At 72.3% G+C, this 56987-nt stretch carries 52 protein-coding genes (2 of these 52 only partly in view); 20 read left to right on the forward strand and 32 right to left on the reverse strand.

The window, feature by feature from the left end; genetic code table 11:
• The 4 genes from AB0I42_RS22300 to AB0I42_RS22315 all read right to left on the reverse strand — a co-directional run.
• Positions 1-75, reverse strand: the beginning of a protein-coding gene (locus AB0I42_RS22300; RefSeq protein WP_357539686.1) for an RNA methyltransferase. Its footprint begins 807 nt before the window's first position; 75 of the gene's 882 nt are visible here — the first part of the coding sequence; its start codon is at positions 73-75; its stop codon lies beyond the left edge, outside the window.
• Positions 76-204: 129 nt separating this feature from the next.
• A complete protein-coding gene (locus AB0I42_RS22305) occupies positions 205-1167 on the reverse strand; it encodes a hypothetical protein (protein ID WP_357539547.1) in 963 nt (320 codons plus the stop codon).
• A gap of 185 nt (positions 1168-1352) precedes the next feature.
• Positions 1353-2474, reverse strand: a complete 1122-nt coding sequence (locus AB0I42_RS22310) for an SPFH domain-containing protein (RefSeq protein ID WP_357539549.1) — start codon at positions 2472-2474, stop codon at positions 1353-1355.
• 85 nt (positions 2475-2559) lie between these two features.
• Positions 2560-3000, reverse strand: a complete 441-nt coding sequence (locus tag AB0I42_RS22315; protein WP_357539551.1) for an NfeD family protein — start codon at positions 2998-3000, stop codon at positions 2560-2562.
• Positions 3001-3092: 92 nt separating this feature from the next.
• Here AB0I42_RS22315 and AB0I42_RS22320 point away from each other — a divergent pair, with 92 nt between their 5' ends.
• A complete protein-coding gene (locus AB0I42_RS22320) occupies positions 3093-4412 on the forward strand; it encodes a serine hydrolase domain-containing protein (protein WP_357539553.1) in 1320 nt (439 codons plus the stop codon).
• Positions 4413-4436: 24 nt separating this feature from the next.
• Here AB0I42_RS22320 and AB0I42_RS22325 read toward each other — a convergent pair whose 3' ends face one another.
• On the reverse strand, positions 4437-5243 hold the full coding sequence (locus AB0I42_RS22325) for a DUF3097 domain-containing protein (RefSeq protein ID WP_357539555.1): 807 nt from the start codon (positions 5241-5243) through the stop codon (positions 4437-4439).
• A gap of 90 nt (positions 5244-5333) precedes the next feature.
• Between AB0I42_RS22325 and AB0I42_RS22330 the strand changes: the two genes are divergently transcribed.
• Entirely contained in the window at positions 5334-6125 is a 792-nt protein-coding gene (locus AB0I42_RS22330) for a hypothetical protein (protein ID WP_357539557.1), read from the forward strand.
• A 19-nt stretch (positions 6126-6144) separates the two neighbouring features.
• Here the strand turns inward: AB0I42_RS22330 and AB0I42_RS22335 are convergent, their stop codons facing one another.
• From AB0I42_RS22335 to AB0I42_RS22355, 5 genes are all read right to left on the reverse strand, one after another.
• The gene (locus AB0I42_RS22335) at positions 6145-6681 is read right to left on the reverse strand and encodes a hypothetical protein (protein ID WP_357539559.1); all 537 of its coding nucleotides are present in this window, start codon (positions 6679-6681) and stop codon (positions 6145-6147) included.
• Between the two features lie 81 nt (positions 6682-6762).
• Positions 6763-7542 carry an HAD-IIA family hydrolase gene (locus AB0I42_RS22340; RefSeq protein WP_357539561.1) on the reverse strand — a complete coding sequence of 260 codons (780 nt, stop codon included), beginning with the start codon at positions 7540-7542 and terminating at the stop codon, positions 6763-6765.
• 16 nt (positions 7543-7558) lie between these two features.
• Positions 7559-8596, reverse strand: a complete 1038-nt coding sequence (locus AB0I42_RS22345) for a ferrochelatase (RefSeq protein WP_357539563.1) — start codon at positions 8594-8596, stop codon at positions 7559-7561.
• A gap of 84 nt (positions 8597-8680) precedes the next feature.
• Positions 8681-9448, reverse strand: a complete 768-nt coding sequence (fabI, locus tag AB0I42_RS22350) for an enoyl-ACP reductase FabI (protein WP_357539565.1) — start codon at positions 9446-9448, stop codon at positions 8681-8683.
• A gap of 20 nt (positions 9449-9468) precedes the next feature.
• Positions 9469-10200 (reverse strand): beta-ketoacyl-ACP reductase, encoded by a 732-nt coding sequence (locus tag AB0I42_RS22355; protein ID WP_357539567.1) that lies wholly within the window; start codon positions 10198-10200, stop codon positions 9469-9471.
• Between the two features lie 396 nt (positions 10201-10596).
• On the opposite strand from AB0I42_RS22355, the gene AB0I42_RS22360 reads away from it, so the two are divergent.
• On the forward strand, positions 10597-10761 hold the full coding sequence (locus tag AB0I42_RS22360; protein WP_357539569.1) for a hypothetical protein: 165 nt from the start codon (positions 10597-10599) through the stop codon (positions 10759-10761).
• Between the two features lie 112 nt (positions 10762-10873).
• On the opposite strand, the gene AB0I42_RS22365 is transcribed toward AB0I42_RS22360, so the two are convergent.
• From AB0I42_RS22365 to AB0I42_RS22375, 3 genes are read right to left on the reverse strand one after another with little or no spacing between them, the layout of a single operon-like run.
• Positions 10874-11824, reverse strand: a complete 951-nt coding sequence (locus tag AB0I42_RS22365) for a VWA domain-containing protein (protein ID WP_357539571.1) — start codon at positions 11822-11824, stop codon at positions 10874-10876.
• Positions 11821-12786 (reverse strand): DUF58 domain-containing protein, encoded by a 966-nt coding sequence (locus AB0I42_RS22370; RefSeq protein ID WP_357539573.1) that lies wholly within the window; start codon positions 12784-12786, stop codon positions 11821-11823. The genes AB0I42_RS22365 and AB0I42_RS22370 overlap by 4 nt, the downstream gene beginning before the upstream one ends.
• Positions 12765-13907 (reverse strand): MoxR family ATPase, encoded by a 1143-nt coding sequence (locus tag AB0I42_RS22375; protein ID WP_357539575.1) that lies wholly within the window; start codon positions 13905-13907, stop codon positions 12765-12767. Before AB0I42_RS22375 ends, AB0I42_RS22370 begins: the two co-directional genes overlap by 22 nt.
• A 365-nt stretch (positions 13908-14272) precedes the next feature.
• Here AB0I42_RS22375 and AB0I42_RS22380 point away from each other — a divergent pair, with 365 nt between their 5' ends.
• The 3 genes from AB0I42_RS22380 to AB0I42_RS22390 all read left to right on the forward strand — a co-directional run bounded on the left by AB0I42_RS22380 (position 14273) and on the right by AB0I42_RS22390 (position 16612).
• Positions 14273-14503, forward strand: coding sequence for a hypothetical protein (locus AB0I42_RS22380; RefSeq protein ID WP_357539577.1), 231 nt, complete (start codon positions 14273-14275; stop codon positions 14501-14503).
• A 40-nt stretch (positions 14504-14543) separates the two neighbouring features.
• Positions 14544-15077, forward strand: coding sequence for a PH domain-containing protein (locus AB0I42_RS22385; protein WP_357539579.1), 534 nt, complete (start codon positions 14544-14546; stop codon positions 15075-15077).
• Between the two features lie 116 nt (positions 15078-15193).
• On the forward strand, positions 15194-16612 hold the full coding sequence (locus AB0I42_RS22390; RefSeq protein ID WP_357539581.1) for a PH domain-containing protein: 1419 nt from the start codon (positions 15194-15196) through the stop codon (positions 16610-16612).
• Positions 16613-16685: 73 nt separating this feature from the next.
• Here the strand turns inward: AB0I42_RS22390 and AB0I42_RS22395 are convergent, their stop codons facing one another.
• Positions 16686-17690, reverse strand: coding sequence for a phosphatase PAP2 family protein (locus AB0I42_RS22395; RefSeq protein WP_357539688.1), 1005 nt, complete (start codon positions 17688-17690; stop codon positions 16686-16688).
• 274 nt (positions 17691-17964) lie between these two features.
• Here AB0I42_RS22395 and AB0I42_RS22400 point away from each other — a divergent pair, with 274 nt between their 5' ends.
• Positions 17965-18375 (forward strand): hotdog domain-containing protein, encoded by a 411-nt coding sequence (locus tag AB0I42_RS22400; protein ID WP_357539584.1) that lies wholly within the window; start codon positions 17965-17967, stop codon positions 18373-18375.
• Positions 18372-19202 carry an MBL fold metallo-hydrolase gene (locus AB0I42_RS22405; protein ID WP_357539586.1) on the forward strand — a complete coding sequence of 277 codons (831 nt, stop codon included), beginning with the start codon at positions 18372-18374 and terminating at the stop codon, positions 19200-19202. Before AB0I42_RS22400 ends, AB0I42_RS22405 begins: the two co-directional genes overlap by 4 nt.
• A gap of 748 nt (positions 19203-19950) precedes the next feature.
• Here AB0I42_RS22405 and AB0I42_RS22410 read toward each other — a convergent pair.
• Positions 19951-20877 carry a carbohydrate kinase gene (locus AB0I42_RS22410; RefSeq protein ID WP_357539588.1) on the reverse strand — a complete coding sequence of 309 codons (927 nt, stop codon included), beginning with the start codon at positions 20875-20877 and terminating at the stop codon, positions 19951-19953.
• A 107-nt stretch (positions 20878-20984) separates the two neighbouring features.
• Entirely contained in the window at positions 20985-23315 is a 2331-nt protein-coding gene (locus tag AB0I42_RS22415; RefSeq protein ID WP_357539590.1) for an MMPL family transporter, read from the reverse strand.
• A 105-nt stretch (positions 23316-23420) separates the two neighbouring features.
• On the opposite strand from AB0I42_RS22415, the gene AB0I42_RS22420 reads away from it, so the two are divergent.
• Together AB0I42_RS22420 and AB0I42_RS22425 are read left to right on the forward strand one after the other, a co-directional pair.
• Entirely contained in the window at positions 23421-24041 is a 621-nt protein-coding gene (locus tag AB0I42_RS22420) for a TetR/AcrR family transcriptional regulator (RefSeq protein ID WP_357539592.1), read from the forward strand.
• Between the two features lie 419 nt (positions 24042-24460).
• Positions 24461-25501 carry a lytic polysaccharide monooxygenase gene (locus AB0I42_RS22425; RefSeq protein ID WP_357539690.1) on the forward strand — a complete coding sequence of 347 codons (1041 nt, stop codon included), beginning with the start codon at positions 24461-24463 and terminating at the stop codon, positions 25499-25501.
• A 66-nt stretch (positions 25502-25567) separates the two neighbouring features.
• On the opposite strand, the gene asnB is transcribed toward AB0I42_RS22425, so the two are convergent.
• Positions 25568-27535: an asparagine synthase (glutamine-hydrolyzing) gene (gene asnB, locus AB0I42_RS22430; RefSeq protein ID WP_357539594.1), complete on the reverse strand. Its 1968-nt coding sequence runs from the start codon at positions 27533-27535 to the stop codon at positions 25568-25570.
• A 153-nt stretch (positions 27536-27688) separates the two neighbouring features.
• Here asnB and AB0I42_RS22435 point away from each other — a divergent pair, with 153 nt between their 5' ends.
• Together AB0I42_RS22435 and AB0I42_RS22440 are read left to right on the forward strand one after the other, a co-directional pair.
• On the forward strand, positions 27689-29164 hold the full coding sequence (locus AB0I42_RS22435; protein ID WP_357539596.1) for an aminopeptidase P family protein: 1476 nt from the start codon (positions 27689-27691) through the stop codon (positions 29162-29164).
• Positions 29165-29302: 138 nt separating this feature from the next.
• A complete protein-coding gene (locus tag AB0I42_RS22440) occupies positions 29303-30919 on the forward strand; it encodes an ABC transporter substrate-binding protein (protein WP_357539598.1) in 1617 nt (538 codons plus the stop codon).
• A 129-nt stretch (positions 30920-31048) separates the two neighbouring features.
• Here the strand turns inward: AB0I42_RS22440 and AB0I42_RS22445 are convergent, their stop codons facing one another.
• The 5 genes from AB0I42_RS22445 to AB0I42_RS22465 form a co-directional block, all read right to left on the reverse strand.
• On the reverse strand, positions 31049-31798 hold the full coding sequence (locus AB0I42_RS22445) for a class I SAM-dependent methyltransferase (RefSeq protein ID WP_357539600.1): 750 nt from the start codon (positions 31796-31798) through the stop codon (positions 31049-31051).
• 65 nt (positions 31799-31863) lie between these two features.
• Positions 31864-37344: a pullulanase-type alpha-1,6-glucosidase gene (pulA, locus tag AB0I42_RS22450; protein ID WP_357539602.1), complete on the reverse strand. Its 5481-nt coding sequence runs from the start codon at positions 37342-37344 to the stop codon at positions 31864-31866.
• A 236-nt stretch (positions 37345-37580) separates the two neighbouring features.
• Positions 37581-37970, reverse strand: coding sequence for a hypothetical protein (locus AB0I42_RS22455; RefSeq protein WP_357539604.1), 390 nt, complete (start codon positions 37968-37970; stop codon positions 37581-37583).
• The gene (locus AB0I42_RS22460; RefSeq protein WP_357539606.1) at positions 37967-38230 is read right to left on the reverse strand and encodes a hypothetical protein; all 264 of its coding nucleotides are present in this window, start codon (positions 38228-38230) and stop codon (positions 37967-37969) included. The genes AB0I42_RS22455 and AB0I42_RS22460 overlap by 4 nt, the downstream gene beginning before the upstream one ends.
• An 80-nt stretch (positions 38231-38310) precedes the next feature.
• Positions 38311-38667: a glyoxalase gene (locus AB0I42_RS22465; RefSeq protein ID WP_357539608.1), complete on the reverse strand. Its 357-nt coding sequence runs from the start codon at positions 38665-38667 to the stop codon at positions 38311-38313.
• A 182-nt stretch (positions 38668-38849) separates the two neighbouring features.
• Here AB0I42_RS22465 and acnA point away from each other — a divergent pair, with 182 nt between their 5' ends.
• The gene (gene acnA / locus AB0I42_RS22470) at positions 38850-41642 is read left to right on the forward strand and encodes an aconitate hydratase AcnA (RefSeq protein WP_357539610.1); all 2793 of its coding nucleotides are present in this window, start codon (positions 38850-38852) and stop codon (positions 41640-41642) included.
• Positions 41643-41766: 124 nt separating this feature from the next.
• Positions 41767-42012: a DUF2630 family protein gene (locus tag AB0I42_RS22475; protein ID WP_357539612.1), complete on the forward strand. Its 246-nt coding sequence runs from the start codon at positions 41767-41769 to the stop codon at positions 42010-42012.
• 85 nt (positions 42013-42097) lie between these two features.
• Here the strand turns inward: AB0I42_RS22475 and AB0I42_RS22480 are convergent, their stop codons facing one another.
• The 3 genes from AB0I42_RS22480 to AB0I42_RS22490 all read right to left on the reverse strand — a co-directional run bounded on the left by AB0I42_RS22480 (position 42098) and on the right by AB0I42_RS22490 (position 44818).
• Entirely contained in the window at positions 42098-43039 is a 942-nt protein-coding gene (locus AB0I42_RS22480) for an RIO1 family regulatory kinase/ATPase (RefSeq protein ID WP_357539615.1), read from the reverse strand.
• 162 nt (positions 43040-43201) lie between these two features.
• Positions 43202-43846 (reverse strand): HAD-IA family hydrolase, encoded by a 645-nt coding sequence (locus tag AB0I42_RS22485; protein WP_357539617.1) that lies wholly within the window; start codon positions 43844-43846, stop codon positions 43202-43204.
• A gap of 93 nt (positions 43847-43939) precedes the next feature.
• A complete protein-coding gene (locus AB0I42_RS22490; RefSeq protein ID WP_357539619.1) occupies positions 43940-44818 on the reverse strand; it encodes a carbon-nitrogen hydrolase family protein in 879 nt (292 codons plus the stop codon).
• 99 nt (positions 44819-44917) lie between these two features.
• Between AB0I42_RS22490 and AB0I42_RS22495 the strand changes: the two genes are divergently transcribed.
• The 4 genes from AB0I42_RS22495 to AB0I42_RS22510 all read left to right on the forward strand — a co-directional run bounded on the left by AB0I42_RS22495 (position 44918) and on the right by AB0I42_RS22510 (position 47833).
• The gene (locus AB0I42_RS22495; protein ID WP_357539621.1) at positions 44918-45502 is read left to right on the forward strand and encodes a helix-turn-helix domain-containing protein; all 585 of its coding nucleotides are present in this window, start codon (positions 44918-44920) and stop codon (positions 45500-45502) included.
• Positions 45503-45570: 68 nt separating this feature from the next.
• The gene (locus AB0I42_RS22500) at positions 45571-46488 is read left to right on the forward strand and encodes a TIGR04222 domain-containing membrane protein (protein ID WP_357539623.1); all 918 of its coding nucleotides are present in this window, start codon (positions 45571-45573) and stop codon (positions 46486-46488) included.
• On the forward strand, positions 46485-47303 hold the full coding sequence (locus tag AB0I42_RS22505; RefSeq protein WP_357539692.1) for a DUF692 domain-containing protein: 819 nt from the start codon (positions 46485-46487) through the stop codon (positions 47301-47303). The genes AB0I42_RS22500 and AB0I42_RS22505 overlap by 4 nt, the downstream gene beginning before the upstream one ends.
• Entirely contained in the window at positions 47300-47833 is a 534-nt protein-coding gene (locus tag AB0I42_RS22510) for a hypothetical protein (protein WP_357539625.1), read from the forward strand. Before AB0I42_RS22505 ends, AB0I42_RS22510 begins: the two co-directional genes overlap by 4 nt.
• 143 nt (positions 47834-47976) lie before the next feature.
• Here AB0I42_RS22510 and AB0I42_RS22515 read toward each other — a convergent pair whose 3' ends face one another.
• The 3 genes from AB0I42_RS22515 to AB0I42_RS22525 all read right to left on the reverse strand — a co-directional run bounded on the left by AB0I42_RS22515 (position 47977) and on the right by AB0I42_RS22525 (position 51076).
• Positions 47977-48387, reverse strand: coding sequence for a hypothetical protein (locus tag AB0I42_RS22515; protein ID WP_357539628.1), 411 nt, complete (start codon positions 48385-48387; stop codon positions 47977-47979).
• 181 nt (positions 48388-48568) lie between these two features.
• The gene (locus AB0I42_RS22520; protein WP_357539630.1) at positions 48569-49012 is read right to left on the reverse strand and encodes a DUF6234 family protein; all 444 of its coding nucleotides are present in this window, start codon (positions 49010-49012) and stop codon (positions 48569-48571) included.
• A 90-nt stretch (positions 49013-49102) separates the two neighbouring features.
• Complete coding sequence (locus AB0I42_RS22525) at positions 49103-51076, reverse strand: ABC transporter ATP-binding protein (RefSeq protein WP_357539694.1); 1974 nt, start codon at positions 51074-51076, stop codon at positions 49103-49105.
• 184 nt (positions 51077-51260) lie between these two features.
• On the opposite strand from AB0I42_RS22525, the gene AB0I42_RS22530 reads away from it, so the two are divergent.
• Positions 51261-52217 (forward strand): EamA family transporter, encoded by a 957-nt coding sequence (locus AB0I42_RS22530; protein WP_357539632.1) that lies wholly within the window; start codon positions 51261-51263, stop codon positions 52215-52217.
• A 17-nt stretch (positions 52218-52234) separates the two neighbouring features.
• On the opposite strand, the gene AB0I42_RS22535 is transcribed toward AB0I42_RS22530, so the two are convergent.
• The 3 genes from AB0I42_RS22535 to AB0I42_RS22545 all read right to left on the reverse strand — a co-directional run bounded on the left by AB0I42_RS22535 (position 52235) and on the right by AB0I42_RS22545 (position 55110).
• Positions 52235-53011: an enoyl-CoA hydratase/isomerase family protein gene (locus AB0I42_RS22535; RefSeq protein ID WP_357539634.1), complete on the reverse strand. Its 777-nt coding sequence runs from the start codon at positions 53009-53011 to the stop codon at positions 52235-52237.
• 46 nt (positions 53012-53057) lie between these two features.
• Positions 53058-53285 carry a helix-turn-helix domain-containing protein gene (locus tag AB0I42_RS22540; protein ID WP_212820725.1) on the reverse strand — a complete coding sequence of 76 codons (228 nt, stop codon included), beginning with the start codon at positions 53283-53285 and terminating at the stop codon, positions 53058-53060.
• Positions 53286-53505: 220 nt separating this feature from the next.
• Positions 53506-55110 (reverse strand): ABC-F family ATP-binding cassette domain-containing protein, encoded by a 1605-nt coding sequence (locus tag AB0I42_RS22545; RefSeq protein WP_357539636.1) that lies wholly within the window; start codon positions 55108-55110, stop codon positions 53506-53508.
• Between the two features lie 339 nt (positions 55111-55449).
• Between AB0I42_RS22545 and AB0I42_RS22550 the strand changes: the two genes are divergently transcribed.
• Positions 55450-56379, forward strand: coding sequence for a neutral zinc metallopeptidase (locus AB0I42_RS22550; RefSeq protein WP_357539638.1), 930 nt, complete (start codon positions 55450-55452; stop codon positions 56377-56379).
• A gap of 46 nt (positions 56380-56425) precedes the next feature.
• Here the strand turns inward: AB0I42_RS22550 and AB0I42_RS22555 are convergent, their stop codons facing one another.
• Positions 56426-56987: the 3' portion of an acVLRF1 family peptidyl-tRNA hydrolase gene (locus AB0I42_RS22555; protein ID WP_357539640.1), read on the reverse strand. It continues 83 nt past the right edge of the window; only the last 562 of its 645 coding nucleotides appear in the window; its start codon lies beyond the right edge, outside the window; its stop codon occupies positions 56426-56428.

Genomic DNA, 56987 nt, shown 5'->3' on the forward strand with positions numbered 1-56987 from the left:
CACCCGCCGATTCTGCCGAACCACCGCGGAGCGGGCCGGGACCGGGTGGGCCGTCGATGTCCGCACCGCCTCGATCGCCTGCGGTTCAGGCACCCGACACGCCGGGCGGGAAGCGCCCGAGCCGCAGACGATCATGGCACCACCGGCCCGCACCCGGGTCCACCCCGGGGACGGGCCGGCGGGCATCGAGCCGCGCGGGACCGGTCAGGGTGCGGCGAGGCTGCCGTGGGTGGCCACCCGGGCGGCGACGGCACTGGCCCCGGCCGCCACCGCGCTCGCCGCCGGCACCTTGGCCGGACCGGAGACCGCAGCGCCGGACGCCGCCGGGCCGGACGCGGCCGCCGCGCCCGCCGGCACCGGCCCGGCCTGGACGGCGGTGGCCGGCTCCGCCTCGGTGGCGAACGGCAGCGTCGCGGTCACCGGCTCCGCCCCGGCGGGCTTCGCGGCCGCCGGCATGAGCCGCCCGGTGCCGATGGCGACACCGATGCCGCCGGCCAGCGCCAGCAGCGCCCCGACCGTCTGCAGTGGACCGACGAGGAGTCCGGCGACGCCCAGCATCGGGGCGGCGAGCATCAGCAGCACCCCGTCGCTGCGGTTGAACAGCCCCGACTCGCGTACCGACCAGCCCATCACAAGCCAGCCGACGCTGAAGACGGTCGCGCCGGCCAGCGACAGCACACCGGCGTCCAGCCCGTAGACCGCCGTGTCGGCGGGCAGGGTGGCGAACGGGAGCATCAGGGCGGCACCCGCGATGCCGATCATCAGTGCCGTGGCGGCCGCCCGGCGGCTGCGCGCCGACACCTGCACCCCGGCCAGCGCCACCAGCGCGACCAGACCGAGCCAGACCGCGGCCACCCAGCCGAGCAGGTGCAGCGCGGACCCGTGTTCGAGGTACGGCGCCGGCCCGCCGTCGAGACTGCCGGCGGTGACCAGCCCGTACAGCACGGCGTACGCCGGCGTCGCCCAGACCGCGAGGCGCACAAACCGGCGTACGGAGAACGCCCAGGTGGCGTTGGTGACCGGCTGGTTGGCCGGGGTCGACGGCGGGGCCGCGGTCAGCACCGCGAGGCCGGCGTCGAGCCGGGTGACGATCCGCAGCGGCGCCGTCCGCGCGGTCGAGGAGGACAGGAACGAGGGACGACTGTGCTTGGCGTGGTTCATGGGCACCGGGCCTTCCGCGCGGCCGGGCATCCCGCCGGTGCCCGGCACCTGCCGACCGGTCGCCTTCGGACAGTCGGCGCCGGAACCGGCACCGGCACCTGACCGGTCGTAGAAACGATCGTGACAGGTGCCGGGCGGTAACGTGACCGGTTCTCGGATATCCGTCCTGAGCTGGATGAACCTCGCCCCGGTCAGCCCTGCTCGCGGTCCGGTGTGGAGCTCTTCAGGAAGTCGGTCGCGGTCATCGGCGGCGCCGCCGGCAGACCCGGCTGCCCCGCGAGGCCAGCCTGCTGGCCGCCGCCACCCACCTGCGCCTCCGCGGCACGTACCTCGTCGTTGACCCGCTGCGCCTCCGCGGCCGCGGCTTCGGCGGCGGCCGCCGCCTCCCGCTCCACCGCGCCGGAGTCGACCTCCTTCGACGGGGCGTCGCCGACCATCGCACCGAGCCCGCCGAGCGCGCCGCCGAGCCCCTCGAGCGCCTTGGTCAGCTCGGCCGGCACGATCCAGACCTTGTTGGCCTGACCGTTGGCGATCTGCGGCAGCGCCTGGAGGTATTGGTAGGCGAGCACCTTCTGGCTCGGGTTGGCCTGGTGGATCGCGTCGAAGACCGTCCGGATCGCCTTGGCCTGCCCCTCGGCCTGCAGGACGCGGGCCTGCCGGTCACCGTCGGCACGCAGCACCGCCGCCTGCTTCTCACCCTCGGCGGAGAGGATCTGCGACTGCTTGTGCCCCTCCGCGTTGAGGATCGCCGCCCGCCGGTCCCGCTCGGCACGCATCTGCTTCTCCATCGAGTCACGGATGCTCGGCGGTGGCTCGATCGCCTTGATCTCCACCCGGGTGACCTTGATGCCCCACCGGCCGGTGGTCTCGTCCAGCACCCCGGACAGGTGCCGGTTGATCTCCTCGCGGCTGGTCAGCGCCCGCTCCAGGTCGAGCGAGCCGATGACGTTCCGCAGCGTCGTGACGGTCAACTGCTCGATGGCCTGCAGGAAGTTGGAGATCTCGTACGTCGCCCGCACCGGGTCGACGACCTTGAAGTAGAGCACCGTGTCGATCGACACGACGAGGTTGTCCGAGGTGATCACCGGCTGCGGCGGGAAGCTGACCACCTGTTCCCGCATGTCGACCTTGGTGCGTACCGCGTCGACGAACGGCACCAGCAGGTTGAGGCCCGGCCCCAGGGTCTTCTTGTATCTGCCCAGTCGTTCGACGACGTCCATCCGCTGCTGCGGAACGATCCGCACCGCGCGGATCAGGGTGATCACCGTGAGCAGGGCGATCGCCCCGAACACGACTGCGATCACGAGTTCCATGCGCTCACCTTTTTCCTATATGTAGGTACGGTGCCTTCGGCACCGCCGTCATCCCTATCTGGCCGCGGTGCCCGCGGCGCCGCCGTCATATGTCGTCGCGCCAGACCATGGCGGTCACGCCCTTGACCTCGATCACGCGGACCCGCTCACCAGGCGCGAAGGTCTGGGTCCCGTCGTACGACCGCGCGGTCCACATCTCTCCGTCGATCTTGACCATTCCACCATCGGCGTCGACCTGCTCGAGAACCAGGGCATTCGCCCCCTCGATCGCCTGCAGGCCGAATCCCTCCTGGTCCGACTCCGCCGACTTCTCCCGGTGCCGGCGCACGGCCGGCCGGCTGGCGACCAGGGTCAGCGCCGACACCACCGCGAACACCAACGCCTGCACCGGCACGGAGGCGCCGAGCGCCGCCGCACCCGCGGCCGCGAACGCGCCGACCGCGAACATGATGAGGAACAGGCTCACGGTGAAGATCTCGGCCACCGCCAGCACGACACCCAACACGATCCAGAGCACAGCTTCCACTCATCGATCGTGTCACGTAGTGGCAACAGGAGACCACTTCTGCCCGTGACGGTAACGTTGTGGGGCCGTCCGAGCCGAGGAGTTCCGCCGCCGTGTCGCTGCTACCCGAGACCGCCCGACGCATCGACAGCACCGTCGCGCGGGCCCAGGCGGACGGCCGCGCGCCGTCGCTGATCATGGCTGTCGTCCGGAACGGCGCCATGGTCCACTTCGCCGGCGCGGGCGAGGAGCCGGCGCCCGACCCGCACCGCCAGTACCGGATCGGCTCGATCAGCAAGACGATGACCGCCGTACTGCTCATGCAGTTGCGCGACGAGGGCCGGGTCGCACTCGACGACCCGCTGGACCGGCACCTGCCGGGCACCCCGGTCGGCACGGTCACCCTGCGGCAACTGCTCGGCCACGCCTCCGGGCTGCAACGCGAACCCGAGGGCGACTGGTGGGAACGGTCCGCCGGCACCGACCTCGACACCCTGCTGGGCAACCTCACCGCCGACAAGCTCGCCTACCCGCCGCACCGCACCTACCACTACTCCAACCTGGCGTACGGGCTGCTCGGCGGGGTGGTCGAACGGATCACCGGAAAGCCGTGGGCGACCGTGCTCGGCGAACGACTGCTCGAACCGCTCGGCCTGCACCGCACCACCTACCACCCGACCGAGCCGTTCGCCCGCGGCTACGTCGTACACCCCTGGCACGAGACGCTGCGCGAGGAACCGCGCACCGACACCGGCGCGATGGCACCGGCCGGGCAGCTCTGGTCGACAACGGCCGACCTGGCCCGCTGGGCGGCGTTCCTCGCCGAGCCCGACCCCGCCGTACTCGCCCCCGCCACGCTCACCGAGATGACCGCGCCGGTCGTGATCAGCGATCTCGACTCGTGGACCAGCGGCCACGGCCTCGGCGTCGAGCTCTACCGGACCGGTGACCGGGTCTACGTCGGCCACGGCGGCTCGATGCCCGGCTACCTCGCCGCGCTCGCCGTGCACCGCCCGTCGCGCACCGCCGTCGTCGGCTACGCCAACGCGTACGGGCTGCGTACCGGCTCGCTCGGCGGACTCGCCCAGGACCTGCTGACCATGGTGCTCGACACCGAACCCGAACCGCCCCGGCCGTGGCGGGCCAACACCGCGCCGCCGCCGGCCGAGGCCGCCGAACTGACCGGCCGCTGGTGGTGGATGGGGCGCGAGGTCCAGGCGGCGTGGCGCGACGGCGAACTCGTGCTCAGCCGGATCGAACAGCCGGCCGCCACCGCGTGGCGGTTCACCCCGGAAGACACCGACCGCTGGCGCGGCCGCTCGGGCAGCAACGACGGCGAGATCCTGGCCGTACGCCGCGACGCCGACGGCACCCCCCGGGCCCTCGACATCGCCACGTTCGTCTTCACCCGCGACCCCGACCGGCTGGCCTGACGCCCGGCCGGGGGTCCGACGCTGTCAATCCTGCGGCACGGTCACGAAGTCGATCAACCGCTCCATGGCGTTGATCAGCGGCGTCTCCACGTCGTGGAAGCTGTCCACCCGGCTCAGGATGTGTCGCCACATGTCGGCCGGCTCGGCCACCCCGAGGGCGGCGCACACGCCCTCCTTCCACGGCCGGCCCGGCGGCACCCGCGGCCACGCCCGGATACCCACCTTCGCCGGCTTCACCGCCTGCCACACGTCGACGTACGGGTGGCCGGTCACCAGCACGTACGGCGACGTCACCGCGGCCACGATCCGGCTCTCCTTCGACCCCGCCACGAGATGGTCGACGAGCACCCCCAGCCGCCGGTCCGGACCGGGCCCGAACCGGCGCACCTCGGCCTCCAGGTCGTCGATGCCGTCCAGCGGCTCCACGACGACGCCCTCGATCCGCAGGTCGTCGCCCCAGATCCGCTCGACCAGCGCCGCGTCGTGGATGCCCTCGACCCAGATCCGGCTGGCCTTGGCCACCTGCGCCCGTACGCCCGCGACCGCCACCGACCCCGAGGCGGTCCGCCGCCGGGCGGCCGGCACCGCCGCCGGAGCCGGCCGGCGCAGCGTCACCGGGCGGCCGTCGAGCAGGAACGCCGCCGGCAGCAACGGAAAGTTACGGCGCCGCCCGTGCCGGTCCTCCAGCACCACGGCCCCGGACTCGAACCCGACGACCGCGCCACAGAACCCGGAATCGGCGTCCTCCACGACAAGGTCGGGCTCGGCGTCGACCTCCGGCGTCACCCGCCGTCGCCGCCAGTCACCCGCCAGCACGTCCTCCCCATACATCCCGCCGACGCTAGCCGGCCACATCACGGCGGTCATTTCGACGCGCCGCTGTCGAGACAGGGCCGGCGGGCACCACGTACCCTTGCTCGCATGTCCCCCGCAGCAGGCGCGGCGACCCTCGCTGTGCGTCGTTCGAGCCGGTTCGTGGCCTGGGTACGGGCATGGCGAGCCGGGCTGGTGCCATACGACGAGGTTGCCGACGAGATCGCCGGCGACGAGGAGCACCTGGTCGCGGACGCACCCGGCGCGTGGACCGATTTGCCGCTCCGCGACGCCCTGCCCGCCCTGTCGAAGCTGTCGCCCGACGAGATCCGGCTGGCCCTGCCCGCCCCCGGCGACCCGCGCGGCCTGCCCGGCCCCGGGCCGTTCGCCGGGGCCGCCCTGGTCGCCGGCGAGGCCGTCGTCGCCCGCGGCCTCGGGCTCATTCCCGAGGTACGCAGCCACACGTCCGGCTCCGGCATGACCTTCGAGACGGTGCTGTGGCGGGTCTACCCGCTGCCCGAAGAGGCGCACACCGCCGGTCTCGGCGCGCCCAGCGCCGCCGAGGCCGAAGCCGAACTGTCGGTGGCCCTGGCCGAGGCGACCGCCACCCTCACCCGCCTCGACGTCGCCCACTGGCGGCCGGAGCTGGCCGGGGCGCTGGCGGCGCTACGCAAGCCCGACAGCGCCACCGACCTGCCGCCCGGCTTCGACCCCCGGGCCCGCCGGCTGTTCGCCCGGGCCAGCGTGCTCGACCGGGTCCTCGCGCTCGCCGAGCACGCGGCACCCGGCGGAGCGATCAACGGCTACGAGGCGCAGCAGCGTGACGCGGCACTACGCCCGCTGACCACCGCCTGCCGCCGCGCCCTCGTCGCCGCCTGCAACGCCCCCCTGAGCGCCTGACCGTGCCGGCCGGGCACCGTCACGGCGCCCTGGTGGCCGGGATCCGGCGCGGGCAGCCGACGGGCGTCGCGGTGATCCCGCGCGGGCCGCTGGTCTGCCGCTCGACATCGAAGCGCACGCAGACGTTGTGGTCCACCTCGGTCCCGGCGGCGAACGTCGTCTGGACCGCCGTCACCATCACCACCTCGAGCGTGGCCAGCAGCCCCACTCCGCGCTCGTCGGGATCGTGCACCGCGCTGGCGAGATGCGTGCCATTGGTCTCGTCCAGGATGTGGTCGAGCACGGCCTGGTTGCCGTGCCAGTAGGGCGGGCTGTTCCTGGTGGTCGCCCACGCCTCGGTCTGGGCGGCGATGCGCTCGGCCCTTGCCATGACCTGGTCCCGGGCGACGGCCTCGTCCGGGCGGACGCAGCCGCCGGCCGGCAGTAGGGCGACGACGACCAGCAGCCCGCCGAGCCCGCCCCCACGGCGCCCGCGCCCATGGTGCCGGTGACCGCCGGTCCGTCGCCGGCGGGCCGGGAGGGACGCCGACCGGACGGCGGTGAGATGTCGGAGCATCCGGTCAGCACATCAGCGACCCCGCCGGCCCGCATCCGTCCGGATACTCAGGGTCGCGGCATCCGCTGATCCCGCGCGGGTTCAGATCTCGTCGATCAGGTCCGCGACGGAGCCGACGATGCGGGACGGGCGGTAGGGGTAGCGCTCCGCCTCGGTGCGGGTGCTGATGCCGGTCAGCACCAGCACCGTCTCCAGCCCGGCCTCGAGGCCGCAGAGGATGTCGGTGTCCATCCGGTCGCCGATCATCGCAGTCGTCTCGGAATGCGCCTCGATCACGTTGAGCGCCGACCGCATCATCATCGGGTTGGGCTTGCCGACGAAGTACGGCTCGACGCCGGTCGCCTTGGAGATCATCGCGGCGACCGAGCCGGCCGCCGGCAGGGCGCCCTCGATCGACGGGCCGGTCGGGTCGGGGTTGGTGCAGATGAACCGGGCCCCGTCGTTGATCAGGCGGACCGCCTTGGTGATCGCCTCGAAGCTGTAGGTGCGGGTCTCGCCGAGTACCACGTAGTCGGGGGCGAAGTCGGTCAGGATGTAGCCGACCGCGTGCATCGCGGTGGTGAGTCCGGCTTCGCCGATGACGTACGCGGTGCCGCCCGGCCGCTGGTCGGCGAGGAACTGGGCGGTGGCCAGCGCCGCCGTCCAGATGGCGTGCTCGGGCACGTCGAAGCCCATCCGGGTGAGCCGGGCCTGGAGATCGCGCGGCGTGTAGATCGAGTTGTTGGTCAGTACCAGGAACGGCTTGCCGGACGCGCGCAGCCGGTTGATGAACTCGGGCGCCCCGGGCACCGGCTGCCCCTCGTGCACCAGCACGCCGTCCATGTCGGTCAGCCAGCTCTCCACCGGCTTGCGGTCGCTCATCGGGTCTCCAACGGTGTCACGGTCGGCGGGCGGGTGCGCAGCAGCCGGGGCAGGTGTCCCAGACCGGGAGCGTACCGAGCCGGCGTTGCGGGGCGGTGTCACCCGGGTGAGCCGCGCCGACGCCGCGCTCCGCGACGAGTTCGCGGACCATCGTGACGAACCTCGGGTCGGTGCCCGGGGTGCCGGCCCGGACGAAGTCGAGACCGACCTCCTTGGCCGTGGCGGCGGCCTCGGTGTCGAGGTCCCACACCACCTCGAGGTGGTCGGAGACGAAGCCGATCGGGCTGACCACGACGCCGGTGGTGCCGGCGGCGGCCAGGTCACGCAGGTGGTCGTTGACGTCCGGTTCGAGCCACGGCACGTGCGGCGGCCCGGACCGGCTCTGCCAGACCAGGTCGTACGGCAGGCCGGGGGCGGCGGCTGCGGCGACCAGCCCGGCGGTCTCGTGCAGCTGTGCCTGGTAGCGGCCGCCTTCCGGGCCGGCGCCCGCCGCCATCGAGGTCGGGATCGAGTGGGCGGTGAAGACGATCCGCGTGCTGTCACGTCGGGCCGGGTCGAGGGTGCCGAGCGCGGCGCGTACGGCGTCGGCGTGCGGTTCGACGAATCCGGGGTGGTCCCAGAACTGACGCAACTTGTCGATCAGGGGCGCGTCGGGTCCGACGGCGGCCCGGGCGGCGGCGATGTCGTCCAGGTACTGCCGGCACGACGAGTAGCCGGCGTAGGCGCTGGTGACGAAGGCGAGCGCGTGCCGTACGCCGTCGTCGCGCATCCGTGCCACGGTGTCGGCCAGCATCGGATGCCAGTTGCGGTTGCCCCAGTAGACCGGCAGGTCGACGCCGTTCGCGGCGAGGTCGGCGCGGATCGCGGCGATCAGGTCACGGCACTGCTGGTTGATCGGCGACACGCCGCCGAAGTGCTGGTAGTGCTCGGCGACCTCGGCCAGCCGCTCCGGCGGCACGCCCCGCCCCCGGGTCACATTCGTCAGGAACGGCAGGACGTCGTCGGGGCGCTCGGGTCCGCCGAAGGAGACCACCACCAGTGCGTCGTACGGCATGGTCCCCATTCTGTCCCGCGACGCCGCCGGCCGGTCGCCAGGGCGGCCCGGCCGGCGGCGATCGTGGCGGGTTTCACCGCCCGGTCAGGCGCCCAGCGCGTGGTAGCCGCCGTCGACGTGCACGATCTCGCCGGTGGTGGCCGGGAACCAGTCGGACAGCAGTGCCAGGCAGGCCCGGGCGGCCGGCTCCTGGTCGGTCAGGTTCCAGCCCAGCGGGGCGCGGTCCGCCCAGGCGTCCTCGAACTGCTCGAAGCCGGGGATCGACTTCGCCGCCATGGTGCGCAGCGGGCCGGCGGACACCAGGTTGCTGCGGATGCCCTTGGCGCCCAGGTGCAGTGCCAGGTAGCGGGACGCCGACTCCAGGCCGGCCTTTGCCACGCCCATCCAGTCGTAGACCGGCCACGCCTTGGTCGCGTCGAAGGTCAGCCCGACGACCGCGCCGCCCGGACCCATCAGCGGCAGTGCCGCCATCGCCAGCGACTTGTACGAGTACGTCGACACGTGCAGTGCCGTCGCCACGTCCTCCCAGGGCGCGCTGAGGAAGCCGCCGCCGAGGCAGCTCTGCGGGGCGAAGCCGATCGAGTGGACGACACCGTCGAGGCCGTCGACGTGCTCGCGCACCTTGTCGGCCAGGCCGGCCAGCTGCTCCTCGTTGGTGACGTCCAGTTCGATCACCGGCGCGGCCTCGGGCAGCCGCTTGGCGATCCGCTCGACCAGCGACATCCGGCCGAAGCCGGTGAGTACGACCTGGGCGCCGTTCTCCTGGGCCAGTTTGGCGACCGAGAACGCGATCGACGCGTCGGTGATGACGCCGGTGACGAGCAGCCGCTTTCCGGCCAGCAGTCCAGACACGTACAGATCCTCCGTCTTCGTCAGTGACCCATGCCCAGGCCGCCGTCGACCGGGATGACGGCGCCGGAGATGTAGCCGGCAGTGTCGCCGGCCAGCCAGGTGACCACCCCGGCGACCTCGTCGGGGTCGGCGAACCGGCCGGCCGGGATCAGCTTGCGGTATTCGGCCTTGCGGTCGTCGGGCAGCGCCGCGGTCATGTCGGTGTCGATGTATCCCGGGGCGACCACGTTGGCGGTGATGTTACGGCTGCCCAGCTCCCGGGTGATCGACCGGGCGACGCCGACCAGGCCGGCCTTGCTGGCCGCGTAGTTGACCTGGCCGGGACCGCCGTAGAGACCGACCACGGACGAGATGAAGATCATCCGGCCCCACTTGGCGCGCAGCATCTTGCCGGCGGCTCGCTTGGCGCACCGGTACGCCCCGTTGAGGTTGGTGTCGATGACGCTGGTGAAGTCGTCCTCGGACATCCGCAGCAGCAGCGTGTCGGCGGTGATGCCGGCGTTGGCGACCAGCACCTCGACCGGCCCCAGCTCGGCCTCGACGGCGGTGAAGGCGGCGTCGACGGCGGCGCTGTCGGTGATGTCGCAGCGGACCCCGAACACGCCTTCGTGGTATCCGCTGTCACCGTCGGCCGCCCCGGCCCAGCGACCCCGGTGCGTGATCGCCACCCGGTCGCCCTGCTTGGCGAACGCCTGGGCGATGGCCAGCCCGATCCCCCGGTTTCCCCCGGTCACCAGCACGGTACGCGGCACGGTCATTCCTCCAGCGGTTCTTCCGACGGGTGCGCGAAGGACACTAGGCGCTACCGACAGGTAAGCAGTAACCCGCCCCCCATGATCCCGGTGATCAGGGACCGGGTCCGCGTGTCGTCCGGTGGGTCGGGGTACGCGCTGCCTGATCACGCGGATCACGCGCCGGCCGACACGGATCAGGGCGCGGTGAGCGCCGCGGTACGGCGGGACGGGTGTAGCATCGGCGCGGTCTGCACGGCTCCCCACGACCGATGGAGGTGATCGCTGTGCGAGATAGCGATCCTCTCAGTCGTGGCCGGGCCGACGGTCCGCCGCGCTGAGCCAGCCTCAGCCCGAGCCGACCCCGCACCCGCTCGCCCGCACCCGATCCCCGGCCACCGTCGGGGCCCGTCCCGTGTGCGGACACCGCGAGCCGCCCCGCCGCGACTGACCCCAGCGTGTCCCCACGTCCCGCGCCAGTCGCCACCGGAGTCCCCGATGAACCGCTACGTCGCCCCGCTGGGCTTCACCCTCGCCGCCGTCTGGATCCTGGTCGTCGTCGTCCTGGTCAGCCCGCGCTGAACCGGCCGCCGGCCCGGGAACACACCAGGTCGGGACACATCCGGCCCGAACGTAAGGGCCGGACACACCGGGCCGGTCGCGAGACGCATCCCGCGACCGGCCCACATCCGCGTCACGGCAGCCGCGACGTCCACAGCAGACTCATGGCGGCCGCCGACAGTGCGAGCAGCAGCGCCACCCCGGCGTACCACTGGGTCACCTCGCGCGGCTCGGTACGGTGCCCGATCGAGCTGCCCATGTCCTCGTACACCTGCTTCAGCTCGGTGACCGACGCCGCCTCGTAGAAGAAGCCCTGCGTCGTCTCGGCCAGTTCGGCCAGCGCCAACCGGTCGACCGGCACCCGCTGGCGGTGGCCGCCGATCTCGACCTCGCCCGAGTCGGTGCCGAACGCGATCGTCGACACCGGCACGTTCGCCGACTGCGCCATCGCCGCGGCCTCCTCCATCGACCGGCCCGAGGTGCGGTAGCCGTCGGAGAGCAGCACGATCCGGGCCGGCGGGATGCCCTGCGCCCCGTCCGCCGGCACCGACCGGATCGCCTCCAGGCAGGTGAAGACCGCCTCGCCGGTCGCGGTCGCCTCGGCCAGCGTCAGCCCGTCGATCGCCTGGATCACCGCCGGCCGGTCCTTGGTCGGCGGGACGAGCACGTTCGCGGACTTGGCGAACGCCACCAGCCCCAGGTTGTAGGTCTCCGGCAGCTCGGCGACGAACTCCTTGGCCGCCTCCTGCGCCGCCTCGATCCGGCTCGGTTCGACGTCGCCGGCCTCCATCGACAGCGACACGTCGATCGCGAGCATGACGGTGGCCCGCTCCAGCGGTTCCTCGGTGTCGACCGACGGCCGGGCCATCGCGGTCGCCAGCGTCAGGAGGCTGAGCAGGAACGCGGCGGCCGCCACGTGCCGCCGCCAGCCGAGCCCCTTGGGCGCCAGCGTGCGCAGCAGGTCGACGTTGGTGAACCGGACGGCGTACGACCGGCGCCGGAACTGGCGCCACACGTACGCGCCCGCGACGGCGAGCACCGGCAGCACGGCGAGCAGCCACCACGGTTGCAGGAAACGGATCATCGTGTGGTCCCTCTGGTGCGGGCGTGTCGCTGCGCGGCGACGAACTTGACCATGTCGAGCAGCCAGTCGGAGTCGGTCCGCAGCCGCAGGTGGGCCGCGCCCGAGGCGCGCAGTTGGTGGGCGATGGCGGTGCGCTGCGCCGAGGCTGCCTCGGCGTAGCGGCGGCGTAGCTTCGGGTCGGCGGTCTGCACCTCGTGCAGTTCGCCGGTCTCGGGGTCGACGAGCGCGATCACCCCGACGTCGGGCAGCTCCAGCTCGCGCGGGTCGACGACCTCGATCGCGAGTACGTCGTGCCGCAGCGCCAGCTTGCGTATCGGCCGGCCCCACTGCTCCGGCGGGGTGAGGAAGTCGGAGATCACCACCGCCACGCCCCGCCGCCGGGGCGGCCGGTTGAGCAGGTCGACCAACGCGCCCAGGTCGCTGCGACCGGGGCGTACCCGCGTATTGACGATGGCGCGCAGCAGGCCCTGCGCCTCCTTGCGGCCGGGCCGGGCCGGCAGCCGCACCGGTGTGCCCTCGCCGGTGCCGACGACCGCGCCGATCCGGTTGCCGCCCCGGACCGTCAGGTGTGACACCGCCGCGGCGGCGGCCACGACCAGGTCGCGCTTGAGCCACCTGGCGGTGCCGAAGTCGAGACTCGCCGACAGGTCCACGGCCAGCCACGTCTCCAGTTCGCGGTCGGCGACCGTGCGCCGCACGTGCGGGACGGTGGTGCGGGCGGTGACCGGCCAGTCCATCCGCCGTACGTCGTCACCGGGCCGGTATTCGCGGGACTCCCCCGCCTCGGTGCCCGGCCCGGGCAGCAGCCCGATGTAGTCGCCCTGGAGCAGGCCGTCGAGCTTGCGGGTGACCAGCAGTTGCAGCTTGGACAGTACAGCCTCGGCCCGGCCGGAGCCGCCGCCCCCGGTCAGGTCGGGGACGGGCGGGCTGCCGGCTGGGGTCACGGCAGCCGCCCGGGCCATCCGGCCGGCTGGCCCGGCCCGGCCGGCACGGTCTGCGGCGCCGAGTTCTGCCGGGGCGCGACCGACGGCAGCGGGATGGTGGCCATGATCCGGTTGACGACGTGGTCGGCCGGAATGTCGTCGGCCAGCGCGTCGTAGCTGAGCACCAGCCGGTGCCGCAGGATGTCCGGCGCGATGTCCTGCACGTCCTGCGGCAGCGCGTAGTCGCGGCCGCGCATCAGCGCCAGCGCCCGGGTGGCGCGCACGATGCCGAGCGAGGCGCGCGGGCTGGCGCCGTACTGGATCAGCGGGGCGATGTCGGCCAGGCCGTGCTCGGCCGGCGACCGGGTGGCCAGCACCAGCCGTACGGTGTAGTCGACCAGCGCGTTGTGCACGAACACCTGGTCGGCCTTGCGCTGGAGCCCGATCAGGTCGGTGGAGGTGAACACCGGGTCGGGTTCGGGGGCGCTGATCCCCATCCGGTAGACGATCTCGCGTTCCTCCGCGTCGGTCGGGTAGCCGACCAGGATCTTCATGAGGAAGCGGTCGCGCTGCGCCTCCGGCAGCGGGTAGACGCCCTCCTGCTCGATCGGGTTCTGGGTCGCCATGACCAGGAACGGGTCGGGCACCCGGTGCGTGATTCCGCCGATCGACACCTGCTTCTCGGCCATCACCTCCAGCAGCGCCGACTGCACCTTCGCCGGCGCCCGGTTGATCTCGTCGGCGAGCAGGAAGTTGACGAAGACCGGCCCCAGCTCCACGTCGAACTTCTCGCTGCCCTGCCGGTAGATCCGGGTGCCGACGATGTCGGCCGGCACCAGGTCGGGGGTGAACTGCACCCGGGCGAAGCTGCCGCCGACGACCTTGGCCAGCGTCTCGACCGCGAGCGTCTTGGCCACCCCGGGTACGCCCTCCAGCAGGCAGTGGCCACGGGCGAGCAGCGCCACGAACATCCGCTCGACCATCCGGTCCTGGCCGACGATGACCCGCTTGACCTCGAAGAGGGCGCGCTCGAGCAGGGTGGCGTCCTCCGCCGGGGTGCTGGTGCCCTTGGTCAGCGAACCGGCCGGCGGGGCGCTGCGGGTGGGCGGGCCGCCGTTGGCGGCGTCGGTCGGGCTGTCGGGCGTGGTCGGCTGGGCCACCGGTCCTCCGAGGCGGGTTCGCGTATATCGGGCTGGAAGTCCGTGCGTCGGTCTGACGTTACTGGGGCAGTCTGTGGAGCGGCTGCGGCCTTAAGACTTACACGCCGCCGCGACCGCCCGGACGGCGAGAACCCGAAATCAGGTTCGAGAACCGGGTGAACCGGCGTCCCGCCAGGGTAGACACACAGGGGTCGGTGGTGTGTACGATGCAGCCGTCGCCGGGCGGCTTCCCCCGTGGCCGCCCGGCGCTAAAAACTCTCCGGTGCCGCAACTCCCGGCGCTGAAATTCTCCGGCGCCGTCCCGGCGTGTCTCGGTGGGCGCCCCGTGCCCATGCCGGCATCCCGTCGCCCGTAGACTCGCGACGATGGCCGATCCTCTTGCCCAGGTCGAGACACCGGTGTGCTCCGCGAAAGGTTGCCGGGCCGCGGCGCGGTGGACGCTGTGGTGGAACAACCCCAGACTGCACACCCCGGAGCGGCGCAAGACCTGGCTCGCCTGCGACACGCACCGCGAGACGCTCGGTGACTTCCTCGGGGCGCGCGGGTTCCTGCGGGACGTCACGCCGTTCACGCCATCGCCTACGCTCGAAGGATGACCGCGCACTCCGTGATGACCGAGCCGACGGGGACGACGAAGTGACCGACGGCGCACCCGTTCCCGCCGCACCGGCGGCGCGCCCGCTCGACCCGCTGGAGCCGTGGCCGGACACGGTCGACTGGCAGCCCGTCTCACGCGATCTGATCTGGGTCGAACTGGTGCGGCTCGCCATCCTGATGGTCTTCCTGCTCGGCGGGGTCGGGATCGCCTGGGCACTGTCCGGGCACTGGACGCTCGGGCTCGCGTTCGGCCTGGTCACCCTCTTCGGCCTGGTGCGGGTCGTCACGACCGTCCGGGCCGTACGCGCCTGGGGTTACGCCGAACGCGACCACGACCTGCTCGTCCGGCACGGCCTGCTGGTCCGCCGGCTGTCCATCGTGCCGTACGCGCGGATGCAGTTCGTCGACGTGTCGGCCGGCCCCCTGGAACGCGCCTTCAACCTCGCCAACGTGCAACTGCACACCGCGGCGGCGGCCAGTGACGCCAAGGTGCCGGGGCTGCGGCCGGCCGAGGCGTCGCGGCTGCGTGACCGGCTCACCGCCCTGGGCGAGGACCGGGCGGAGGGCCTGTGAACCCCGAGCCCCCGCCGGGACCGGTTCCTCCCGGTCCGGGCCCGCAGCCCGCGCCCGGAACCGGTTCGGCGCCGGGCGCGACGCCCGCGGCCGGCCCGGCGCCGGGGGTGCCGCCCGTGCCCGGCGCGGCGCCCGGGGTCGGCCCGGCGCCGGGACCCGGCGGCGTCGAGCCGAGGCAGCGGCTGCACCCGCTGAGCCCGTTCCTCCACGGCGCCAAGTCGCTGCTCGCGATCATCGCGGCGATGTCGTGGTCGACGCTGTCCCGGGTCGGCCTGGGCTGGTTCGCGCTGATGGTCGTCCTGCTCCTGCTCGGCTCCCTCGTCCTCTACGTCGTGAGCTGGTACAACACCGGCTACCACGTGGTCGGGCGGGAGCTGCGCATCCACGAGGGGCTGCTGTGGCGGCGTACCCGGGCCATCCCGCTCGAACGGCTCCAGGCCGTCGAGGTCGTCCGGCCGCTGCTCGCCCGGCTATCCGGACTGGCCGAACTGCGACTCGAAGTGGTCGGCGGCGGCAAGACCGAGGCGCCGCTGGCCTTCCTGCGGATCGCCGACGCCGCCGTGCTGCGTGAGCGCCTACTCGCCCTCGCCGGCCGGGCCGGCGCACCCGCCGTGGCACCGGCCGGCGTACCGCAGGGGGCACCCGGCCCCGGCATGCCGGCGCCGGGGCCGGCCGGGGTGGTGCTTACCAAGCCGGTCGAGGTGCCCGGCCGCGACCTGCACGCGGTCTCCAACCGTGACCTGCTGATCAGTCAACTGCTGACGCCGCAGGCGTTCCTGGTGCCGTTCGGTGTCGCCTTCGTGCTCTACCAGTTCCTGTCGGCGGCCTCGTTCTCGTTCATCGCCGTCGCCAGCGGGCTGACCGCGCTGGCCGGCGTCCTGCTCCAGCCGGTCCGCCGGGTCGTCGACGACTGGAACTTCCGGCTCGTCCGCGAGGACGAGCGGCTGCGGGTCCGCCACGGCCTGCTGGAGACCCGCGCCCAGACCGTGCCGCTGGTCCGGGTCCAGGCCATCGTCGCCACCTGGCCGCTGCTGTGGCGGGCGAAGGGCTGGCTCCTCCTGCGGCTGCACGTCGCCGGTGTCACCGTCGGCGAGGGCGACAGCGGCGGGACCGACCGGCTGCTGCCGGTCGGGGTGCCGCCCACCGCCCAGTCGATCATGAACGAGGTGCTGCCCCGCGTCGACCTGGCCACCCTGCCGCTGACCACGCCGCCGGCCCGGGTCCGCTGGCTGCACCCGTTCGCCCAGCCGGTGATGGGCGCCGCGCTGACCGACGAGGTGTTCGCGGTCCGCTCCGGGCCGATCACCCGCCAGGTGATGGTCGTGCCGTACGCCCGGATCCAGAGCGTACGGGTGGTCCAGGGCCCCATCCAGCGGCGGCTCGGGCTGGCGACGGTCTACGCCGACACCGCCGGCGGCCCCAGCGCGGCGGCCGGTTCCCGCGACCTGCGGGAGGCGTGGGCGATGGCCGCCGACCTGACCGCCCGCGCCCGCCACGCCCGCGCCACCGGCGCCGCACCGTTCCCCAGCGCCTGAACCCGCCGGACCGCGACCCGGTCGACGGAAACGCGAAACGCCCCGCACCGGCCGGTGCGGGGCGTTCAGCAGTTCATCGACCGGCGGGCGTCACCGACGGGTCCGGCGGCGCCGGTGGCTCGGACGACTCCGCGGGCCGATCGGCGGCCGGTCGGACGGCCGGCGGGCCGGCGTCGACGGCCGGAGCCGGCTCCTCGGGTACGGCCCGGCGCGCCTTGCGGGCCCGCCACCAGCGTTCGCCGAGACCGACGACGACGAACGTCATCCCGACGTACAGCCAGCCGACCAGCACGTCGATGATGTAGTGCTCGCCCGCGTAGACCAGGGTGAACGTCATCGCCAACGGGTACGACAGCAGCAGCGGCCACCACCGCTTGCGCACGTTGGCCAGGAAGAACACCACGACGAACAACGCGAAGGCGGTGTGCAGCGACGGCATCGCGGCCACCGGGTTCGAGGCGATCTGGCCCGCGTTGAGCAGGTTGCCGGCGCCGTGCATGCCGAACGCCCGCCAGCCCCGGGTGGAGATCCGGGCGACGTCCTCCAGCAGCCCGTACTGGGCCGCCCACCACGGCGGGGCCGCCGGGTAGAGGAAATAGGTCACCAGGCCGGTCGCGCACAGGAAGCCCCAGCGCCGCATGAACTGGCCCCAGCGGGCCCGGTTGGTCATCCACAGCACCACCGCGGCGGCCAACGCGGCCACGAAGTGGGAGAAGTAGACCCAGCTCACCGCGACGTCCCACCAGTGGATCCGGTCCGGGTCGTAGAGCCGCTCCTGCAACCAGATCGTCGGCACCTCGCCGCCGGTGGCCCAGCCGATCAACAGGCGGTCGGCCACGATCAGGTCGAAGGAGTACGGGATCGCACCGTTGTCGGCGAAGCCGCGGGAGAGGTTGTACAGCGCCAGCAGGATCACGATCGGCAGCCAGTCGCGGACGAACCCCAGGTGCGACCGGAACGGCCGCTCGCTGTTCCACGCGATCGTGGCGGTCCACAGCCACACGAAGGCGTACAGCGGATCCGTCGGCAGACCGATCAGCAGCCATCCGGCGACGAACGCGACCGACCACACGGTCATCGCGATCAGCCGGCGCCGCCTCGACGGGTCGCGGACGGACGGATCCGGCGCGACCGGCGGCTCCGGGGACGGACTGGTCTGGGAATCGGACAGGGTGGCCATCGCGGTCAAGGTTAACGGCGGACCAATCCCACCCCGAAGGCAGTCACCGGCCGACCTTCCGGCACCGGCCCGATCCGGCCGGCCGGCCCCGCCGCGGCCGCACCGGCGGATCGGCGCGGTCGGGTGCCGGCAACGATGGCCCGACCGTATCGGAGCGCCTACGCTGAGGTGCATGGAGCAGCAGCCGGATCCAGGCTTCGCGCCCGGGCTCACCGCACACGTCGAACTGACCGTCACCGACGCCGACACCGCGCAGGCGGTCGGCTCGGGTGACGTACCCGTGCTCGGCACCCCGCGGGTGCTCGCACTGGCCGAGGCGGCCACCGTCGCCGCGACGGCCCGACGGATGCCGACCGGAATGACCACGGTGGGCACCCGCGTCGAACTCGACCACCGGGCACCGACCCCGGTCGGGCGCCGGGTCACCGCACACGCCCAGTTGGCCAAGGTCGACGGGCGGCGGCTGCTGTTCGAGATCGTCGTCACCGACGGGGACACCACGGTGGCCGAGGGGCGGGTCGAACGGATCCTCGTCGACCGGCAGCGGTTCGTCGCCCGGGCCTTCGGCCCCGACGAGTCGTGACGATCGCCTTCGCCGAGGTCGCCGACCGGGTCTACGTCCTGCGCCACCCGCTGCTCGACGTCAACGTGACGCTGGTGGTCGGCGACGGGGCGGCGCTGCTGGTCGACACGCTGTCGACGGCGGCGCAGGCGGCCGAACTCGCCGTCGCCGCCCGGCAGCTCACCACCGCCCCGTGGACGATCGTCAACACCCACCACCACTTCGACCACTGCTTCGGCAACGCCACGCTCGCCGGTGACCTGCCGGTCGCCATCTACGCCCACGAGGAGACCGCGCGGCTGCTCGCCGACGACGCCCCCGGGGTGCGCCGCCGGGCGTACGAGGAGATGCTGCCGACCGAGCGGGCGCTCGCCGCCGAACTGGCCGGCACCGCCATCCTGGCCCCGACCCACCCGGTGCACCTGCTGTCCACCGTCGACGTCGGCGGCCGGCGGGTCGACCTGCACCATCTGGGGCGCGGGCACACGGCCGGCGACCTAGTCGCGCACGTGCCCGACGCCGACGTCGTGGTCGCCGGCGACCTGGTCGAGCAGAGCGGGCCGCCGGCGTTCGAGGAGTCCTACCCACTGGAGTGGCCGGAGACGCTGACCGCGCTGCTGCGGTTGACCGGCAAGGACACCCTGGTCGTCCCGGGGCACGGTGCCCCGGTCGGCGTGGACTTCGTACACGAGCAGCACACCGGGCTGACCGCGCTGGCCTGGCTGATCCGCGACGGTCATGCCGACGGGGCGGCCGCCGCCGCGCTGGCGATGCGCTCCGCGTACGGCCCGGCCGTCGCCCTGCCCGCCATCGAGCGCGGCTACGCCGAACTATCCAACCGCACCTGACCCACCCTCCTCCCGCTCCCCAAGATCCGCGTGATCAGGGAGTACGTCGGGCGTGTCGTCGGCGCGTCGAGGCGGAAACTCCCTGATCACGGGGATCTTGAGGGCGGGGCGGGCGTCGGGGGCGGTTGCGGGATGCACCCGGCGGCTCAGGTGGGCGCGTCGGGTCGCGCTGGCGTGGGCGCCGGCCGGCTCTGACACCGGCGCCCGGCGGCTCGGGGCGCCCCGCGGGAGGGCTCGGGCACCTGGGGCAGGGCGCTCGGGTGCACCAAGCTGAGGGCTCGGTCAGCGGGCCGACCCAGTTGTCTTGATCGTCTGCGGTTGCGGCGCTCCGGGTACGGCGTGTCGGGTGCCTGAACCGCAGACGATCAAGTCACCACCAGGAAGGGCCTCCGACGGCGGGGGTACGGCGCTCCGAGGAGCGTGATCGTCTGCTGTCCAGCCGGTCGACACGCCGTGCACCAACAGCGGAACAGCAGACGATCAAGTTGATGCCCACCCATTGACTCCCCCGCCCTGCCCGCCGCTTCCAGAACCCGCACCTGCAGCCGCAGCCGCACCTGCACCTGCACCTGCACCTGCACCAAGATCCGGGTGATCAGGGAGTTTCACCACGACACACCGACGACACGCACGACTCAATCCCTGATCACGCGGATCTTGGTGCAGGTGCAGGGCGGGGCAAGGAGCGGCGGCGCGGGCGGGGCAGGGGCGGCGCGGGCGGGGCAGGGGCGGCGCGGGGCGGGGTGGGTCAGGGGAAGCGGGTTCTTACCTCGGTGTGGGTGGGCATGGCGGCGGCGCCGCCGGGAGACTCGCAGACCAGGCCGGCCACCCGCAGTGCGAAGTCGACACGTTCCCGCCAGCCGGCCAGGCCGGCCGGCAACCCGTCGCGGAGCAGCCCTTCGATCAGCGCCGCCATCACCGAGTCACCGGCACCGGTCGCGTCGACCGCGTCGACCACCGGGGCCGCCACGTCCACGGTCCCCGTCCCGTACGCGACCAGTGCTCCCGCCGCCCCGCGGGTGACGACGACCACCTCGGCGCCGAGCCCCAGCAGCCGGGACGCGACCTGCTCCGGATCCTCGCCGTAGAGCGCGTCGGCGTCGGCGGCGCTGAGCTTGACCAGGTGGGCGGTGGCGGCGAATTCGGCGACGACGGCCCGCTGGTGGTCCCAGGTGGCCTGGTCGGGCAGCAGCCGGGGCCGGATGTTCGGGTCGAAGACACGCAGTCCGCCGGTCAGCGCCCAGGCGCGCCGGGCGGCGGCCAGCGCCGGCGGTTGGAGCAGGACGATCGACCCGCAGTAGAGCACGGCCGCGTCGGTCACCAGGTCGGCGTCGAGCGCGTCGGCGTCGATCAGCCCGTACGAGGCGGGTTCGCCGTAGAAGCGGAAGTCGGGTTCGGCACCGGCGAAGGTGGCGACCGCGAGCGTGGTCGGCGCCGGGACGGTGACGGTGCCCCGCTGCCCGACTCCGGCGGCGGTGAGGAACTCGCGGATCCGGTCGGCGAGCACGTCGTCGCCGAGCGAGCCGGCGAACTCGACGGTGCCGCCGAGCCGGGAGACGCCGACCGCGACGTTGAGCGGCGCGCCTCCGATCACCCGCCGGTAGACCGGTTCCCCTTCGCATTCAGCTTCGAGCAGGTCGACCAGGGCCTCACCGAGCACCACCGCGTATCGCATGCGTCTCCTCACCGGTCGACCTGCTGTCCACTTTGACATCCTCCGCCGTCCTAAAGGACGGAGTATCCACGGAAGGATTCCGATGACCGACGCGCCGGCCCGGCCGCCTACCGGCGCCGTGCCGGCACCGCACCGCCCACCGAGCCCGCACCGCCGGCCGGCACCGCGCCGTCCACCGGCACCACACCGCCCACCGAGCCCGCACCGCCCACCGGCACCGCGCCGTCGAGCGACGCCATGCCGCCCACCGGCGCCGGGTCGGTACGGTGCGGGTCGAGGCGCCGCTGCAACCGGCGCAGCGGGGCCGGCGCCCACCAGTTGGCCCGGCCGGCGAGCCGCATGAAGGCCGGCACCAGGATCGCCCGGATGATGGTGGCGTCGACGAGGACGGCGATCGCGACGCCGATGCCGACCATCTGGAGGTACATGACCTCGCCGGTGGCGTACAGCGAGAACGACAGGGCGAGGATGACCGCGGCGGCGGTGACGAGCGGTGCGCTGCGCTGGATGCCTTCGAGGACGGCCCGCCGGTTGTCGCCGGTCGCCGCGTACCGCTCCTTGATCCGCGACAGCATGAAGACCTCGTAGTCCATGGACAGGCCGTACGCGACGCAGAAGATCAGGATCGGGAAGGTCGGGTCGACCGTACCGATCGGGGTGAAGCCGAGCAGGTCGGCCAGCGCCCCGTTCTGGAAGATCACGACGAGCGCGCCGAACATCACCGCCAGGCTCAGCAGGTTGAGGACGGTGGCCTTTACCGGGATGAGCAGGCTGCCGGACATCAGGAAGAGGATCACGAAGGTGACGACCAGGATGAGTACGCCGACCAGCGGCACCCGGTCCATCAGGGTGGACCGGAAGTCGGTCAGTTCGGCCGGGTAGCCGCCGATCAGCAGCTCGCCGAACGGCGCCGGTACGGCACGCACCCGCTCCATCAGCCCGGTGACGTCGGTGCCGGCGAGCACCTCGCGGGTCGGGATCGCCTCCAGCCGCTGGCCGTCGGCGCTGGTCAGCCGGTCGGCGGCGGGCTCGGCGGAGACCCGGTCGCCGGCGACGAAGACGCCGGCGGTCGAGTTGACCTGCCCGATCCCGGGCACCCGGGACAGTTCGCCAGCGTACCGGGCCACCGCGTCGGCGGGGGTGGCCCGGCCGGCCGGGGCGACGAAGTGGATCGCGTCGTTGGCCTCGTGGGCGAAGTTGGCCCGTAGTTCGTCGTACGCCTGCCGGGTCGAGGCGGTGGGTGGCAGGACCCGGTCGTCGGGCAGCCCGATCCGCAGGCCGAGCGCGGGTGCGCCGAGTGCGCCGACCAGCACCAGGCCGGCGGCGACGAACAGGACGGGCCGACGCATCACCCGGGCGCCGAGCCGGTACCAGAAGCCGCTTTCTTCGGCGGTCGTCGTGGCGGCCGGCCCGCGGCGCAGCGCGCGGGGCCCGAGCACGGCCAGTGCCGCCGGCAGCAGGACGAGGGCGCCGAGCACCGCCATGACCACGACGAGCACCCCGGCGTACGCGAACGACCGCAGGAACGAGTACGGGAAGGCGAGCATCACCGACAGTGCGGCGGCGACGGTGAGCCCGCTGAAGATCACGGTACGGCCGGCGGTGCGTACCGTGGTCACGACGGCGTCGGTGACGGTGGCGCCGCGGGTGAGTTCCTCGCGGAACCGGGCGATGACGAAGAGGCTGTAGTCGACGCCGAGTCCGATGCCCATGACCAGGGTGATGTTGGCGGCGAACGTGGAGATCTCGGTGATCTCGGCGAGCCCGCGCAGGCCGGCGAGGGTGCCGAACACCGCGAACAAACCGACGCCGAGGGTGAGCAGAGCCAGCCGTACCCGGCGGTAGAGCACGACCAGCAGCACCGCCATGAGCGGGATGATGAGCAGTTCGGCGCGGATGAAGTCGCGCGACGCCTGTTCGCTGACCTGGCTGGACACCGCCTCGGAGCCGGCGACCTGGACGCTGACCGGCCCGGTCGTGCGGGTGTACGCCGGCAGCAGCTTCTCGCGGATCTCGGCCCGGGTGGTGGTCGCGTCGCCTTCGACGTACGCCAGGACGAGCGCGTGCCGCTGGTCGGTGCTGCGCAGTGTCGGGTCGCCGGGCCGGGACCAGTACGACCAGACATCGCCGACCATGGGTTCGGCGCGCAGTTCGTCGGCGAGGGCGGTGCCGGCGGCGGCGACCGGCGCCGAGTCGACGGTGCCGGTCTCGGCGGTGACGAGCAGGACGAGGTTGGCGTTGCTGGTGCCGAAGTCGCGTTCGAGCAGTTGGCGGGCCTGTACGGATTCGCTGCCCGGCGCCTCCCAGCGGTTGAGGACCAGGACTCCCATCGCGGTGGCGCCGACGCCGGCGAGGGCGAGGGTGAGCAGCAGTCCGGCGATCAGGACGCGGCGCCGGCGGTGGGCGGTGAACGCGCCGAGCCGGGCGAGTGGTGACATGGTGGTCCCCTTGTGTCGTCTGCTGTTAGCGTCAGAAACACGAGCGATCGCCCGCGTTTTGCAAGATACGAGCAATCGCTCGCATTAGTCAAGGAGGTAGGAGCGGTGGCCGAACCCCGCCCCGTCCGCCGGCAGGCCCGCGGCGAACGCCGGATCGCCGAGATCCTGGATGCCGCGCTGAGCCTGTTCGCCGAGGTCGGCTACGAGGCCGCCACGACCAACGCGATCGCCGCCCGGGCCGGGATCTCCCCCGGCTCGCTCTACCAGTTCTTCCGCAACAAGGAGGCGATCGCGCAGGCCCTGTCGGCCCGCCTGGTCGAGGGCACCCGAGACGCGCACGCCGCCGCCTTCGCCGACCGGCCGGTGGCCACCCTGCCGCTCGACGAACTCGTCGACCTGATGCTCGACCCGCTCATCGAGTTCAACGTGTCCAACCCGGGAGCCAAGTCCCTGTTCGGCAACACCGACATGCCGGCACAGCTCGCGGCGGCGACCCGGCCGCTGCACGAGGCGGTCACCCGGCGGGTCACCGCCGTGGTCACCGCCCGCGCCCCGCACCTGTCCGCCGTCGAGGCCGCCCGGACGGCGACCGTGGTCGTACAGATCGTCAAGGCCATGATGCCGCCCGTCGTCGCGGCGGAACCCGAGGAGCGGGCCGCCCTCGTGACCGAACTCAAGCGGGCCATCCGCGGCTACCTGGCACCGCTCGAGGACGCCACCACCTGAAACATCGAAGTACGGCTATTGTGTCGGGCGCCGATCCGTGGTGCGATAGCCAGGCCGACACGGCGCGGGGGCTAACGCGCCGACAGGCGCCCTTGAGCCAGGCGCCGACAGGCGTCCCGGCAGCCAGGCGCCGACAGGTGCCGGTGAACCGGGCGCCGACAGACCGGCACGCACGGAGCCACGCGAAGACCCAGGTCCGACACCGGGCCGCCGTCCGCGTGCCCGCCGAGCCGCCCCGCTTCCGACCTCCCCGGAGCAGCCGCTCGTCACCGCACACGACACCCGGTGCCGGTCCGCAGCACACCCGCGAACCGATGGAACCGTGCCGTCGGCCGTCCGGCCACCCCGCCGCGGTTCCGGCCTCGAAGGAGAACGTCGTGAGACTTCTACGCAAGGTGGCGGTGCTCTCCGCCGCCGCCATGCTGACCGCCGGCGTCGTGTCGGTCGTCAACCAGACCGCGGCCTGGTCGCACGGCGCCGCCATGGCGCCCGGCAGCCGCACCTACCTGTGCTGGAAGGACGGCCTCAGCCCGCAAGGCAACATCCAGCCGATCAACCCCGCCTGTACGGCCGCGGTGAACCAGGGCGGCGCCAACCCGCTCTACAACTGGTTCAGCGTGCTGCGCTCCGACGCGAACGGCCGGACCACCGGGTTCATCCCGGACGGCCAGCTGTGCAGCGGCGGCAACCCGGTGTTCTCGGCGTACGACGCGGCCCGCACCGACTGGCCGCTGACCCACCTGACCGCCGGCGCCAACTTCAACTTCCGGTACAGCAACTGGGCGCACCACCCGGGCACCTTCTACTTCTACGTGACGAAGAACAGCTGGAGCCCGACCCGGCCGTTGGCCTGGGGCGACCTGGAGGAGCAGCCGTTCCTCACGGTGACCAACCCGCCGCAGAACGGCGCGGTCGGCACCAACGAGGGCCACTACTACTTCAGCGGCAACCTGCCGTCGGGCAAGAGCGGCCGGCACATCATCTACTCGCGCTGGGTGCGCTCGGACAGCCAGGAGAACTTCTTCGGCTGCTCGGACGTGACCTTCGACGGCGGTAACGGCGAGGTCTCCGGCCTCGGCCGCGGCGGCAACGGCCCGAACCCCACCACCCCGCCGCCGAACCCGACCACTCCCCCGCCGAACCCGACCACCCCGCCGCCGGGCGGCTCCGGCTGCTCGGCGACGCACACGGTGGTCAGCTCCTGGAACGGCGGCTACCAGGGCGAGGTGAAGATCACCAACACCGGTGGTTCCACCATCGGCAACTGGACCGCGAAGTGGAACCTGGCGGCCGGCCAGAGCATCGGCTCGCTCTGGAGCGGCTCACACACGGTGAGCGGTTCACAGGTGACGGTGACCAACGCGGCCTGGAACGGCAGCCTGGCACCGGGCGCGTCGACCACCTTCGGCTTCACCGCCGGCGGTAACGCCGGCTCACCGGCGGTGACCTGCACGGTGTGACCGTAACCGGATAAGGCGGCGGCCCGGACCGATTCGGTCCGGGCCGCCGTACGTTCCGAAGACGGGTCAGTGCACCATCGAGCCGACGACCGGCTTGGTCAGCAGCGCCGACTGGTTGCGCTGGATTCCGGGGTCGAGCGTGCGCGCCACGAAGATCGCGTGCCAGATGCAGAAGATCAGCACCGTCCACACCTTGCGGGAGTGGTCGGCCTCCTCCCGCTTGTGCTCCTCGAGCAGCCGCATCGCGTACGACAGGTCCAGCAGTTCGCCGGCGCCGGACGTGGCCAGCACGTGGCGGGCCCACTCGTACATCTCGCCGCGCAGCCAGACCCGGGTCGGGGTCGGGAAGCCGAGCTTGCGCCGGTTGACGATCGCCGGCGGCACCACCCCCTGCAGGGCCTGGCGCATCGCGTACTTGGTGGCGTCGGAGCGCGGCGGCAGCTTCAGGTCGACCGGCACCTTCGCGGCGACCTCGAAGACCTCCTTGTCCAGGAACGGCACCCGGACCTCCAGCGAGTGCGCCATCGAGATCCGGTCGGCCTTGACCAGGATGTCGCCGCGCAGCCAGGTGTAGAGGTCGACGTACTGCATCTTGGTGACGTCGTCGAGTTCGGTGCACTCGGCGTAGATCGGGGCGGTCACGTCGGTGTAGCGCACGTTCGGGTCGTAGCGGCGCATCAGCTTCTGCTTCTCCGCCTCGGTGAACATCCGCGCGTTGCCGTAGTAGCGCTCCTCGATCGGCGTGGTGCCGCGCTCCAGGAAGCTCTTGCCCTTCACCCCCTGCGGGATGACCTTCGAGACCGCGCGCAGCCCCTTCTGCATCGGGTCCGGCAGCCCGTTGACGGTGCCGAGCGACAGCGGCTCGCGGTAGATCGTGTAGCCGCCGAAAAACTCGTCGGCGCCCTCGCCGGACAGCACCACGGTGACGTGCTCGGCCGCCTTCTTCGCCACGAAGTAGAGCGGCACCAGCGCCGGGTCGGCCACCGGGTCGTCGAGATGCCACACGATCTTGGGCAGCGCGTCGATCATGTCCTGCGGACCGATCTTCGTCGGGATCGTGGTCACCTCGAGGTGCCGTGCCGACTCCTGGGCGACGTCGATCTCCGAGTAGCCGGGCACGTCGTAGCCGACCGTGAAGGTCAGGATGTTCGGGTTGAACTCCCGGGCCAGGGCCACCACCGCGGTCGAGTCGATGCCGCTGGACAGGAACGAGCCGACCGGCACGTCGGCCCGCATGTGCATCCGTACGCTCTCGCGCAGCACCTCACGGATCTCGTCGTAGAGCCGCTGCGGCTCGGGCTGCGGGGTGGGCCGGAACACCGGTTGGTACCAGCGGCGCACGTCGACGCTGCCGCCGCCCGTCACGCTCCAGGTCAGGCACTCCCCCGACCCGATCCGGTGGATGCCCTGGTGCAGGGTGCGCGGCTCGGGGACGTACTGCAACGTCAGGTAGTGCGACAGGTTGGCCGCGTCGACACCGGCGTCCCCGGCGTACGCCGAGTGCGCGAACGGCAGCAGCGCCTTCTTCTCCGATGCCAGGTAGATCCCGTCGGCGGTCTGGAGGTAGTGCAGCGGCTTGATCCCGAAGTGGTCGCGGGCGCCGAACGCCCTGCGCTCCAGCCGGTCCCAGATGACGAACGCGAACATGCCGCGCAGCTTGGTGAGCACCCGCTCACCCCAGTAGTGGTAGCCGGCGACGATCGCCTCGCCGTCACCGAGGGTGCTGAACTGGGCACCGAACTCGCGGGCCAACTCCTCGCGCAACTCGATGTAGTTGTAGATCTCACCGTTGAACGTCAACAGGTAGCGGCCACCCGCGTACGGCAACGGCTCCTGGCTGTGCGCCACGTCGATGATCGACAGCCGCTTGTGGGCGAACACCGCGTCGGCGAACTGGCCGGTGGCGTCACCGATGATCTCCACACCGGTCTCGTCGGGCCCCCGGTGGTGGAGGCATTCGAGGGCACCGGCGATCGCGTCGCGGTGGGCGGCGGCGTCGCCGCGCGCGCTGAAGAAGGCCAGAAGTCCGCACATGGCGGCCATCTTTCCACGGTCCCGCCCGTCGTACGCCGGCACCGGCCCGACACCTGACGTATATCGCCGGACACCGGCGACCCACCCCCACCCGCGCGCGGTACGGTCGTCTACTGCGGGGACGGACCGCAAGCAACGTAGTGGGGAGGCGTCATGGGCGACGACCGGGTCGAAAACACGCAGGCGACACGCACCGAGTCACACGACCCGGACTTTCCGGAGAAGCTCCTCCAGTTCATGCGCGAGGGCTGGCGGGACGACCCGCTGCACGCCGGCCCACGCCCGGAGGTGCCCAACTACGCCAAGCGGCGGGCCGCCCTGTCCGCCGCCTTCGCCGGCGAGACCCTGGTCATCCCGACCGGCCGGGACAAGGTACGCGCCAACGACACCGAGTACGCCTTCCGGCCCGGCAGCGACTTCGCCTACCTGACCGGCGACTACGACCCGGGCAGCGTGCTGGTGCTGCGCCCCAACGGCGGCGGCCACGACGCGATCCTCTACACCCGGCCGCAGGCGGCCCGCGACAGCGACGACGAGTTCTTCCGCAGCCGCGACGGCGAGCTGTGGGTCGGCCGCCGCCACACGCTGGCCGAGAAGGCCACCGAACTGGGCCTGGAGACCGCGCCGCTGACCGAGCTGGCGGCCGCGCTGGCCGACTGCGCGCCGGGGCGTACCCGGGTGCTGCGCGGATTCGACACCCGCGTCGACGCCACCGTCCGGCCGTACGATCCCAAGCGGGCCGGCGCCCGCGACCGGGAGCTGGCGGCGGTCCTGTCCGAGCTGAAGCTGGTCAAGGACGAGTGGGAGATCGCCCAGCTCCAGGACGCGATCGACGCCACCGTACGCGGCTTCGAGGACGTGGCCCGGATCCTGCCCGCCGACCGGCCGGTCAGCGAGCGGCTGGTCGAGGGCGTCTTCGGGCTGCGCGCCCGGCACGACGGCAACGACGTCGGCTACGCCACGATCGTCGGCGCCGGCGCGCACGCCACGATCCTGCACTGGACCCGCAACACCGGCACCACCCGCCCCGGTGACCTGCTGCTGATGGACATGGGCGTGGAGAACCGGCACCTCTACACCGCCGACGTGACCCGCACCGTCCCGGTCAACGGCACGTTCACCCCGCTGCAGCGCCAGGTGTACGACGTCGTCTACGCCTCCCAGCAGGCCGGCATGGACGCGATCAAGCCCGGCGTGAAGTTCCAGGACATCCACCTGACCTGCATGCGGGTCCTCGCCCAGGGCCTCGCCGACCTGGGCGTCCTGCCGGTCAGCGTCGACGAGGCGATGGAGTCCGACTCGTCGGTCTACCGCCGGTGGACGCTGCACGGCTTCGGCCACATGCTCGGCATCGACGTGCACGACTGCGCCAACGCCCGCAAGGAGCACTACCGCGACGGCACCCTCGCCGAGGGCAACGTGCTGACCGTGGAGCCCGGCCTCTACTTCCAGGCCGAGGACGACCTGGTGCCCGAGGAACTGCGCGGGGTCGGCGTACGCATCGAAGACGACGTGCTGGTGACCCCTGCCGGCGCGGTCAACCTCTCGGCGGGCCTGCCCCGGCGGTCCGACGAGGTGGAGAGCTGGCTCGCCACCCAGCGGGAGGCCGGTCACCGACTGCCCGGCTGACGCCCGTACCGAGCTCGAACGAGGCGCCCGGCGACCCGCCGGGCGCCGCACCGTGGTGCCCGGAAGGATCCGTGCCACCGCGGTGCACGACCGTGCCGTCCCGCAGGGGGTGGGGCGGCACGACCACGAGGAGGTTTCATGCGGGTCCGCAGAGTCGCGGCCTGGACCACGGCGGCGCTGGTCGTCGCCTTCGGAGCCAGCGCCTGCACGGGCGGCGACGACGTGCCGGCGGACACGATCGTCGTCGGGCTGGCCGAACCGGCGCACCTGATCCCGTCGAACACCGTCGAACCCAACGGGGCGCAGGTGCTGGCCGCGCTGTTCACCCCGCTGGTCGGCTTCGACGCCGAGCACCGGCCGGTGCCACTCGCGGCCGAGTCGGTCGAGTCCGAGGACAACCTGGAATGGACGGTCCGGCTCAAGCCCGACTTCACCTTCCACAACGGCGAGAAGGTCACCGCCGACAGCTACATCAACGCCTGGAACCACGCCGCGTACGGCCCGAACGGGCAGGCCGGCGGCTACCTGTTCGAGAAGGTCGACGGCTACGCCGACCTCCAGAAGATCGACCCGGACGGCCCGGACGGCGAACGACCGGCCGCCGAACCCAAGGCCCGTACGCTCACCGGCCTGGCCAAGGTCGACGACCTGACGTTCACGGTCCGGCTCTCGGCGCCGTTCGCCGAGTTCCCGTCGGTGCTCGGGCACCGCGCGTTCCTGCCGCTGCCGGCGTCGGCGTGGCAGGCCGAGGGTGTGCTGAAGCCCGACTTCGAACAGGCCGTCGTCGGCCAGGGGCCGTTCCGGCTGAAGGGCACGTGGCAGCGCGGGGCGCCCATCGAGGTCGAACGCTACGACGCCTACCCGGCGGAGAAGCCCCGGCTGCGCAGCGTGCAGTTCCGGGTCTACGACCAGCTCTCGGCCGGACTCGCCGACGTCACCGACGGCGAGACCGACCTGATCCGCAACATCCCGGCCGCCAGCGTGGACGCGGCGCAGGAGGCGCTCGGCGACCGGCTGCGCAACGGCGCGAACTCCGCGTACCAGTTCCTGGCGTTCCCGACGTACGAGCCGGACTTCGCCTCGCCGGAGGTGCGCCGGGCGATCTCGATGGCGATCGACCGGGACGCCGTCAACGGCTCCGGTGACCAGCAGGCGCCGGCCCGCTCGTTCGTCTCCCCGCTGGTGGCCGGGGCCCGGCCGGACACCTGCGGCGAGGCGTGCGTGTTCGACGCGGCCAAGGCCAGGACGGCGTACGAGGCGGCGAAGGGTCCGGCGGCGCTGCGCATCACGTTCAACGACGACGGCGGCCACCGCGAGTGGGTCGACGCGGTCTGCGACCAGTTGCGCACCAACCTCGGCGTGGAGTGCGAGGCGGTGGCCGAGCCGACGTACCGCGACGTGCTGCGCAAGGTCGACGCGCGGCAGCCGGTCGGCCTGTTCCGGCAGTCGTGGTCGATGGACTACCCGTCGATGGAGAACTACCTGGCCCCGCTGTACGCCAGCGGCGGCTCGTCGAACTACTCCGGGTTCAGCGACGCCGGCTTCGACGCGCTGCTGCGCGAGGGTGGCCGGGCCGCCGACCAGGCCGCCGCGATCACCAAGTACCAGGAGGCGGAGGCGATGCTGGCCGAGCAGGTGCCGGTGCTGCCGCTGCGCTTCGGCCGGGAGAGCTACGGCCACTCCGAGCGGGTCCGCAACGTCGAGACCGACGCGTACGGCCAGATCGACCTGTTGAAGATCGAACTGACCGGCTGACGGCGCCGGGGCCCGGGGCGCTCGTGCGGCCCGGGACATGTTGCTGTTCGCGGCCACAGCGAATTCGATGTATCCACGCCGAATTCGCTGTGGCCCGCGACAGCTACCCCTTCCCGGGGGCGCGGCCCGTCAGCGTTTGCGGGCGAACCAGACCTCTTCGCTCGGCCACCTACGCGCCCAGTCGAGGCCGACGAAGTCGTACGCGGTCTGCGCGCCCTCCGGCGCCCGCACCTCGATCAGGTCCTCGACCTCGAAGCCGCAGCGCCGCAGCAGCCGGATCATCTCGCCGTGCGGCAGGTGGAACTCGACCCCCTCGCCCGGCCACTCGAGACGGTGCAGCCCGAACAGCGGACGCAGCAACGTCTCGCCGGCCGCGCCGACGTCGGGCATCGTCAGCATCAGCTGCACCGAGTTGGCCAGGAAGATCAGTCGACCGCCGGGCCGCAGCAGCCGGGCCGCCTCGGGAATCCACCGGTACGGGTCGCACCAGATCGCCGCGCCGTACTCGCTGATCGCCAGGTCGGCGCAGGCGTCCGGGAGCGGCACCTCCTCGGCGTTCGCCAGGATCAGCGGGAAGTGCAGGTCGAACCGTTCCTGCATGGCGCGGGCGGTGGCGAGTTGGCGGGGCGAGTTGTCGATGCCGATCGGGCGGGCGCCGCGGCGGGCCAGCCAGGCCGAGACGTAGGCGGTGCCGCAGCCGAGTTCGACCGCGTCGAGGCCGTCGACGTCGGCGGGCAGGAGGGGCAGCTCGGACTGCGGGATCTTCCAGATGCCCCAGTCGGGTTCGTCGGCCGCCCAGTTGGCGGGGGCCCGCTCCGCGTACCAGTCGGCGATGTTGTCCCAGACCTCGCGGTTGGTCTGTACGTGGTTGGTGGTCACGGCTCATTGCACGCCGCGCGGCGGCGCCCGGCAACGGATTTCACCGGGGCCGCCGCGAGCACGGGTCAGCGTTCCACGTACACGGCCACGCTGCGGCCCGGAACGGTGAAGGTGCCGGACGCGCGGTCGAAGATCGCCGTACGCAGGACCGGGTCGGCCGAGCCGGCCAGCACCGGGTGCAGGGCGACGTTCGCGCCGCGCAGCCCGTCGACCTTCTGGGTGGCGGCCCCGGGGCCGGCGTTGAAGACGACGGTCACCGACTTCCACTGCCGGTCCAGGCCCCGGCCGTCGAGCCGCATCGTGATCACGCCCGGGGTCTCGGCGGTGCCGGAGAGCGGGAACGTCACCCGCTTCTGCACCTCGGCGGCGGTCGGCAGCCCGAACACCGGCGACGACTCCCGGATCCGCAGCAGCTCCCGGTAGCGTGCGTCGGTCAGCCCGACCGCGGCACAGTCCGGCACCAGCGCCGCGTTCGCCAGCAGCGGCCGGGCGTACGACCACTTCTCCTGGTTGTCACCGGCCGGCGGCAGCCCGATGCCGAAGCCGTTGCCGTCGGCGCAGTCCCAGCGGATCTGGTTGAACCAGTCGCCGGAGTTGTACGAGTTGCGGTCCAGCGACTTCGACCGCAGCCGCTCGGTGCCGGTGGTGACGAACCCGGTCCCCTGCCCCATCACGACGGTGCTCATCGCGAGCACCTGCATCCGGGCCCGGTCGGTCATCGACGTACCGGTCGGCAGCTTGTACACCAGCGCGTCGTACAGGATCTCGTTGTCGTGCGCGTCGACGTACGTGACCGCCTCGCCGGGCGCGGCGGTGTAGCCGGCCGGCGAGCCGTTGTAGTCGACCTGCCGACCGGTGACCGGGGTGCCGGCGGTCGAGGTGAACCGGTAGTCGGCGAGGTTGCCGGTCAGGCCGACCTTGATCTGGTCGTGCTGGTGCAGCAGCCGGGCGCGCTGCGCGGCCTCGTCGCCGTTGACCGGGTCACCGTTCGGGTCGGTGAACAGGCCGCTGGCGAAGCCCTGCACGCGCGGGTTCTCGTCGAACGGGCCGCCGCCGCGTACGGCGTCGCGGAGCCGGTCGTTGAAGGTGCCGATGCCGGTGCCGGCCATGTTGAACTGGGTGGCCTGGACGAAGCGGGCGTTGCCGGTGACCTCGCCGAAGTCCCAGCCCTCGCCGTAGAGCAGGATCGCCTTGCCGTCGACGCCGTCCTTGCGGACGGTCAGCCCGTCGAGGGCCTTGCGTACGGCGAGCATGTTGGCCTTCGGGTGGTGGCCCATCAGGTCGAACCGGAACCCGTCGACCTTGTACGCCCGGGCCCAGGTGACGACCGACTCGACGATCAGCTTGTCCATCATCGCGTGTTCGGGTGCGGTGTTGGCGCAGCAGGTGGAGTTGGCGACCGCGCCGTCGTCGAGCAGCCGGTGGTAGTAGCCGGGGACCACCTGGTCGAGGACGGACTTGGGGTCGGCGCCGGCGGCCGAGGTGTGGTTGTAGACGACGTCCATGACCACCCGCAGGCCGGCGTTGTTGACCCCGGCGACCATCTGCCGGAACTCCCGGGTGCGGGCGGCGCCGGCCGGGTCGACGGCGTACCCGCCCTCCGGGGTGGTGTAGTGCAGCGGGTCGTACCCCCAGTTGTAGCCGTCGGTGTCGGCGACGGCGGCGATGCACGCCTGCTGCTGTTCGGAGTCCGGCGGCAGGGCGGCCAGGTCGCAGTCGGGCTGGGCCTGGTCGGCGCGGCGTTCGGGGATGGTGGCGAAGTCGAACGCCGGCAGCAGGTGCAGGTGGGTGACCCCGGCGTCGGCGATGCCACGCAGGTGCGTCATGCCGGCCGTGTTCGGGTCGGTGAAGGCGAGGTAGGTACCGCGCCGGTCGGCCGGCACGGTGTCGTCGGCGATCGAGAAGTCGCGTACGGACAGTTCGGTGATCTGGGTACGGCCGGACGGCACCGCGGCCGGCTTGCGCAGCTTGTCCCAGCCGGTCGGGGCGAGGCCGGGGTCGGCCAGGTCGACGATCTGGGTGTGGGTGGAGTCGGCGGCGAGCGCCACCGAGTACGGGTCGGTGACCGAGGCGGTGACGATCCGCTGCACGGCCGGCTGCCATGCCTCGATCCGGTAGCGGTAGTAGCGGCCGGTCCAGTTCTTCTCGCCGGTCACCGACCAGATCCCGGTGCGGTCGTCGCGGCGCATGGTGACCTGTCGCGGGGTGTCGGCCGGGGTGTCGAAGAGTTCGAGGCTGACGGTGCGGGCGGTCGGTGCCCAGACGGCGAGGGTGGGCCGGCCGCCGCGGAAGGTGGCGCCGAGGTCGGCGTCGGTGGCCTTGGCGTAGAGGTCGTCGAGGACGCCGGGGATCTGCACCCCGGTGGCGGAGATCAGGTTGCCCTCGTGGTCGCGTTCGGTGACGACGAGCTGGCCGCGTAGCGCGGCGGCGAGCTTGCCGTGGTCGCGCTTGTCGACCGCGAGTGCCTCGTACGCCCACAGGTGCGGGAACTTCGCGCGCTGCGCCTCGGTGAGCCCGTTGGGGGTGGCCCGCAGCGGGATCGTGGTGTGTTCACCGACGAGTTCGTCATCCACGATGGACAGTCCGCCGGCCGGCGCGGAGACCAGGTCGTAGCGGCGGCCGTCGGTCGGGCCGACCTGCCAGGCGACGGTGGACCGGTCGATCCAGTGCGCCCGCTGCTTGCTGATGTCGAGGTCACGGGTGGCAGCGGCGGACACCGGCAGCAGCCGGCCCGGGGTGGCGGCCAGCAGCCACGCCTCCCGCCCGGCGGTGGCGAAGTCGAGCCGCTGGTCCTCGGGCTGGTCCTTGGTGTCGCCCTTGTGGATGATGTAGCTGAGCCCGGTCGCGCCGGCGGACAGCGGCACCCGGAAGGTGACCCCGAAGGCGTCGGTCTGTGCCGGCGGCAGCGGCGCCGACCAGTCGGTGGGGTTGGCCGCGCCGTCCCAGACGTGCAGCCCCCAGCCGTCGTAGTCGCCGGCCGGCCGCCGGTAGTGCAGGACCGCGGTGTTCTCGTCGACGGGCGGATCCGGTTGCCCGGTGGCCGCCTGGCGGGTGGGATAGATGGTCGGGTCTCCCTGTTTGATCCAGATCTCGCCGGTCTGGCTCACGTCGATGGTCCGGTCGGCGTCGACGTCCTTGACGCCGTTGCCGTCGACCACGATGAAGCCGACCTGCTTGGCACCGGGCTTCAGTTTGACCCAGGCGAACCGGCCGTACGAATCCTCCCCGGCGAACGGCTGCCCGGCCGGCCACTGCGTGACGTACGCCGGGTCGATGTCGCCCCAGGCGTAGAGGTTCCAGTCGTCGTAGCCGCCTTCCGGCCGCTGGTAGTGCACGACCGCCCAGTCCCGGGACTCCGCGACCGGCGGGGTGCCGACGGTGACGACGCGCTTGGCGGCGGCGGTGCGGCCCCGGCTATCGCGTACCGCGGCCTTGTATTCGACGCGGGTGCCGGCGGCGAGGCCGTCGAGGTCGTGGTGGACGGTGTACGGGGCCCGGTCGGCGGTGCCGACCAGGGTCCACTTCCCGTCACCGACCTTGGCGGCGACGGTGACGGTGGACAGCGGGTCGCCGGTGACGTCGGCGACGACGGCGGCGCGGGTGGCCACGGCGGCGTCGGCGGCCGGCGCGCTGATCGTCACGGCCGGCTTGGCGCCGGGCTGTGGGACGGCCTTGTCGGCGCGCAGGGCGACGGCGGACAGCGGCGGCACGGTGATGGTGAGTTTGCCGTCGGCGCCGGCCCGGGTGGTGGCGTTCGTGCCGTAGACGCCGCGGAAGTTCGCCCCGGCCGACCAGGTGTCGACGGTGACGGTCTGCGCGGTGCCGGAGTTGTTGACCGCGGCGACGTACTCGATCCGCTGGGACGGGTCGACGCGGGAGAAGGCGAAGACGCCGGGCCCGTCGGCGGCGTACCGGGTGACCTGGATCCCGTCGCGCAGCGCCGGGTGGTCGCGGCGCAGCTTGCCGAGGTCGGCGATGGTCCGGTAGAGCGGGTGGCGGGTGTCGTAGTTGTCGGTGGCGTGGGTGGCGTCGGTGCCGATCAGGTCGTCGTCGAGGTAGTCCGGCGTACGGCTGGCGAACTGGGTCTGCCGGGCGTCCTTGTCGCCGCCGGGGCCGGTGAAGCCCTGCTCGTCGCCGGCGTAGACGACGGGCTGGCCGCGGGTGAGGAACATCAGCTCGTGGGCGAGCTGGTCGCGGCGCAGGTGGGTGGCCGGGTCGGTGGAGCCGCCAACGATGGCCGAGCCGATCCGGCCGACGTCGTGGTTGCCGAGGAAGGTCGGCAGCCGGCCAGCGCCGGTGTCGCGGGCGGCGTAGAGGTCGTCGCGGGCGTAGAGGTCGGCGAGCGTACGCGCCGACGCGTCGGCGGCGACGTAGCCGCGGGTGGTCTCCTGGAAGGCGAAGTCGAGGGTGGCGGCCAACTCGCCCTGCCGGACGTAGGTGGAGGTGACCTCGGGGTCGCCGCTGTAGACCTCGCCGAACATGAAGAAGTCGGGCTTGCCGGCGCGCTTCGCGGCCTGCTCGATGCCGCGGCTGAACTGCGGCCAGAAGTCGAGGTTGGTGTGCTTGACGGTGTCGAGCCGGTAGCCGTCGACGCCGGTCTCGGCGATCCAGTCGGCGAAGATCTTCGTCATGCCGCGGACCACCTCGGGGCGCTCGGTCCACAGGTCGTCGAGGCCGTAGAAGTCGCCGTACTCGCTGTTCTCACCGGCGAAGGTGCTGTCGCCGCGGTTGTGGTACATCGTCGGGTCGTTGAGCCACGCCGGCACCTTGACGCGGGCGTCGGCGGGGGTGGCGAAGGCCGGCGTGTACGGGAACGAGTCGGTGTTCACCTTCGGGAAGTCGCGGCTGCCGTCGGCGTAGTTGCGGTCGTCGAACGGCCGGCCCTGGGCGTCGCGGTACGGCGCGGTGGCCTTGTCGACGTACGTGTAACTGTCCTCTTCGTACCCGATGACGTCCGCGGTGTGGTTGACGATCACGTCGAGGTAGATCCTGATGCCGCGCTGGTGCGCCAACTTCACCAGCTTCTTCAGGTCGGCGGTCGTGCCGAAGTGCGGGTCGACCTGGGTGAAGTCGGTAATCCAGTAGCCGTGGTAGCCGGCCGACACGTCGGCGCCGGTGCCCTGCACGGGCCGGTTCTTGAAGACCGGGGCGAGCCAGATGGCGGTGGTGCCCAGACCCTGGATGTAGTCGAGCCGGTCCATGACGCCCTTGAGGTCGCCGCCGTGGTAGAAGCCCTTGTCGGTCGGGTCGTAGCCGGTGCCGAGCCGGTCGCCGGACAGGCCGCCGCGGTCGTTGCGCGGGTCGCCGTTGGCGAACCGGTCGGGCAGCGCGAAGTAGAACTGTTCGGCGCGGCTGGCGCCGGGGCGGGCCTTGGCCAGCGCGTCCGCCGACGGTTCGCTGTTCCACTGCTGGGCGCCGGCGGGGGCGGCGGCGTGCGCGGGGCGGGCGCCGGCCGGGTACACCGCGACCGGGGTGCCGACGAGGGCGAGCGCGAGAAGGGCGACGAGGGCGAGCGGGGCTGGGCGCGTGCGTGGCGGGGGTTTCATCGACGGCCTTCCTAGGGTCGCGGATTCGCACGCACGCTAGCCTTTGCGGAAACCTTCTGCAAGACCTTGCAGGCGCAGGCATTCGCCATGCATCATCTTGCGCAAGTAACACCCCCGAAACACGCCCGCGATCTTGCAGTTATCTCCCCCCTTTGTCCTTTATGGGGGGGCGACAAGTGCAAGATCGCGGGAAGCGCCGGGCGAGCGGCGCGGCAGGGCGGCCGGGGCGGGGTGGGTCAGCCGGCGCGGATCACGGTGCAGATGACCGGACCGGTGGGTGTGGTCCGCAGCAGGTACTGGTAGGACTCGCCGGGCACCGCGCGGCCGGCACTGTCGAGGTATTCCCACTCGACCGCGACCAGGGTCAGCGCCCCCGACAGCCGCTGCACGTCGCGGATCTGCGCGTGCGCGGCGACCAGCTGGCGCTCCCGGTAGTCGGGCGCGGCGCCGACGAACGATAGCGCGACCGCCGCCGGCGAGGTGAAGGAGAAGCTGTAGGAGTCGGCGACGACCAGCCCCGGCAGCGCGTAGCAGGCGGCGATCGCGGGTACGTCGGCAGCGGTCAACGCGGCGCCGTACCGGTCGAAGAAGTCGGTCAGCGTGTCCAGATCGATCGAGGCGCTCACGAGGATGAGGATTTCCTGCCCGGGAGGTCGGCAAACCCCCCGACCCCGGTTGACTCGCGCCGCCCCGGCCCGGCCGTACGCCGGTCGACCGCGGTGGTGACCCGCCAGAAGACGAGGTTGACCCCGACCAGCACCAGGAGCAGCCCGGCCTTGCCGGCCAGCGGCCGGTCGACGGAGAACGCGGCGGTGCCCAGCGCCAGCGCGAGCAGCCCGACGAGCAGCCAGGGCGTACGCCTGCGCGGGGAACCCTCGCCGACCATGCCCGCCATCCTGACCGGTCGCGGCCCGATCGACCACCGGGTCACAGGTCCGTCTCAGCGATCATGGTCCGTCCGGACGGTCACGGCAGCGGGGCGAGGAACTCCAGCCGGTTGCCGTGCACGTCGTGGGTGTGGAAGCGGCGCATGCCGGGCAGTTCGCCGTCGCCCCAGGTCACCGCGTGGCCGGCCGCCTCGAGCCGGGCCGCGAGGTCGTCGAGGTCGGGCCACAGCAGCCCGGGGTGCGCTTTGCGGGCCGGCCGGAAGTCGTCCTCGACGCCGAGGTGCAGCTCGATGCCGTACCCGGTGAACCAGCAACCGCCGCGGGCCGCGAGGGCCGGCGGCTTGGGCTTCTCGACCATGCCGAGCACGCCGGCGTAGAAGGCGCGCGACAGGTCTTCGCTGCGCGGTGGGCAGGCGAGCTGCACGTGATGGATCATGACTTGACCTCCTCGTCCCAGAGCCTGGCACGAGGTTGCGACTTTAACAAGACGGACGTACGGTTTTGTTGAAACCGGAGCAGCGACAGAGGTAAGTGTTACCTAACCGGCCAGGTGCGGTAACGAGTAGGAAAGACTGCTGCTCAGGTCCTAGACGGTCGCTGGTGTAAGGGAGTACGGACGTGGCGAGCCTCGACACCTTCGGTGCGAAGAGCCAGCTACGCGTCGCTGACGCGAGCTACGAGATTTTCAAGATCAGCCAGGTCGACGGGCATGACCGCCTGCCGTACAGCCTGAAGATCCTGCTGGAGAACCTGCTGCGCACCGAGGACGGCGCGAACATCACCGCCGACCACATCCGCCAGCTCGGCCAGTGGGACCCCGACGCCGACCCGAGCGTGGAGATCCAGTTCACCCCGGCCCGGGTCCTCATGCAGGACTTCACCGGCGTGCCCTGCGTGGTCGACCTGGCCACCATGCGCGAGGCCGTACGCGACCTCGGCGGCGACCCGACCAAGGTCAACCCGCTCGCCCCCGCCGAACTGGTCATCGACCACTCCGTGATCGCCGACCTCTTCGGCCGCGAGGACGCCTTCGAGCGCAACGTCGAGCTGGAGTACGGCCGCAACAAGGAGCGCTACCAGTTCCTGCGCTGGGGCCAGACCGCGTTCAACGAGTTCAAGGTCGTCCCGCCCGGCACCGGCATCGTGCACCAGGTCAACATCGAATACCTGGCCCGCACGATCATGGAGCGGGGCGGTCAGGCCTACCCCGACACCGTCGTCGGCACCGACTCGCACACCACCATGGTCAACGGCCTCGGTGTGCTCGGCTGGGGCGTCGGCGGCATCGAGGCCGAGGCCGCCATGCTCGGCCAGCCGGTCAGCATGCTGATCCCCCGGGTCGTCGGCTTCAAGCTGCACGGCGAGATGCCGACCGGCACCACCGCCACCGACCTGGTGCTGACCATCACCGAGATGCTGCGCAAGCACGGCGTCGTCGGCAAGTTCGTCGAGTTCTACGGCCCCGGCGTGAGCGCCGTACCGCTGGCCAACCGGGCCACCATCGGCAACATGAGCCCCGAATACGGCTCCACCGTCGCGATCTTCCCGATCGACGCCGAGACGATCAACTACCTCCAGCTGACCGGCCGCGACGAGAAGCAGGTCGCGCTCGTCGAGGCGTACGCCAAGGAGCAGGGTCTCTGGCACGACCCGGCCGCCGAGCCCAACTACTCCGAGCGGCTCGAACTCGACCTGTCCACCATCGAGCCGTCGCTGGCCGGCCCGAAGCGCCCGCAGGACCGGGTGCCGCTGGACAGCGCCAAGACCCTCTTCCGCTCCGCGCTGACCGACTACGTCGCCGACGTCACGCCGGCCCTCGGCGGCCCCGCGGACGAGGCCAGCGCCGAGTCGTTCCCGGCCAGCGACCCGCCGGCCACCGACGGCCTCAACGACCCCGCCGACAAGCCGCGTGACCTGGTCACCGCCGCGGTGGGCGCCGGCGGCCGGGCGTCGAACCCGATCCGGGTCACCGGCGACGACGGCACCGAGTTCGAACTCGACCACGGCGCGGTCGTCATCGCCGCCATCACCTCCTGCACCAACACCTCCAACCCGCAGGTGATGATCGGCGCGGCGCTGCTGGCCCGCAACGCGGTCGAGAAGGGCCTGTCCCGCAAGCCGTGGGTGAAGACCACCCTCGCCCCCGGCTCCAAGGTGGTCATGGACTACTACGAGCGGGCCGGCCTGACCCCCTACCTGGAGAAGCTCGGCTTCCACCTGGTCGGCTACGGCTGCACCACCTGCATCGGCAACTCCGGCCCGCTGCCCGAGGCGGTCTCCGCCGCCGTCAACGAGGCCGACCTCGCCGTCGTCTCGGTGCTGTCCGGCAACCGCAACTTCGAGGGCCGGATCAACCCCGACGTCAAGATGAACTACCTGGCGTCGCCGCCGCTGGTGGTCGCGTACGCGCTCGCCGGCACGATGGACATCGACGTCGCCAACGAGCCGCTCGGCGAGGGCGCCGACGGGCAGCCGGTGTTCCTGCGTGACATCTGGCCCAGCGCCGCCGAGATCGAGGAGGTCATCGCGGCGTCGGTGGCCAGCGAGATGTTCAGCCGCGACTACGCCGACGTCTTCGCCGGCGACCAGCGCTGGCAGTCGCTGCCGACCCCGACCGGCGACACGTTCGCCTGGGAGAACGAGTCGACGTACGTCCGCAAGCCCCCGTACTTCGAGGGCATGGCGCAGGAGCCGGCCCCGGTCGGCGACATCGCCGACGCCCGGGTCCTGGCCCGGCTCGGCGACTCGGTCACCACCGACCACATCTCACCGGCCGGCTCGATCAAGGCCGACTCGCCCGCCGGCAAGTACCTCGCCGAGCACGGCGTGCCCAAGCACGAGTTCAACTCGTACGGCTCCCGCCGGGGCAACCACGAGGTGATGATCCGCGGCACGTTCGCCAACATCCGGCTGCGCAACCAGCTCGTGCCGGGCGTCGAGGGCGGCTTCACGGTCAACCACCTCACCGGTGAGCAGACCAGCATCTACGACGCCTCGGTCGCCTACCAGGAGGCCGGCGTGCCGCTGGTCATCCTGGCCGGCAAGGAGTACGGCTCGGGCTCGTCGCGGGACTGGGCTGCCAAGGGCACGATGCTGCTCGGCGTCAAGGCGGTCGTCGCCGAGTCGTACGAGCGCATCCACCGCTCCAACCTGATCGGCATGGGCGTGCTGCCGCTGCAGTTCCCCCAGGGCGAGACGGCCGAGTCGCTGGGGCTGACCGGCACCGAGACGTTCTCGATCAGCGGGGTGACCGCGCTCAACGAGGGCAGCACCCCGCGCACCGTGAAGGTCACCACGGACAGCGGCGTCGAGTTCGACGCGGTGGTCCGGATCGACACGCCGGGTGAGGCCGACTACTACCGGCACGGCGGCATCCTGCAGTACGTGCTGCGTCGCATGATCGCGAGCTGATCCGAGGTTCGTGCCGCAGGGGCGGGCTCCCGACCGGGGACCCGCCCCTCGCCGTACCCGGGGCGGCGCGTGACCGAAGGCGGACGGCGGGCGGCGGCCGGCCCGGTGTGACAGGCTCTCAGGCATGGACGACAGGACGATTCTGGGCCGGATCAACGAGCTGGTCGACGAGGAGCACCGCCTGCGTACGCAGGTGCAGGCGGGCGGCATCTCCTCGGATGAGGAGCAGACCCGGCTACGCGAGCTGGAGGAGTCCCTCGACCAGTGCTGGGACCTGCTGCGCCGGCGCCGGGCCGCCCGCGACTCCGGCGGCGATCCGGACGCCACCAGCCCGGCCAGCCGCAACCAGGTGGAGCGCTACCTCCAGTAGCCCTCCCGCGATCTTGCACATATCTCCCCCTTTCGCCTGGATTGTCGGGCGACAAGTGCAAGATCGCGGGCAACGACGGGGCCGGTCAGCGCATGCCGGCCTCGGCGAGCAGGCGGGCCGTCAGGGCGGCCGGGTCGGCCAGGTCCGTCGACAGGCCCCGGGCGGCGAACCAGGTGCTGACCACCCGTACGTCACGGGCCAGGAACTCCGGCCCCTGCGGGTTGGCGACCACGTCGACCACCTGCGGCAGGTCGATCAGCACCAGCCGTCCATCGTGGACCAGCAGGTTGTACGGCGACAGGTCGCCGTGCGCCAGGCCCGACCGGGCCAGCACCATCAGGGCGTCGACGAGCTGCCCCCAGAGGCGCTCCAGGGCCGCCGGTTCGGGGCGTACCTGCGCCAGCCGGGGCGCCGCCGTACCCGACTCGGCGTCGCCGACGAACTCCAGCATCACCTCGGTACCGCGCAACTGCACCGGATACGGCACCGCGACCGCCCCCAACTCCACCCCGACCTGCCACAGCCTGGTCAGCGCGGAGAACTCGGCGGCGGCCCACTGACCGGCGATCATCTCCCGGCCGAACGCCGTACGGGCCGCCATCGCCCGGTTCTCCCGCGACCGGCGGACCCGGCGACCTTCGAGGTATCCGGCGTCGCGGTGGAAGAGCCGGTGCTCCGGGGCCCGGTACCGCTTCGCGGCGAGCAGGCAGGACCGGTCGGTGTCGGGTACGCCCCGACGCACGAGGTGCACGTCGGCTTCCTTGCCGGTCTTCAGCACGCCGAGTTCGGTGTCGACGGCGGCCAGTTCGGTGACCAGCCAGGCCGGATGCGGCTCCGGGCCGCGTTCGGCGTCGTCCCAACTGGACCAGCGGTCACCGGTTTCCGGCTCGTCGGTGTCGGTGTTGGTGTCGAAGCCGCCCGGCGAATGCCGGGAGCGCTTCAGGAACTGCGGCTCGTCGTCGTCGAAGCGACGGTTGCCGCGGGTGCGGCGCTCGCGCGCCGATGGTGCGTGTTCGTGCTCGCGCACAGCAGGGATCCTTTGGTCGAGGTGAAAGAAGGCGGCATGAGGCGCACAGCGATGACAGCCATCTGCTCAACTCCCTCCACTCGACCGGGCGCACCCGGTGCTCACACGACGCGGGAAGTCTGCCGCCGGACCCGCCGGGGCGTCAACCCGTTTTTACCGGCCTCAGGCTCCCAGCACGGCGGCCAGTGCCGGCAGCAACCCGCCGACCGTACGGGTCGGGGTGAACCTCGGCTCCAACCAGTTGCGCCCCCGGTGCAACCAGACACTGGGCAGGCCCATCGCGGCCGCCCCGGCGATGTCGGCCTCCGGGCTGTCACCGACGACCCAGGCTCCGGCCAGCCGCATCCGCACCCGCTGCGCGGCCATCGCGAAGATCCGCGGATTGGGTTTGCTCACCCCGACCTCGTCGGCGACCACCCAGTCGGCGACGTAGCGGTCCAGCCCGGTCCGTCGGATCTTGGCATCCTCCTGCCGGCTGGTGCCGTTGGTCACCACGACCGGCACCCAGCCGGCGTCGTCGGCGATCCGCAGCGCGCAGGCGACCAGCGGATCGAGCCGGATGCGCTCCATCACGCCCTCGTGCAACGCGTCGACCAGGTCGATCGACGGGGTCCGCAACTGGTAGCGGGACCGGATCGCGTCGGCGACGTCCCAGCGGTCGGTCAGACCGTCCGCATCAACGGACAGTAGCCATTCGATGTCTTTGGGCGGTGCACCGACAGCCGCCAGGAACCCCTCGGCCCACGCGCGAAACGGCCCGCCGCGATCGAGCAGAGTGTCGTCCAGATCGAGGAACAGGAGTGGCACCCGCGCACCTTATGTGATGTCGACCATCCGACAAAACCCCTGTCCCGTAAACATTATTTGCCGTTGAACAAATGGCGTCGACCGATTCGCGACTCAGGCGGCGATCGATACCCGCGGTCCACCCTGGTCGGACAGCCGGTCGGCGAGCATCGAGTGGGTGGCCCGCACCCGGACCAGCTCCGCGGGGTCGCAGGCGGTGACCACGACCGCCTCCCCGTCGTCGGCGGCCCGCACCAGCGGACGGCCCTGCGGGTCGTAGACGGCGGCACCACCGTTGAACCGCCACCGGGTGGCGGCACCGACCGGATTGGCGAAGACCACGTACATGCCGTTGTCCAGCGCCCGGGCCGGATAGTAAAGATCACGGCGGTGCTCCGAACCGCGTTCGTATCCGCTCGGGCAGAGATAGGCGTGGGCACCGTCGGCCGCCGCCGCCCGTCCGTGCTCGGGAAAACAGCCGTCGTAACAGATGCCGAGCCCGAGCCGCCAGCCGTCGACGGTCAGCGTCGCGCCGCGTACGCCCGGGGTGAACAGCGCCTTCTCGTACGGGCCGCACAGGTGCTGCTTGTCGTAGCCGGCGGTGACCGTCCCGGCCCGGTCCACGACCAGCGCCGAGCAGGTACGCCGGTCGTCGGGGTGGCGTACCGCCGCCCCGACCACGACCACCGCGCTCCCGTCCCGGGCGGCCGAACGCAGCGGCTCCAGCCGGGCGTCGTCGACCAGCCCGGCGCCGTCGGCGGCGACGTCGGTCGCCGGATCGGCCAGCGTCGGCGGATGGTAGGCGGGCAGGAAAAGCTCGGGGAGCACGACGACCGTCGCGCCCCGCGCGGTCGCCTCCCCGACCAGCCGGGCCGCGGTGACGGCGTTGCCGGCCAGGTCGCCGGGCACCGCCTCGGCCTGCCCGGCCGCCACGGTCAACGCCTCGGCCGGTGCCGGATGAGCGGGGGCGCCCAACGGCGCGGAGGCGGTCACGCCGACAGGATATCGACGCAGGTCCGCCGCGCCGCACCCGCGCTGCCAAGCCGTACGTACGGATTGCATGGTGACCCACCGGCGTGACACGATCGTCGCGTGCCCAGGGTGAGCCAGGACCAGCTCGACGCGCGCCGCCAGGAGATCCTCGCCGCGGCCCGGGCCTGTTTCGCCCGCCTCGGCTACGAGGGCGCGACGGTGCGCCGGCTCGAAGAGCAGACCGGGCTGTCCCGCGGTGCCATCTTCCATCACTTCCGGGACAAGGACTCGCTCTTCCTCGCCGTCGCCGAGGACGACGCCGCCGAGATGGCCGAGACGGTCGCCCGCAACGGTTTGGTGCAGGTGATGCGCGACCTCCTCGACCGGGCCCAGTCACCGGACACGACCGGCTGGCTCGGCACCCAGCTCGAGGTGTCGAGGCGGCTGCGCACCGATCCGGCCTTCGCCCGGCGGTGGGCCGAACGCTCGGCCAGCATCGCCGGCGCCACCCGCGAACGGCTCGCCCGCCAGCGCGACGCCGGCGTGCTCCGCGACGACGTGTCGATCGAGGTGCTGGCCCAGTTCCTCGAGCTGGCATACGACGGGCTGGTGCTGCACCTGGCGATGGGCCGGCCGGCCGGCGACCTCGGCGCGGTCCTCGACCTCGTCGAGGAGGCCGTCCGCCGGGCGTCGGTGAAGGGCTGACCCGGACCGGGGTGGCACGGGCCGGACACAATGAGGCCGCGGACCCCTGACGCGACTGGAGTTGCACGATGGAAGTTCCAGCCACCCCTGCTGACACCTGGGGCATCCCGGGTACCACCTTCCTGCTGATCTTCTTCTTCACCGCGACCACGCTGGTCACGCTCGCCGTCGTACACCGGCTGATCCTCTTCGCCGGCCGCCGGGACGTGTCGCCCGCACAGCTCGGTCCGCAACAGGCGGCCTACCTCAACGGCGGCGCCCGGCTCGCCGTCTACTCGTCGCTCGCCGCGCTACGCGGTGCCGGCGTGATCGGGATGGCGAAGGACCGCACCCTCGCCGTCGGCGGCCAGCTGCCGATCGGCGCGACGCCGCTGGACACCGCCGTCTACAACGCCGCCCAGAAGCGGCTCAAGCCCCGCCAGCTGCCGGCCGACAGCTTCGTCGCCCGGGCACTCGACCAGCTCCGCGAATCGCTGGAGCAGCAGGGGCTGGCGCCGAGCGCGGGCACCCGCCGGGCCGCCCGGATCGTCCCGGCGGTCATGCTGGCCCTGGTCCTCGTGGGCGTCGCCCGGATCTTCGCCGGCATCGCCAACGACCGGCCGGTCGGCTTCATCATCCTGTTGACCGCGCTCTACACCCCGGTCGCGGTGGTCTTCCTCAGCGTCGTGCCGCGCCGCACCCGCGCCGCCCGGGCCGCGCTGAGCCGGCTGCGGGTCCAGAACGTCCACCTCTCCCCCGCGACCACGCCCGCCTACGCCACGTACGGCGCCGCCGGGGCCGCGATGGGCGTCGCGCTCTTCGGTGCGGCGTCGCTGTGGGCACTCGACCCGGGATTCGCCGCCGACGCGGAGATCCAACGCAACTACGCCAGCAGCGGGGGTGGCAGTGGCTCCTCGTGCAGCGGCGGATCCTCTTCGGACGGTGGTGGCGGCGGGTCGTGCGGCGGCGGGGGTGGCTGCGGCGGATGCGGAGGCTGCGGCGGATGACCGGGGCGTACGGCGTCGGCATCGGCTGGCGGCCGGAGATCTCCGGATTCGTCGCCGGCCTGCCCGGTCTGCGGTTCGTCGAGGTCGTCGCCGAGTCGCTGCCGCACACCGGGCCGGCCCCGGCCGCACTCGCCGACCTGCGGGCCCGTGACATCGCCGTCGTCACGCACGGCGTACGACTCTCCCTCGGCGGCGCCGAACCCGTCGACCCGGCCCGGGTCGCCCACCTCGCCCACGCCGCCGCCCTCGTCGACGCACCACTGGTCAGCGAACACATCGCCTTCGTCCGGGCCGGCGACGTCGAGGCCGGTCACCTGCTGCCGCTGCCGCGCAGCCGGGAGGCCGTCGCCGCGGTGGTCGGCAACGTCCGCCGTACGCAGGCCGAACTTCCCGTACCCATCGCCCTCGAACCGATCGCCGCCATCTTCGACTGGCCCGACGACGAACTGACCGAGGCGCAGTTCATCACCGAGATCCTCGACCAGACCGGCGCCCTGCTGCTGCTCGACATCGCCAACGTCTACGCCAACGCCCGCAACCGGGGCACCGACCCGGTGGACCTGCTCGACCGGCTGCCGCTGGACCGGGTCGCATACGTGCACGTCGCCGGCGGCGCCGACCACGGCGGCGTCTACCACGACACGCACACCGATCCGATCCCGGCCGACGTGCTCGACCTGATCGGCGAACTCTGCGCCCGGCACCGGCCACCCGCGCTGCTGCTCGAACGCGACGGCAACTACCCGGCCGGTGACGTGCTGCGCGCCGAACTCGACGCCGTCGCCGCCGCCTCCGGCTATCCCACCGTCACATGACCGCCGGCCCCAGCCACCCCGGCGGCGGCCCCGCGCCGGCAGCGGCGCACCCGCCGGCACCGGTGAAGCACGGCGACCTGGCCGCCCGGCAGGCCGAACTGGTGGCGGCACTGGTCGCCGGGGCGCCCGTGCCGGCGGGGTTCGACGAGCGGCTGGTCGGCATCGCCCGCGGCGCGCTGCTGCGCAAGCGGGCCGGCGACGTCGCCCGGCACTGGCCGCTGCTCGCCGCCGGGCTCGGCACCGAATGGACGGGGACGTTCGCCCGCTTCGCCGCCACCCGGCCGACCCGGGGCTCGTTGCGCGACGGCTGGGACCTGGCCCGCGACCTGCACGCCGCCGGCCGGCTAACCGGGCCGGCCCGGGACGAGTTGGCCGCCCGCGAGGCGACCTGGCGCTACCGCGACACTGACGCCCCCCGCCCGCGCCGGCTTCCGGCGCTGCGCCGCGGCGACGGCACCGTAGTGATCCAGTTCGCCGGTCGGGTGCACACCCTGACACTGCCGGGCACGACGGCCCGGTCCGACCGTTGACAGCGGGCGATGTCGCCCGTACCTGGTGAGTCCCGAACGGCCTGTCGCTGCTCGCCGGATGCTCCCCCCGCGGCTGCCGCACATGGTCCTGGATCGGACCGCCGCGGCACTGCGCCGCCCGCGCAGTCGACGCGGCGTCGAGATCAGCGCAGGCCGCGCCACCATTGAACGTCGATGGTCAGCTCACCCGTCTCGAAGAGTGCGCGTTCGAACTCGAGCGCGTCGACCGCGCGGGCAGGGCCTTGAACGGCGACGGCGACAACGTCACCGGGCAACCTGACATCGTGCGCCTCGACGTAGTGCGCCAGGCCGGCGGGCCATACGAAGTGTTGACCGTCGGTCAACTCGGTGCTGCCGTTGGTCGCTCCGCAGATCCGGCACAGCGAGAACCCCGCGGCCGCGACGAACTCTGTTCCCGACCGCAGGTATGCGACCACAGATCGCCGCTGCTCGGCATCGGGTTCCGAGGCGATGAATTTCCGGACGTCCGGCCATCCCTCCTCCGCCCACGGGCCATGCCAGTAGCCGATCTGCCTGAGCACCTTCTGACCCACCGGACCTCCCCACTCTCGACGGTGCAGAGGCTATCCGCTGGCCGAACCCATCTGAGCGGTCCGCCGGGGCACAGTCGTCATGATCGTCTGCTGTTCAGGCACCGCCGGGACGGCGTGTCGGCTGTCTGAACAGCAGACGATCGAGGCCATCCGGCCGCCGGGTGCGGGGTCAGTCCGGCCGTCAGCCGCCGGGGCAGCGGTTATCGCTGCCGCTGAGCGGCACGCAGTGACCGGGCGGCGGGGGCGGTGCCTGCGGGCCGGGATCGGCGTCCCGCACGGTCAGGGCACAGCCGGCCAGGGCCAGCCCGGCGAGCGGCACCGCGACGACGCCGTACCCGATGGCGGTGCGGCGCAGCCCACCGACCGCCGCCACGACCGCCGTGAGGACGGGCCCCACGAAGAGGGTGAGGCAGAAGTACATGGCGAGCGTGTAGCTCCGCTGGGCACGGTCCGCGGCGGCGGCTTCGTCGGCGTCGTTGTAGCTGGCCGCCCAGGACTCCAGGCCGACCCCGATGTACAGGTAGGCGATCAGCGCCAGCGCGGCCAGCCAGGCCAGGGTCAGGAGCAGTACGGCGGCGACCGGCCATCCCGGGCGCTGCCGTACCCCCGTCGGCGTCCTATCCATGCCGCCGACGCTATGCGGTGCCCGCCGACCGGCACGGCCGCACCGCGACCCGGCGGCACCGGGTACGCGTACTCTTGCCCGGCGCGGCGGCTACGAGGTCGGGCCGAGGGCGTCGCCGGACACGTAGTCGCGGGTCGGGACGGTGACCACCGGCTCGGGGTCGTCGACGTAGCGCGGCGGCGAGTCGGCGACCGCGAACTGGGTCCGGTAAAGCTCGGCGTACAGGCCGCCGGCGGCCACGAGTTCGTCGTGCCGGCCACGCTCCACGATCCGGCCGCCGTCGAGCACCAGGATCTCGTCGGCCTCGCGCACCGTCGACAGCCGGTGTGCGATCACCAGGGCCGTACGCCCCGACAGCGCGGTCGTCAGCGCCCGCTGCACGGCCGCCTCGGACTCGGAGTCGAGGTGTGCGGTTGCCTCGTCGAGGATCACGATCGACGGGGCCTTGAGCAGCATCCGGGCGATCGCGATGCGCTGCTTCTCGCCGCCGGAGAACCGGTAGCCGCGCTCCCCCACGGTCGTCTCGAGGCCGTCGGGCAGGGACCGGACGAGGTCGGCGACCTGGGCGCCACGTAGGGCGGCCCACATCTCGTCCTCGGTGGCGTCGGGTTTGGCGTAGCGCAGGTTCTCGGCGATCGACTCGTGGAAGAGGTGCGCGTCCTGGGTGACGACGCCGATGGTGTCGCGCAGCGAGTCGAGCGTGGCGTCGCGCACGTCGACCCCGCCGACCAGGACGGCGCCGTCGGTGGCGTCGTAGACCCGGGAGACGAGCATCGAGGTGGTCGACTTGCCGGCGCCGGACGGGCCGACCAGGGCGACCATCCGGCCGGGCCGGACGGTGAAGCTGACCCCGCGCAGCACCGGGTCGGACTCGGTACGGTCCAGCGCCGCGACGCTCTCCAGCGAGGCGAGCGAGACCTCGGCCGCGCTCGGGTAGCGGAACCACACGTCGCGGAACTCCAGATGCCCGGAGCCGGCCGGGATCTCGGCGGCGTCGGCCTTCTCGGCGATGGCCGGCTTCAGGTCGAGCACCTCGAAGACCCGGTCGAACGAGACGAGCGCGCTCATCACGTCGACGCGCACGTTCGACAGCGCGGTCAGCGGCCCGTAGAGGCGGGTGAGCAGGAGGGCGAGGGTCACCACGGTGCCGGCGCTGACCGAGCCGGTGACGGCGAGCCAGCCGCCGAGGCCGTAGGTGAGCGCCTGCGCGAGCGAGGCGACCAGGAGCATGGCGACGAAGAAGGTGCGGGAGTACATCGCCGACTGGATGCCGATGTCGCGGACCCGTTCGGCGCGCTGCTCGAAGCGTCGCGCCTCGATCTCGGGCCGGGCGAAGAGCTTGACCAGCAGCGCGCCGGCGACGCCGAACCGCTCGGTCATCGTGGCGTTCATCTTCGCGTCCAGGTCGTACGACTCCCGGGTGATCTCGGCCAGCCGGCGCCCGACCCGGCGCGCGGGCAGGATGAAGATCGGCAGGAGGACCAGGGACAACGCGGTGATCTGCCACGACAGGGTGAACATGACCGCGGCGGTCAGCACGAGCTGGATGACGTTGCTGACCACGCCGGACAGGGTCGAGGTGAAGGCCCGCTGGGCCCCCAGTACGTCGTTGTTGAGCCGGCTGACCAGGGCGCCGGTCTGGGTGCGGTTGAAGAACTGCAACGGCATCCGCTGCACGTGGTCGTAGACCCGGCTGCGCAGGTCGAGGATGATGCCCTCGCCGATCCGGGCGGAGAACCAGCGCTGCACCAGTTGCAGGATCGCGTCGGCGATCGCCAGGCCGGCGATGAACAGCGCGAGCCGGACGACCGTGGCCCCGGCCTCCGGGCCGCCGCCGGTGATGGTGTTGATGACGTCACCGGCGAGGACCGGGGTGGCGACCCCGATGACGGCGGCGATGACCACGGTGACCAGGAAGACGGTGATGTCGACCCGGTAGGGCCGGGCGAAGGCGACGATGCGTCGGGCGGTCCCCCGGGTCAGCCGGTGCTTGTCGACCGCGTCCTTGTCGCGCATCGAGCGCAGCATGTTCCAACCGCCCATGCCACCGCCCGCCCCGGACATCGCGTGGGTCACCGGCACCTCCGTCGTCTGTGGGTCGGGTCCAGTTTTCCCGACACCTACGACAACCCGGGAAACAACCCGTTCCTTCCGCATCCGCCCTGTCGGCATGATCACGGACCGCTATCCGGCCGTGGCTAGACTTGCCACCCGCCCGAGCCATCGTCCTGATCCCGTTGGAGACCCCGTGACCGACCGCGCCGCCGGTCTGGGCGCGCTGTGCGTCCTGGCGGCCTCGCTGCTGTGGGGCACCACCGGCACCGCGGCGAGCCTCGCCCCGGCGGTCGGGTCGCTGGCCATCGGTGCCGCGGCGATGGGCGTCGGCGGCCTGCTCCAGGCTCTCGTCGCCGCCGGTCACCTGCGCCGCGACCGGATGCGGCTACGCGCCCGGTGGCCGGTCGTGCTGGCCGGTGCGGTGTCCGTCGCCGTCTACCCGCTGGCCTTCTACACCTCGATGCGGCTGGCCGGCGTGGCGGTGGGCACCGTCGTCTCGATCGGCTCCGCGCCGCTGGCCTCGGCCCTGATCGAGCGGGTCGCCGACGGCCGCCGGCTCTCCACGCACTGGCTGGCCGGGGCCGGGCTGGGCCTGGCCGGAACGGTGCTGCTCTGCGTGGCCCGGGCGGCGGGCGGCGCGGACGCGACGGCTCCCCGGCCGGTGGCCGGGACCGTACTCGGCCTGCTCGCCGGGCTCACCTACGCGCTCTACTCGTGGACCGCGCACCGGCTGATGGCCGGCGGCCTCTCCTCGCGGGCCGCGATGGGGGCGACCTTCGGCCTCGGCGGGCTGCTGCTGATGCCGGTCCTGGTCGCGACCGGTGGCCCGTTCCTCGACTCGGGGCGGCACCTGGCGGTCGGCGCCTACCTGGCGGTCGTGCCGATGTTCGCCGGCTATCTGCTCTTCGGCTGGGGGCTGGCGCGCATACCGGCCAGCGCCGCGACGACCCTGTCGCTCTTCGAACCGGCGGTCGCGGCCGTGCTCGCGGTGCTCGTCGTCGGCGAGCGGCTGCCGGGCCCGGGCTGGTTCGGCGTCGGCCTGGTCGGAGCCTGCCTGGCCGTGCTCACCGTCCCGGTTCGTCGGCGGCGGGCCGCCGGTGCGGCCGCTTCGGCGGTGGAGCCGGCTTCCCGGCCGGAACCGGTCCGCTGAGGGCCGGGTCGTACCCGCTAGTCGGCGGTGCCGGCGAGATCGCGCAGGCGACGGGTCTGTGCCTCCCGTTCGGCCCGCTGCTGGTCGGCGGGTGACCGGCCGGCCGCGCCGGCGAGCAGCGCCTTGATCTCGACGACCGCGTCCCGGTTGCCGGCGAGGATCGCCGCGGTCAGGTCGCGTACGGCGGCGTCGAGGTCGGCGCGGGGCACGACCACGTTGGCCAGGCCGAGCCGGTCGGCCTCGGCGGCGTCGATGCGCCGCCCGGTCACGCAGATCTCCAGGGCCCGGGCATAGCCGACCAGGTCGACCAGTCGCTTCGTGCCGGCCAGGTCGGGTACGAGCCCGAGGGTGACCTCGGCCATCGAGAGCTTCGCGTCGTCGGCGAGGACCCGCAGGTCGCAGGCGAGCGCGAGCTGGAAGCCGGCGCCAATGGCGTGCCCCTGGACCGCCGCGACCGAGATCAGGTCAGGGCGGTGCAGCCAGGTGAACCCGGCCTGTAGTTCGGCGATGCGGTCGGCGCACGCCTCGGGCGACATCCGGGCCAGTTCGGCGAACGAGCCGCCACCGGAATCGGGGTCGGCGCCGCCGGCCACCGACAGGTCGAGGCCCGCGGAGAAGGCCCGGCCCTCGCCGCGGACCACAACCACACGTACGTCGCCGGCGAGTTGCCGGGAGAATTCGCGCAGCGTCTCCCACATCGCGGGCGTCTGCGCGTTGAGCACGTCGGGCCGGCACAACGTCACTGTCGCGACCGGCCCGTCGCGGTCGAGTCGCACTCCGCTCGCTGTGCTCACCGGGGGATCCTGGCGTGGGCGGAGGCGGGAGAGGCTGAAGAGTTGGTCACGCCTTCTTACGACGACGGGCGCCGCCGCGCTGACGCAACTGCACTCCGGACTCGGTGAGCACCCGGTGAACGAACCCGTAGGAGCGGCCCGTGGAGACCGCCAGGGCACGAATGCTCTCTCCCGAGGTGTACCGCTTTACAAGGTCCTTGGCGAGCGTCTGACGCTCGGCCCCGACGATCCGGCGACCCTTCTCAGTGCTGGTGGCTGTGCCAGTGGCTGCCATGTTGGAATCCTCACGTCCCAGACTGTGCGGTTCGATGCGGTCCCACCTATTAGACCGCCTCGAACGATCATGCGCCAGATATCATCTGTTCGCCAACCGACACGCGCGTCACTGTCGGCTACCCGATACCTGTATCGCAGTGAGCGCAAGTGTGCCCACCCCACTGAAATTTCACCGGACACACGGTGGCCACCCACATCCCGTACGCGGAACGCTCCGGTCAGGCCAGCTCCACCAGTTCCAGCAGGTCGTCGCTCCAGGCGTCCTCGTCACCGTCGGGCAGCAGGATGGCCCGGTCGGGCTTGAGCGCCGTCACCGCGCCCGGATCGTGGGTGACCAGCACGATCGCCCCCGGATAGTTGGCGATCGCGTCCAGCACCTGTTCCCGGCTGACCGGGTCGAGGTTGTTGGTCGGCTCGTCGAGCAGCAGCACGTTGGCGCCCGAGCAGACGAGCGTGGCCAGTGCCAGCCGGGTCTTCTCACCGCCGGACAGCACCCCGGCCGGCTTGTCGACATCCTCGCCGGAGAACAGGAACGCACCGAGGATCTTGCGAAGTTCGGTGTCGGTCTGCTCCAGCGCCGCGCTGCGCATGTGGTCGAGCACCGTACGGTCGACGTCGAGCGTCTCGTGCTCCTGCGCGTAGTAGCCCAGCCGCAGGCCGTGCCCGGCCCGCACCTCACCGGTGTCGGGCTCCAGCAGGCCGCCGAGCATCCGCAGCAGGGTGGTCTTGCCGGCACCGTTGAGCCCCAGGATGGCGACCCGGGAGCCGCGGTCGACCGCGACGTTGACGTCGGTGAAGATCTCCAACGAGCCGTACGACTTCGACAGGCCGGCCGCGGTCAGCGGGGTCTTGCCGCAGGCGGCCGGGGACGGGAACCGTACCTTGGCGACCTTGTCCGAGACGCGCACCTCGTCCAGCCCGGACAGCAGGCGCTCGGCGCGCCGGGCCATGTTCTGCGCCGCGACGGTCTTGGTCGCCTTGGCCCGCATCTTGTCGGCCTGCGCCATCAGCGCGCCGGCCTTCTTCTCGGCGTTGGCCCGCTCGCGGCGGCGCCGCCGCTCGTCGGTGTCGCGCTGCTCCAGGTAGGTCTTCCAGCCGACGTTGTAGGTGTCGACCACCGACCGGGTCGCGTCCAGATACCAGACCCGGTTGACCACCGCGTCCAGCAGCGACACGTCGTGGCTGATCACGATCAGGCCGCCCTTGTGCCCGGCGAGGAAGCCGCGCAGCCAGGTGATCGAGTCGGCGTCGAGGTGGTTGGTCGGCTCGTCGAGCAGCAGGATGCCGCCGCCGTTCTCGCCGGCGTCGCGGAAGAGGATCCGGGCCAGCTCGATGCGCCGGCGCTGGCCGCCGGACAGGGTGCCGATGGTCTGGGCGAGGACCCGGTCGGGCAGGCCGAGGTTGGCGCAGATGCGGGCCGCCTCGGCCTCGGCGGCGTACCCGCCGAGCGAGGCGAACTGGTCCTCCAGCGCCCCGTAGCGGCGGACGAGCCGGTCGTCGCCGCCGTCGGCGAGCTGCTGCTCGACCTCTTTCATCTGGGCCATCAGCACGTCGAGGCCGCGGGCGGACAGCACCCGGTCGCGGGCGGTGACCTCGAGATCGCCGGTACGCGGGTCCTGCGGCAGGTAGCCGATCGCGCTGCGCCGGTCGATCTGGCCGGCGTACGGGGTGCCCTCACCGGCGAGCACCTTCAGGGTGGTGGTCTTGCCTGCGCCGTTGCGGCCCACGAGGCCGATCCGGTCACCGGGCTGCACGCGCAGCGTGGTGTCGGACAGCAGGATGCGGGAGCCGGCGCGCAGTTCCAGACCGGTTGCAGTGATCATTTCGAAGGGCTCGCTCTCGATGGCGGAAAGGCTGGCTCGGGCACGCGGAAGCGCCGGCGGGTGGTTGACCCGTCGGCGCGGGGCGGTTCAGCCTTGGCAGAGCAGCACGGCGAAAAGTGTACCGGGTGGCGGGAGCGCCCTCCCAGCGGATTGTCAGGCAAGATCATCGGGTAGTGGGCGAAGCAGTGGCACCATGACGATTCGAACGGTGCCGGGATTGACTGGGAGTCGTCCTGAGCGACTGCGGACGGAGTGGGCGATCGTCATGAGCGAGCGCAGCGAGCGAAACAGCAGACTCAGTCGAGGACATGGCGACTGCGAACGGAGCGAGCAGGCGTCATGGAGCTGAACGAGAACGCGCGGATCGACACCAGCCAGATCGAGGACCGGCGGGGCGCTGGCAGGGGCGGAGGCGGCGGGGGCATCGGCGGCCTGCCGATCCCGCTGCCGGGCGGCGGTGGCGGCAAGGGCGGCCTGGTCGTTCTCATCGCCGTCGTCGTGTTCACGCTCATCGGCGGCGGCTTCGGCCTCAACGCGCTGACCGGTGGCGAGGAGCAGGGCGACAACGCGGCCATCGACCAACGGTGTGCGGCCGACGACGCGCTACGCCAGCTCGACTGCCGCAACACCCTCTACGTCAACTCGGTGCAGGCGTACTGGCGTACCGCGCTGCCGCAGCACTTCGGCCGGCAGTACCAGCCGGCCGACACGGTCTTCTTCGAGCAGGCGGTCAACACCGGCTGCGGCACCGCGGACTCCGGCGTCGGCCCGTTCTACTGCCCCGCCGACCGCAAGGTCTTCATCGACCTGACCTTTTACCGGGTGCTCGCCGACCAGCTCGGCGCCGGCGGCGAGTTCGCGCAGCCGTACGTCGTCGCCCACGAGTACGGCCACCACGTGCAGACCCTGCTCGGCACCGAGGCGCAGATGCGCCGCCAGCAGCAGCGTGACCCGCGCAACGCCAACGAGCTGTCGGTGCGCCTGGAGTTGCAGGCCGACTGCTACGCCGGCGCGTGGGCGAAGAACGCGACCGGCACCGCCGACGCCCAGGGGCAGCGGATCTTCACCAGCATCACCGACCAGGACATCCGTGAGGGTCTGGACACCGCGGCCGCGATCGGCGACGACACGATCCAGGGGCGGTCCGGCGGGCGGATCGACGAGTCGTCGTTCACCCACGGCACGGCGGCGCAGCGGCAGGAGTGGTTCGGCCGCGGCTACCAGACCGGCGACCCGACCTCCTGCAACACCTTCGGCGGGGCCATCTGACGGGCCGCGCTCCGCGAAGGCCGTGACACGCGGGTCGCGGAACCTGTCACGGGTCGCGGACGAGGACGCGTACCGCGCGGGCGGCGGCCACCGCGTCGACCAGCACCGCGCGCCGGGGCTCGGGGACGTCGAGCAGCCGGTCGGACCGCAGCGGCAGCAGCGGCGCCAGCCGCCGGTCTTCGAGGATCGTGTCGACCGTACGCCGGTCGCCGCCACAGACGAGCGCGGCCAGCGTGCCGGCGACGGGCAGGAGCAGCCGTACGGCGATGTCGCTCGCCCCGGCCGCGGCCGCCTTCGCCTGGTTGTCGCGGCGGCGGGCGAACCGCTGCTGCGACCAGCCGCCGGCGGCGGTGCGGCTCTGCACGTAGCTGGTGTCGACCTTCGACTCGACCAGCCGGGTGCCGTCGGCGACGCCGACCGCCACCGCCGCCTTGCGGGCGAGCAGCAGGCCGATCCGGCGGGCTGCCCCGGCCGCGGCCACGAAGCCCGGCAGGTCGGCGGTGCCGGCCGCGCCGGGCGGGGGGTGCAGATCGGCGGTGGCGCCGTCCGGGGCGGTCAGCAGCAGGCCGTACCCGGTGGGTTCGACGGCGGGCGGACCGTGCCGGGCG

It is taken from the genome of Polymorphospora sp. NPDC050346, assembly GCF_040655695.1.
GTDB classification, from domain to species: Bacteria; Actinomycetota; Actinomycetes; order Mycobacteriales; family Micromonosporaceae; genus Polymorphospora; species Polymorphospora lycopeni.

Coding starts and splice junctions, on each gene's coding strand:
- AB0I42_RS22310 (WP_357539549.1), bottom strand. CDS start 2,474: ATGGAACTCGTGATCGCAGTCGTGTTCGGGGCGATCGCCCTGCTCACG.
- AB0I42_RS22325 (WP_357539555.1), bottom strand. CDS start 5,243: ATGTATGGGGAGGACGTGCTGGCGGGTGACTGGCGGCGACGGCGGGTG.
- AB0I42_RS22330 (WP_357539557.1), top strand. CDS start 5,334: ATGTCCCCCGCAGCAGGCGCGGCGACCCTCGCTGTGCGTCGTTCGAGC.
- AB0I42_RS22335 (WP_357539559.1), bottom strand. CDS start 6,681: ATGCTCCGACATCTCACCGCCGTCCGGTCGGCGTCCCTCCCGGCCCGC.
- AB0I42_RS22340 (WP_357539561.1), bottom strand. CDS start 7,542: ATGAGCGACCGCAAGCCGGTGGAGAGCTGGCTGACCGACATGGACGGC.
- AB0I42_RS22345 (WP_357539563.1), bottom strand. CDS start 8,596: ATGCCGTACGACGCACTGGTGGTGGTCTCCTTCGGCGGACCCGAGCGC.
- AB0I42_RS22365 (WP_357539571.1), bottom strand. CDS start 11,824: ATGATCCGTTTCCTGCAACCGTGGTGGCTGCTCGCCGTGCTGCCGGTG.
- AB0I42_RS22370 (WP_357539573.1), bottom strand. CDS start 12,786: ATGGCCCGGGCGGCTGCCGTGACCCCAGCCGGCAGCCCGCCCGTCCCC.
- AB0I42_RS22380 (WP_357539577.1), top strand. CDS start 14,273: ATGGCCGATCCTCTTGCCCAGGTCGAGACACCGGTGTGCTCCGCGAAA.
- AB0I42_RS22395 (WP_357539688.1), bottom strand. CDS start 17,690: ATGACCGTGTGGTCGGTCGCGTTCGTCGCCGGATGGCTGCTGATCGGT.
- AB0I42_RS22400 (WP_357539584.1), top strand. CDS start 17,965: ATGGAGCAGCAGCCGGATCCAGGCTTCGCGCCCGGGCTCACCGCACAC.
- AB0I42_RS22410 (WP_357539588.1), bottom strand. CDS start 20,877: ATGCGATACGCGGTGGTGCTCGGTGAGGCCCTGGTCGACCTGCTCGAA.
- AB0I42_RS22415 (WP_357539590.1), bottom strand. CDS start 23,315: ATGTCACCACTCGCCCGGCTCGGCGCGTTCACCGCCCACCGCCGGCGC.
- AB0I42_RS22425 (WP_357539690.1), top strand. CDS start 24,461: ATGCTGACCGCCGGCGTCGTGTCGGTCGTCAACCAGACCGCGGCCTGG.
- asnB (WP_357539594.1), bottom strand. CDS start 27,535: ATGTGCGGACTTCTGGCCTTCTTCAGCGCGCGCGGCGACGCCGCCGCC.
- AB0I42_RS22435 (WP_357539596.1), top strand. CDS start 27,689: ATGGGCGACGACCGGGTCGAAAACACGCAGGCGACACGCACCGAGTCA.
- AB0I42_RS22440 (WP_357539598.1), top strand. CDS start 29,303: ATGCGGGTCCGCAGAGTCGCGGCCTGGACCACGGCGGCGCTGGTCGTC.
- pulA (WP_357539602.1), bottom strand. CDS start 37,344: ATGAAACCCCCGCCACGCACGCGCCCAGCCCCGCTCGCCCTCGTCGCC.
- AB0I42_RS22460 (WP_357539606.1), bottom strand. CDS start 38,230: ATGGTCGGCGAGGGTTCCCCGCGCAGGCGTACGCCCTGGCTGCTCGTC.
- AB0I42_RS22465 (WP_357539608.1), bottom strand. CDS start 38,667: ATGATCCATCACGTGCAGCTCGCCTGCCCACCGCGCAGCGAAGACCTG.
- AB0I42_RS22475 (WP_357539612.1), top strand. CDS start 41,767: ATGGACGACAGGACGATTCTGGGCCGGATCAACGAGCTGGTCGACGAG.
- AB0I42_RS22500 (WP_357539623.1), top strand. CDS start 45,571: ATGGAAGTTCCAGCCACCCCTGCTGACACCTGGGGCATCCCGGGTACC.
- AB0I42_RS22505 (WP_357539692.1), top strand. CDS start 46,485: ATGACCGGGGCGTACGGCGTCGGCATCGGCTGGCGGCCGGAGATCTCC.
- AB0I42_RS22510 (WP_357539625.1), top strand. CDS start 47,300: ATGACCGCCGGCCCCAGCCACCCCGGCGGCGGCCCCGCGCCGGCAGCG.
- AB0I42_RS22520 (WP_357539630.1), bottom strand. CDS start 49,012: ATGGATAGGACGCCGACGGGGGTACGGCAGCGCCCGGGATGGCCGGTC.
- AB0I42_RS22525 (WP_357539694.1), bottom strand. CDS start 51,076: ATGTCCGGGGCGGGCGGTGGCATGGGCGGTTGGAACATGCTGCGCTCG.
- AB0I42_RS22540 (WP_212820725.1), bottom strand. CDS start 53,285: ATGGCAGCCACTGGCACAGCCACCAGCACTGAGAAGGGTCGCCGGATC.
- AB0I42_RS22545 (WP_357539636.1), bottom strand. CDS start 55,110: ATGATCACTGCAACCGGTCTGGAACTGCGCGCCGGCTCCCGCATCCTG.
- AB0I42_RS22550 (WP_357539638.1), top strand. CDS start 55,450: ATGGAGCTGAACGAGAACGCGCGGATCGACACCAGCCAGATCGAGGAC.